The sequence below is a fragment of the Luteococcus sp. Sow4_B9 genome (assembly GCF_052116585.1).
In the GTDB taxonomy this organism is placed as follows: domain Bacteria; phylum Actinomycetota; class Actinomycetes; order Propionibacteriales; family Propionibacteriaceae; genus Luteococcus.
In genome coordinates this window covers 1-56,147 of sequence record NZ_JBQKKT010000014.1, presented here as the reverse complement: position 1 = coordinate 56,147, position 56,147 = coordinate 1, and the positions used below count along the sequence as shown (strand labels likewise).

Here is a 56,147-nt window from a genome sequence, read left to right as displayed (position 1 = left end):
CGGGAATCCCCGCCCTGCCGCGGGCGGCCTGGCGACGAGTCGTCGGCTCCGTCCCGGGAACAGACCAACGGCGGACCCGAACCTCCCCCACAGGGGTTCCGGTCCGCCGTTGGCGTGTTGTGCTGCAGCCAGAGGCGCGGCACGCGTGGGACACCAAGCGCCCGATCTTTGATCGCTCGCAATGTCAACCACCACAGGGATTCTCTCGTATGGCGTCGGTGATTGCACGCTCATCCGGCCCCGGGGCGCGTGTTCGGGAAAGCTCTGACCGATGGACCAAAGGTCAGTTATGTCTGACTTTCGGTCAGCCTCGTCGTGGTGCGTGGACGTGGGTGGCGCCGGTGATCGCCGCGAGCACGGCCTCGTAGCTCGCCTCGTCGGCCAGGAAGCTGCCGTTGTTGCGGCCGTGGCGCAGCACCTCGATCCGGTCCGCGATGGCCCGCACGTCGCCCAGGTTGTGGCTGATCAGGATGACACCCAGGCCCTGGTCCCGCAGGCCGTCGATGTAACTCAGCACTTCGGCCGTCTGGCTCACCGACAGGGAGGCGGTGGGCTCGTCGAGCACCACCAGGCTGGGGTCGCTGACCAGCGTGCGGGCGATCGCGACGCACTGGCGTTGCCCGGCGGACAGCTGGCGCAGCGGTACCGAGGGGTCAGGAACCCGGGCGCTCAGGGCGCCGAGGTGGTGCCGGGCCTGTTCCCGCATCCGGTGGTGGTCCAGCAGCCCGATTCGGGTGCGCAGTTCCTGACCGAGGTAGAGGTTGTCGACGACGTCGAGGTTCTCCACCAGCGACGACTCCTGGAAGACCGACGCGATGCCGAGCTGGGTGGCGGCACGCGGCGACCCGATGGTGACCGGGCGCCCGTCGAACCGGATCTCCCCGGCAGTGGGCTGCAGCACGCCGCCCACGATCCGGGCGATGGTGGACTTGCCGGCCGCATTGTCCCCGACCAGCGCGACGACCTCGCCGCGGTGCACGTCGAGGTCCACCTCGACGGCGGCCTGGACGCCACCGAAGGTACGGGTGATCCGGCGAAGGCTGAGCAGTGCCTGGCTCATGGGGTCCTCCTTTCGAGGGCCAGTGCCGCCACCCCCATCGCCTCGGCGTCACGTCCGAGTTGGGGGAGGACCAGCAGGTCGTCGACATCCCCGAGCAGCGTGCGTGCGGCGAGCGCCTCGCGCACCGGGCCGAGCAGGACCTCCCCGGTCTCTGCGAGTTCTCCGCTGACCACGATCCGGTCCGGCCCCAGCACCATGGCGGTGTTGGCCACCACGCGCCCCAGTGCGGCCGCCCCGTCCTGCACCACCTGGCGGCACCCGGCGTCGCCGTGCCGGCAGGCCTGGACGATCTGTCGCAGACCCATCGGGCCGTGGCTGAGGCGCAGCAGGTCGGCCAGCGCGACGGCGGACAGCAGCGTGTTCAGGCAGCCGCGGGCGCCGCAACGGCACATGGCTCCGCCGGGATCCACCTGCACATGGCCCAGCGCCCCCACGGCCGGCGAGCGACCACGGTGCGGTCGCCCATTCACCAACAGGGCGGCCTCCACCCCGTCCCCGACCCGGACGAGGAGGGCCACCTCGGCGCCGCGCAGGGCACCGAAGCGGTACTCCGCGACGGCGCCGGCATCGGCCTGGCGCTCCAGGGTGACCGGACGGTCGAGCCGCTGGGACAGGGTCTGGACGACGTCGACATCCTCCCATCCGGGCAGGGACCCGGCGGTGAGCTGGGCGGCCAGCACGTCGGGCAGGGCGACGCCGATCGCGGCGACGTCGTCGAGGCTCGCACCGACCTCCTCGGAGGCCTCGCCGGCCAGCAGGGCGACGCGGTCCAGGGTGGTGTCGTAGCGGTGCTCGTGCGGCAGGGGGAGGTGGCGGGAATGCTGCACGGTATGGGATGCGTCGCCCAGATAGGCGTCGAGGGTGCGCGGTCCGATGTGCACCCCGAAGCCGAGGGCCGAGGTGCGCGCGAGGCTGACCTGCTGGGCCCTGCGGCCGGAGCGGGTGGTGGCGCTGGTCACCAGCCGTCCGTCGGCCTCGAGCTGTTTGACGATGTTGGAGACGGTGGCCGGGGACAGGCCGGTGGCAGCGGCGAGCTCCACCTGGGTGATGGCCCCGAAGGTGCGCACCGCGTCCACGATGCGGAGGCTGTTGCGTACACGCAGGGACGTCTGGGAACCGGGGGACGTGGAGGTGCCGGCGGCCGATGCCACGGTGCCACCTCCTGCGTCGCGAATTCATCGTTCTGGGCCGTCGAGGGACAGCCTGTCACATGACCATCTTTCGTTCAGGTCCCAAAGTCAAGACGCCGGTCAACCTGAAGGAATGAGCACGAACTGACCATTCTTGAATTCAAGTCTTGACGCCAACTCCGACGCGGATCTACCGTGAAGCGACTCCGGTGGGGCGCGAGCGCCACCGGATGCGAGTCAAAGGAGACGAGCGCATGGCCGACGAGCCACACACCATCCTCGAGATGCGCGGCATCACGAAGACCTTCCCGGGCGTCCGGGCACTCGATGACGTCACGATGCGGGTGCGTCGGGCGGACATCCACTCCATCTGCGGTGAGAACGGCGCCGGCAAGTCCACCCTGATGAAGGTGCTCTCCGGCGTCTACCCGCACGGCAGCTATGAGGGCGAGATCATCTTCGACGGGTCGGAGATGCGCTTCGGCGGCATCAAGGACTCCGAGGCCCAGGGCATCGTGATCATCCACCAGGAGCTGGCGCTGATCCCCGAGCTGTCGGTGACGGAGAACATCTTCCTGGGCGACGAGCTGACCGCCCACGGCCTGATCAACTGGCAGGAGGCGCGCGTGCGCGCCATGGACCTGTTGGCCCGCGTCGGCCTGGACATCAACCCGGACACCCCGATCAAGCGGCTCGGCGTCGGCCAGCAGCAGCTGGTGGAGATCGCCAAGGCGCTGAGCAAGAATGTTCGGCTGCTGATCCTCGACGAGCCCACCAGCGCCCTCAACGAGGACGACTCGGCCAACCTGCTGGACCTGATGCGCGGCCTGAAGGCCAAGGGCATCACCCAGATCATGATCAGCCACAAGCTCAACGAGATCGCCGCCATCAGCGACGCCGTCACCGTGATCCGCGACGGGAAGACCGTCGAGACCTATGACGTGGTGGCCGGCCAGGTGGACGAGGACCGGATCATCAAGGCGATGGTGGGCCGCTCCATCGAGAACCGCTACCCGGACCACGAGTCGAATCCCGGCGAGGTGCTGCTGGAGGTCAAGGACTGGACCGTCGAGCACCCCGACGTGCCGGGCCGCCTGGTCACCAAGCACGCCAACTTCAATGTCCGGGCGGGCGAGATCGTCGGCTTCGCCGGGCTGATGGGGGCCGGGCGCACCGAGCTGGCCCGCAGCCTGTTCGGCCGCAGCTACGGCATCTACCGCGGCGGGGAGATGATCCTCGACGGGAAGCAGGTGGCGCCGAAGACGGTGCAGCAGGCCATCGACCTGGGCATCGCCTATGTCACGGAAGACCGCAAGACGCTGGGCCTGAACCTGCTGGACTCCATCAAGACCACCGTCACTGCGGCCAACCTCAAGGCCATCATCAAGGGTTTCCTGCTGGACCTGGGGCGGGAGAAGGACGTGGCCAACCAGTACCGCACGGACCTGCGGATCAAGACCCCCACCACCGATGTCGGCGTCGGCACCCTGTCCGGCGGCAACCAGCAGAAGGTTGTGCTGGCCAAGTGGATGTACCCCGAGCCCAAGGTGCTGATCCTCGACGAGCCCACCCGCGGCATCGACGTCGGCGCCAAGTACGAGATCTACAAGCTGATCCACAAGCTCGCCGACGAGGGCAAGGCCGTGATCATGATCTCCTCCGAACTGCCCGAGCTGCTCGGCGTCAGTGACCGGATCTACACCATCTGTGAGGGCCGGATCACCGGTTGCCTCGACGCCGCCGACGCGGACCAGGAGACCCTGATGCGCCGGATGACCACCATGTCGGCCCCCACCCAACCGCAGCCGGCCGCCCCGGCGCTCAACTGACAGGCACGGGAAGAACAATGAAGGCGATCAAGCAAGTCCTCGGCAACAACCTCCAGCAGTACACGATGATCCTTGCGCTCGTCGTGCTGGCGGTCGGTTTCGACATCATGTCCGGGCACCGGATGCTCACTCCCGCCAACATGCAGAGCGTCATCTCCGGCAACGCCTACGTGCTGATCATGGCGCTTGGCATGCTGATGGTGATCGTGATCGGCCAGATCGATCTGTCCGTCGGTTCGGTGGCTGGTTTCGTCGGCTACGTCGTCGCTTGGCTGGTGGCCAGTCATGGGCTCAACTGGATGGTCGCCGTGCTCGGTGGCCTTGTGCTGGGCGTCCTGATCGGGGCCTGGCACGGCTTCTGGCTGGCGAAGGTGGGGATCCCCGGCTTCATCACGACGCTGGCCGGCATGATGATCTTCCGTGGCCTGTTGACCTGGCTGTCCAGCTCCATCACGCTCCAGGCCCCCAAGGAGCTCAGCTTCTTCGGTGCCGGCTACCTGCCCGAGTGGGGCCCCGCGTTCACCGGAATGAACAACTCCACCCTGCTGCTCGGCCTGCTGGGCATCGCCTGGTACGTCTTCCACGAGCTGGGCCGACGCAAGCAGGCCGTCCGTCGCGGGCATGAGGCCCCGCTGTGGGCGAGCATTGCACGCATTGTCCTGGTGTCCGTGGTCATTGGCTATGTCACCTGGCTGTTCGGCTCCGGCCACGCTGGCACCTCCTTCCCGATCCCCGGCGTGATCCTGCTGGTGCTGGCGATCATCTACCACGTCATGACCGAGCGGACCCGCTTCGGACGTCACGTCTACGCGGTGGGTGGCAACAAGGCCGCCGCCGGCTTGAGCGGCGTGAACGTCCAGCGGACCTACTTCCTGGTCATGCTCAACATGTCCTTCCTGGCCGCGCTGGCCGGCATCCTCTACATCGGCCGGGCCAATGGTGCTGCTGCTGCCGACGGTGTGGGCTGGGAGCTCGACGTGATTGCCGCAGTCTTCATCGGTGGCGCCGCCGTCAGCGGCGGCATCGGCACCGTCGTGGGCTCCATGATCGGTGGCCTGGTGATGGCCGTGCTCAACTCCGGACTGATGCTGATGGGTGTCTCCGCTGGTCAGACGCAGGTCACCAAGGGCTTGGTGCTGCTGGCCGCCGTCGCCTTCGACGTCTGGAACAAGACCCAGGGACGCCCCTCGATCATCGGCCGGCTGACCGGCGGCAGCAAGCTGACAGATGACAAGCCCGTCCCCGCTGCCCCCGTCGACCAGACCCCCGAGGCGCCGGCCGTCCAGGCCGATCCCGCCGCCAACTGAACCGCCCCACACCCGCGGGACGAAGACGTCCCGCACATCCACGTCGAGGTCCCTCGGCACCACGAAAGGAAGAACCCATGAAGGTCACCCGTAGGTCCCTGCTCGGCGGTGCTGCCGGCATGACCGCCCTGGTTGGGCTGAGCGCCTGTGGCGGCTCCGACCGCGGCGGCTCCGCGGCGAGCGCTTCCGCCTCCAGCGGCTCGGCCGGCTTCGCCTCCGACGCCTCGATCGGCATCTCCCTGCCCTGGCTGGGAACCCAGAACTGGAAGGAGGCACAGGACCTGTTCACCTCCCAGTTGAAGGAGGCCGGGATGAAGGCCGTCGTGCAGTCCGCCGAGAACTCCGCCCCCACACAGCAACAGCAGATCAGTGCAATGATCCAGCAGGGTTGCAAGGTCATCGTCGTCGGTCCCGTCGACGGCAAGCAGTTGGGCGATGTCCTGGGCCAGGCCAAGAGCGCCGGCATCAAGGTGATTGGCTACGACCGCCTGATCGAGAACACCGACGCCGTGGATGCCGTCACCCAGTTCGGCTCCGTGCGCACCGGTGAGCTGCAGGGCCAGTCGCTCCTCGACGGCCTCAAGGCGCGCAAGGGCTCCGGCCCCTACAACATCGAGCTCTTCGGCGGTGGTCCCACCGACCCGAATGCCCCGAACTTCTTCAAGGGCGCCATGAGCGTGCTGCAGCCCAAGATCGACGACGGCACCCTGAAGGTCCTGTCCGGACAGACCTCCTTCGACAAGTGCGGCACCGAGAACTGGAGCAATGCCAAGGCGCAGTCTCGGATGGACTCGCTGCTGGCTGGCTCCTACCAGGGCAAGAAGATCGACGGCGTGCTGGCCCCGAATGACGGCATCGCCCGCGCCATCCTGACTTCTTGCAAGCAGGCCGGCCAGGCGGTTCCGGTCGTTGATGGCCTGGATGCGGAGAACGAGTCCGTCATCAGCATCTGGAAGGGCGAGCAGTGGTCCACCGTCGCCAAGCCCACCAAGCTGTTGGTCGGCAAGGCCGTCGAGCTGATCAAGGCCATGCAGAAGGGCGAGACACTGCCCGAGCCCTCCGAGAAGGAGAACAACGGCAAGATCGACGTCCCGGTCTACGCCCTCGATCCCGTGGTGGTCACCAAGGACAACGCCAAGGAGGCCTTCAAGGATGACCCGGCCCGCCTGAAGCTGCTCAGCTGATAGCCGGCCTGAGTCTCGTCCGGCCGCCGGTTCCACGCTTTGGGAGCCGGCGGCCGCCTTCTTGCGTGCTGTGGATGTGGATCTCCCGAAACGGGAGCCACACTTCACTGGTCAGCCGAGTGTGTACTCCTGTATCACACGGTGTTCGGCGCCCTTCGGGCCGAGGGTCGAGTGCACCAGGGCGGCGGATCCCACCCTCCATCGCGCCGTGCGTAGCGCGTCGAGCCACGCCCACCGTTCGTCCAGAGGAGCGGGGCGGTCAAGTCGCCCCAGGGTCAGGTGCGGCCGGTAGGGGCGTGGGTCGAAGTGGATGCCCAGGCTTCGGGCCGCGTCGCGCTGTGCCGAGGCCAGCTGCCCCAGACCATTCGAGGGGTCGTCGAGCAGTGCAATGAGGTGACGTGCGCGGTCGCGTCGAGGGAAGGCACCGCCCCCGGCCACGCCCAGCTCGAAGGAGGGCACCTGCAGCGCTGCATTTTCGAGTGCTGCAGTGTAGTCGTCGATCAGATCCTCGTGGACTTGGGGTGTGAACAACAGCGTGATGTGCCACTGGTGGGTCGGGGTCCAACGGACCCGGGGCCCTCGCAGGCTTCGTTTCCGCAGGACCTGTTCGTCGAGCTCTTCGATGGCCTCGATTGGGGGGAGCACAGCGGTGAACAGGCGACGGGTCGTCATGGCCCGACGCTAGCGGTTTAGTGGCATTGGGGGTCGGGATGGGACACTTGACGACGTGCTGCAAGTCAAGGATCTCGAAGTTCGGGCGGGTGCCCGCCTGTTGTTGTCTCCCATCTCCTTCCAGGTGATCCCTGGAGACCGGATCGGTCTGGTGGGGCGCAATGGCGCCGGCAAGACCACCCTCACTCGAATCCTGGCCGGTGAAGGCCTGCCCGCCGGTGGGCAGGTGACCCGTTCCGGTCAGCTCGGCTACCTCCCGCAGGATCCCCGCGACGGCGACCTGAGCATGCTGGCCCGAGACCGCATCCTGTCGGCTCGGGGACTCGATCGCGTGATCATCAAGATGCGTGATCTCGAAGAGAAGATGAGCTCGGCCACGGGAGCCGAACGAGAGCAGGCGATGAGCGCCTATGCCAAGGCCGAGGCACAGTTCATCTCGGCCGGCGGTTATGGGGCCGAGAGCGAGGCCCACCGGATTGCGGCCAACCTCAACCTGCCCGACCGGGTGCTCGCCGAGCCGCTGCAGAACCTTTCGGGTGGTCAGCGCCGCCGCATCGAGCTGGCCCGAATCCTGTTCTCCGGCGCCGACACCCTGCTGCTCGACGAGCCGACCAACCACCTGGACGCGGACTCGATCAGCTGGTTGCGCGACTTCCTCAAGACCTATCCCGGTGCCCTGCTCATGATCAGCCACGACACGGGACTGCTGGAGGCGACGGTCAACAAGGTCTTCCACCTGGACGCGAACCGGGCAGAGATCGACATCTACTCGATGGGGTGGAAGCTCTACCTGAAGCAGCGCGAGACGGACGAGAAGCGGCGCCGTCGCGAACGTGCCAATGCCGAGAAGAAGGCGGCGCAGTTGTTGCTGCAGGCCGACAAGCTGGGTGCCAAGGCCACCAAGGCGGCCGCCGCCCACAACATGGCGCGACGGGCCGAACGGATGCTTTCCGGGCTGGAGGCGGAGCGCGAGGCGGACCGGGTGGCCAGCATCCGCTTCCCCGAGCCAGCGCCGGTGGGCAAGGTGCCCTTGATGGCTGAGGGCCTCAGCAAGTCCTACGGATCACTCGAGGTCTTCACCGGTGTCGATCTTGCGATCGACAAGGGCTCCAAGGTGGTCATCCTGGGGCTCAACGGTGCGGGCAAGACCACGATGTTGCGCATCCTCGCCGGGGTGGAGGAGTCCGACACCGGCCGTCTGATCCCTGGTCATGGCCTCAGGATCGGCTATTTCGCCCAGGAGCACGACCTGATCGACCTCTCGGCGAGCGTCCTGGACAACATGGTCGCGAGCGCGCCCAACATGAATGCCACCGAATGCCGCAAGGTGCTGGGCAGCTTCCTGTTCACGGGCGACGACGTGGAAAAGCCCGCCCGCGTGCTCTCGGGCGGTGAGAAGACCCGACTGGCCCTGGCCATGCTGGTCGTCAGCTCGGCCAATGTGCTCCTGCTCGACGAGCCCACCAACAACCTCGACCCCGCCAGCCGCGAGGAGGTGTTGAAGGCGATCAAGACCTACACCGGCGCGATCGTCCTGGTCACCCACGATGCCGGCGCTGTGGACGCGCTCGACCCCGATCGGGTGCTGCTGCTCCCGGATGGGGACGAGGACCTGTGGAGCGAGGACTACCGGGAGATCGTGGCCCTGGCCTGATCGAGCGTGCTGGGCCTGATCGAGCGTGCTGGGCCTGATTGAGCGTGCTGGGCCTCCTCCAGGCTTCCCGGCGTGGTCATGGTGCCGCTTGGCCAGCAAACGGTCGCCAGTCGCGGAGCGGCGGCTGGTTTTCGTCGCCCAACGTGATTTGATCTTGGACACACCGGCAGGGCAGCGGTGGAAGCGAGACAAAGGAGCGGGGCCATGACGGAATCGACAAGCGGAAGGCAGCGCAAGCCACGACTGGCGCCTGGTGTGCGAATCGTCGGTGACCAGCGCATTGCGCTGGGCAAGGAGCTGGCAGAGCGCTATGCCCAGGGCGAGGCCATCAGGTCCATGGCCGATGATCTTGGCCGCTCCTATGGCTGGGTGCAGGGGATGTTGAAGGAAGCCGGAGTGACCTTGCGAGGCCGCGGGGGCGCCACCCGAGGAGCAGCTGGGGCCGCCCGTGCCCGACTGGCGCGGGGCGGAAGTCGCGCTCGCCGGACCACGGACAGTCGCCCGTCGCCGACCAAGCCTGCCCGCAGTGGGAATGGATCGACCGCGGGCGTGGTTGAGATGGACGACGCGGCAGTGGAGCCGACCCAGGAGACCCCTGTGAAGACGGTGAAGGAGTCCCGGGCCAGCGCGGTAGACCAGAAGCCCGCAGCGTCGAAGATCAAGAAGTCCAAGAAGAAGGACCAGACCGGCGCGTCGAAGACCGACAAGCCGGCCAAGGACGAGGCGAAGCCCGGCAAGCCAGCCAAGGACGAGGCGAAGCCCGCCAAGCCGAAGAAGGTCGACAAGCCCGCGAAGCAGGCGTCCTCCGGCAAGGCCGAGAAGACCAAGCCTGATCAGAAGACCAAGCCTGATTCGAAGGTCAAGCAGGACAAGAAGGACAAGTCATCCTCCGGCAAGAAGGACAAGTCCAAGCAGGAGAAGTCCAAGCAGGACAAGCCTGCCAAGCCGAAGAAGGACAAGAAGTCCAAGAAGAAGAACAAGGACAAGTAGCCGAGCCGTACAGGCCGGGCGGACGGGAGCCACGATGAGCGGAATGGGAGGCCCTGGCGGCCGCATGATGGGGGGCCTGCGCAAGGATCCCTCTGTCAAGAACCACGACCTCGCACCGGGCACCGTGCGTCGCGTGGCCAGCTATGGCGGTCCCTACAAGGGGCTGCTGCTGGTCTTCCTGCTGTGCATCGTCCTGAGCGCGGTGGCGGGTGTGGTGCCACCGCTGCTGTTCAAGACCATCGTCGACGACGGTGTGCTCAAGGGCGACACGTCGCTGGTGTGGAAGATGGCCGGCGTCGTTGCCTTGCTTGCCGTCCTGGAGGCCGCACTCGGCATTCTGCAGCGCTGGTGTTCGGCACGCGTCGGCGAGGGGCTCATCTATGACCTGCGCACGCAGGTCTTCGACCACGTCAGCTCGATGCCGCTCGCCTTCTTCTCCCGCACCCACACCGGAAAGCTGGTGAGCCGCCTCCAGTCGGACGTGCTCGGGGCGCAGCGTGCCTTCACCACGACGTTGTCCAGTGTGTTGAGCAATGTCATCTCGCTGGTGCTTGTGCTGGCAGCCATGGTCTCGCTGAGCTGGCAATTGACCTTGGCCTCGCTGGTGCTGCTGCCGGTCTTCCTGATTCCGGCACGCATCGTCGGTGGCCGTCTCGCGGGCCTGACGCGTGACTCGATGCAGCTCAACGCCGACATGTCGGCCATGATGACCGAGCGCTTCACCGTCTCCGGTGCGCTGCTGGTGAAGCTCTTCGGGCGTCTCCAGGACGAGCACGACATGTTCGCGGCCAAGGCCGCACAGGTGCGCGAGACGGGGGTCACCATCGCCATGGTTGGGCGGTTGTTCATGACGGCGATGACCCTGGTGGCCGCCTTGGCCACGGCACTGGTCTACGGTGCCGGCGGCTGGATGGCGATCAAGGGCAGCCTGACGGTGGGAACCCTGACGGCGCTGGTGGGTTTGCTGGCGCGCCTCTACGGCCCGCTGGTGCAGCTCACCAATGTGCGCGTCGACGTGATGAGCGCGCTGGTCAGCTTCGAGCGCGTCTTCGAGGTGCTCGACCTGGAGCCGTTGATCAAGGATGCACCGGATGCGCGCCGAGCCAGTGGCGTCGCGTCAATCGACTTCGACGACGTCAGTTTCACCTACCCGGATCCGGAGCTGGTCTCCCTGCCCTCGCTGGAGCCCGTCACGCCCGGCCACGAGAGCAGGAACCAGCAGGTGCTCGACGGGGTCGACTTCCACGTCTCGCCGGGGCAGACCGTCGCGCTGGTGGGTCCGTCGGGCGCGGGCAAGACCACCATCACCAACCTGCTCACGCGGCTCTACGACGTGACCGGTGGCCGGGTGCGCGTCGGCGGAGACGATGTCCGGGAGCTCACCCAGGCTTCCCTCCAGGAGATGGTGGGCTACGTGACGCAGGACGCCCACATGTTCCACGACACCATCCGCAACAACCTGGCCTACGGCGCGCCCAGTGCCACTGAGCAGCAGATGCGTGACGCCCTTGCTGCGGCCCAGATCCTTCCCTTGGTGGACCGACTTCCCGACGGGCTGGAGACCATGGTGGGGGAGCGGGGTTACCGGCTGTCCGGGGGTGAGCGTCAGCGCTTCGCGATCGCCCGGCTGCTCTTGAAGGCGCCGCCCATCGTGGTGCTCGACGAGGCCACGGCCCATCTGGACTCGGAATCCGAGGTGGCGGTCCAGCGCGCTCTGGATGCCGCGATGCATGATCGAACCTCCGTGGTCATCGCCCACCGCCTGTCCACGGTCCGCGCTGCCGACCAGATCCTCGTCCTCGAGAACGGCCGCATCGTGGAACGAGGAACGCACACGGAGCTGCTCGCGGCCGACGGACCCTACGCGGAGCTCTACCACTCGCAGTTCGAATGACGCCTGGCGGGGAACGTTCTGACGGTCGTTCAGCCGGCTGGTCGACGGAAGACGCTCAGCTGGACGTCGGCGTCCACCTCGAGTCCGTCCTCCACACGGGAGTGCTCGTGGAAGGCATTGGGCCCCATCTGCACCAGGTCCGCGAGGGCAGCGGCATCGAGCTGCAGGGTCCAATGAATCCGTTGGCTCCACACGGCCTCGAAGGCCCCGACCATGGATCGGTTCAGTCGGCTGAGCTTGTCGTCCTGGATCCCGAGCAGGCCCAGTTGTTCTCTCGCCTGAGCGAGGTGTCCCTCATTGGGCGTGACCACCAGGAGCAGGCCCCCAGGAACGCAGATCCGGCTGAATTCCGCGGGATTGCGGGGGGCGAAGACACACAGCACCACGTCGGCCACCCCGCTGCGCACGGGTAGACCGGCCCAGGTGTCGGCCACCACGGATCCCATCCGAGGATGGGCCTTGGCGGCTCGGCGGGCAGCAAACGGTGAGACGTCCGTGGCCAGCCCCACCGCGTCGGGGTGCGCGTCCAGCACACCCGCCAGGTAGTGGCCCGTACCGGCACCGGCCTCGACGATGCGACGAGGGGCTCGGATCCGGCCGTTCAGGGCGTCGACGATCGGTTGGTAGTGCCCGCCGCCCAGGAAACGCGCCCGGGCGGCGACCATCTCGGCACTGTCGGCATTGGCCGGGGCGGCCCGGCCGAGCAGATTCACATGACCTTGCCGTGCCTGGTCGAAGCGGTGACCGGTGCGGCAGCCCAGGGTTCGCTCCTCGATCGTCAAGCGCTGCCCGCAGGTGGGACAGACCAGCAGGTCGGCGACGTGTTCGAGTCCCACCCAACCTCAGATCGTGCGCAGGGCGCCGCCGTCGAGCGCGACGAGGCTGCCGGTGATGTAGGACGCGGCGTCCGAGAGCAGGAAGCACGCCGCCCGTCCGAACTCCTCCGGCTTGCCGAGCCTGCCCAACGCGATGCTGGCCTCGTCCTTGGCGCGGGCTGCCTCCGGGTCGTCGGCCTGGGAGTAGAGCCAGGTCAGGCGGTCCGTGGCAATCAGACCGGGCATCATCGCGAAGGCGCGGCCGCCGTCGCGGCCCACCTCGTCTGCCAATTGCTTGACCAACATCGCCAGGCCGGGACGCATGCCATTGCTGGGGGCCATGTTCGGCAGGGGCGCGCGTGCGGAGGTGGACAGGACGAAACCAATCCGGGCTGCCGCATTGGCCCCGAAGACCGCCCGAGCCATCCGGATGGCAGGCATGAAGACCGAGTCGAAACTCTGCTGCCACTGCTCGTCGGTGGTGCCCAGGACCGAGCCCTTGGCTGGCCCGCCGACGCTGACCAGGGCGCCGTCGAGACGCCCGAAGCGCTCAAGGGCCAGGTCGACCGCACGTTGAGGTGTGTCGGTGGCCGCCAGATCGGCGGCCAGGGTGGCGGCACCAAGTTCCTGCTCGAGGTCCGCGAGCGCCTCCGCTCGGCGAGCCACCAGAACAACCTGGGCGCCTTCCGCGACCAGTTCACGGGCGGTGGCCAGGCCGAGCCCCGAGCTGGCTGCGGTGACCACGAAGACCTTGCCGTCATGACCGAGCTGCATTGTCATCCTCCTGAGGGGTTGCGGTGTGTGTGGTGGTTTCGGACTGCTCTGGGACTGGGGCGGGGCTGGATCCGGCCCCGCCGGCAGTGGTGTCCGCAGCCGACGCGCTCGCCAGCTTCTGGGCACGGCGTTCAGCCCTGGCCTGGGCCTTCTTGCGGTCGCGCAGGTCATTGCGGATGAGGACGAAGACCCCACCCACCGCGATCACCGTGAAGGCAAACCACTGCAGGGCATAGGACAGGTGTGGTCCCTCGTCAAGTTCCGGGGTGGTCATCGGCAACAGGCCACCGGACTGTTCGGGCTTGCTCTCCACCAGGCCGATGTAACCGTCCACCAAGGTATAGGGCAGGGTCTTGGACAGTTCCTCGGCATTGACGAGTCGGACCAGCTTGTCCTGCGGCGTCATGGCGGCGGGTTTACCGTTCTCACTGCGACGGACGTAACCGACCACCTCGACGGTTCCGGTGGGCGGATCGGGCAGCACCGCGATCTCCTGGCCGCCCTGTTCACGGGGCAGGAAACCCCGGTCCACCAGGACGTAGCGGCCGTCAGTGGCCTTGAGCGGTGTGAAGACCTCGCTGCCAGCCTGGTCATTCTGGCTGCGGTACAGGGCCTGGATCTGGTTCTCCGCGTCGTAGGTTCCGGTCACCCGGACGCGCTGCCACTGCTCGTCGTGCCCAATGGGCCCGGCGAAGACCTCCTCATAGGGCTTCACGGGCTGCTGCTGGTACGTGGTGACGCGCGCATTCTCGCCCCGTCGCCACTCCAGCCGGTGCATCTGCCATTCACCAAGCCGGATGAACAGGGCCCCGAGCAGCGTGACGAAGACCACCAGTGCAATCCATCGCAGCCACAGTTTCTTCACGCCCACCACCGTACCCGTCGGCACCGACAGAACTGGGGTCTCGTCCTGCTGGACGGCCCCGGCCGAGGGGCTGGGGGGGCTAGTGGGTCTCGTCCACCTCGCCGCGGATCACTGGCCCCGGGGCCAGGGCGAGCATCGTGGCGGCTTCGTCGTCCGGCTGGGCGATGTCACCGGGGTATGTCCGGTTGTCGCGGGCATTGGCCAGAACCACGGCGATCGCCGGGAGCACCGCGGCTGCGCTGATCGCGACGATCTTCCACCAGCCTGGAACGAAGAACATCGTGCAGAAGCACGTCGTGCGGATGATCATGGTCATGACATAGCGACGCTGACGCATCTCGATGTCCTGACTTCGGGCCAGACGGGCATCCGTGATCAGGACCGGATCATCTGCGACGGTACGCGAACCGGTCCTGCGGGATGCAGTCTTCGAAGTGCCCACGGCGCCACTCTATGACCAAGCGCCAGCCGCGTGCCCCGGCGTGGTCTGGACCGGGACGGTGCCGATTCCTCCAAATAAGGTTCCGGGACATTGTTCCCGCGCACAGGCTGGCCCCACGACGGTTCGCCTAGCGTGGCACGGGTGAGCCATGACATTGCCGACGCCCAGTCCACCTTCGCCGCCCTCGCTGCCGTGCCAGAGCCCCGCAGCGTGCTCGTGACCGGTGGCAGCAAGGGCATCGGACGGGCCATCGCGGCCGATCTGGCCGCCGCCGGGCACAGGGTGGCCGCCACCTACCGTTCGGGCGACGTGCCCGAGGGCGTGCTGGGCGTGCAGTGCGACATCACGGACCCCGAGCAGGTGGAGGCGGCCTTCAAGCAGGTCGAGGAGACCCACGGCCCCGTCGAGATCCTGGTGGCCAATGCGGGTATCACCAAGGATGGGCTGCTGATGCGCATGAGCGATGCGGACTTCGAGCAGGTGGTCGACACCAACCTCACTGGCACCTTCCGCGTCGTCAAGCGCGCCGTCCGCCCCATGATGAAGCAGCGGCACGGCAGGATCGTGCTGATCAGCTCGGTGGTTGCGCTGCTGGGGTCTGCCGGTCAGGTCAACTACGCCTCCTCCAAGGCAGCCCTCGTGGGCATGGCTCGAAGCATCGCTCGCGAGCTGGGCGGCCGCGGGATCACGTGCAATGTGGTCGCCCCGGGTTTCATCGAGACCGACATGACCGCGGTGCTCGACGAGGACCTCATCAAGGGCTACAAGGAACGCATTCCGGTGGGGCGCTTGGGGTCCACCGGTGACATTGCCGCTGCCGTGCGCTACCTGACCAGTGACGAGGCCGGTTACGTGACCGGTGCAGTGGTCCCGGTTGACGGTGGCCTGGGCATGGGACACTGATCCTCGGTCCAACCCCAAGATCGTCGGTACAACCCCAAGATCGTCGGTACAACCCCAGGATCATCGGTCCAACACCAGCAGCGAACCAAACCAGCACAGAAGGCAGTCCATGGGAATCCTCGAAGGAAAATCCATCCTGGTCACCGGCGTGACCCACAAGACCTCGATCGCCTACCAAGTGGCCAAGATCGCCCAGGAAGAGGGCGCCACGGTGGTGATCAGCAACTTCGGCCGGGCCATGAGCCTTACGCAACGCGTCGCGAAGTCACTGGATCCGGTGCCGGCCCTGATCGAGCTCAATGTCGCCGACGACGAGCACCTGGCGCGCCTGCCCGAGCTGCTGCGGGCCAATGGTCTGGAGAAGGTGGACGGCATCGTGCACTCGATCGCCTATGCCAACCCGGAGACCGCACTGGGTGGTGGATTCCTCACGACCCCTTGGCCGGACGTGGCCAATGCCCTGCAGGTCTCGGCCTACTCCCTGGCCAGCCTGACGATGGCGTGCAAGCCGCTGTTCAGCGACGACGTCTCGGTGGTGGGCCTGACCTTTGACGGCCGCATCACCTGGCCCACCTATGACTGGATGGGCGTGGCCAAGGCCGCCCTGGAATCCACCAGCCGCTACCTGGCTCGCTACCTCGGTCCAGAAGGCGTGCGGTGCAACATCATCGCCGCGGGACCACTGGACACCATCGCCAAGAAGGCGATCCCGGGCTCCACCACCTTCAATGACACCTGGGGGGACCGCGCACCCCTGGGCTGGGACACCACGGACGCAGTCCCCACGGCCAAGGGCGTCGTCGCGCTGCTCAGTGACTGGTTCCCCAAGACCACCGGCGAGATGATCCACGTCGACGGGGGAGTGCACAGCACCGGCGGCTGACCTGCCGAGTGGCGACACTGCCGGAGACGGTCACGCGTCCAGAGCCCGTTGCGGCCAGGAGACGGCAGCACTCACACCATCCAGGGCGGCACCTGCGAGTTCGCGCAGGTGCCGTTCGCTGTTCAGCGCAGCATGCGAATGGAGGGCCTGGTGCTGTTGGGCCAGGCCGGCCTCGGCGGCCGACAGCAGCAGCAGGGCGCGGTCGAGCAGGGTCTGCGACCTGGCGGGGTAACCGGCGCCGAGCATCACGGACCGGCCCGGCTCGGGACGTGACCCGTCGAGCAGGGGGAATCCATGGAGCGCGCTGGTGGCCCCGGCCACCACCTGCGAGAGCATCCGCGCCGTCTCACGAGGGTCCGGCGCGGGCAGGGGACGTTCGGCACGCACCAGCCGCCACTGGACGCCGGCCCCCACCACGGTGGCCAGCCACGCCAGCGAACCATCGTGCGCGCACACCACGGCACCGCGCTCCAGACCGCCCGCATTCAGCTCGGCGGGACCCCGCAGTCCGGCCATCCGTCCGGGGCGGGGCAGCAAGAGGGCCCAGGCCGGTTGACCTGGAAGCGCTCCGTGTTCGATCCGGGCGAGAGCCTGCCGCAGCGGAACGGCGTGCAGGGGGTCGAGCCCCAGCAGTTGATCCGGATCGTGGACGTGGTGCGGACGCCCATCGCCCAGCACCAGCTGCTCCGCCCGGGCAGCGCTGGTGCCGCTTCCGGACAACTGGTTCAGGGCGATGGCCAGATTCAGACAGACCTCGAGCATGGCGCGAGACTATCCGCCGGGGTTGGCTTGGGGGAGCGCGCCGCGGTCGGATAGGTTTTCACCATGGCATCAGTGGTTGATCTGTCGGGCGTCGGGGTCGAGCGTGGCGGCGCTAAGCTGCTCGATGACATCAACTGGGTCGTCGAGGAGGACGAGCGCTGGGTGCTCGTCGGGCCCAATGGCGCCGGCAAGACCACGCTGCTGCAGATCCTCGCCGCCCAGATGCACCCCACCAGCGGAACCGCAACCATCCTGGAAGAGATGCTTGGCGCCGTCGACGTCTTCGAGCTCCGGCCCCGGATCGGTGTCACCTCGGCTGCCATTGCGGATCGGATCCCCAAGCAGGAACTGGTGCGCGATGTCGTCGTCTCTGCCTCCTATGCCGTGATGGGTCGCTGGCGCGAGGACTACGACGACATGGACCACGAGCGGGCGGTTGAGCTGATGTCCCAGCTGGAGATCGACCGGCTGGCCGACCGCACCTTCGGCACCCTCAGCGAGGGGGAGCGCAAGCGCGTGCAGATCGCCCGCGCCCTGATGACCGATCCCGAACTGCTGCTGCTCGACGAGCCGGCCGCCGGACTGGACCTGGCTGGCCGCGAGGCGCTGGTCCGGACCCTGGGCGACCTGTGCAGCGACCCGATGGCCCCGGCCAGCGTGATGGTGACCCACCACGTCGAGGAGATTCCCGAGGGCATCACCAATGCGCTGCTGATCAAGTCCGGACGCGTCGTCGCGTCCGGTCCCATCCAGGACGTGCTCACCGACGAGCTGATGAGCGAGGCATTCGACGTGCCGCTCCGCCTGACCCACGAGGACGGTCGCTGGTCCGCACGCGCGGTGTGGCACCGTCGAGCCCTGCATGACTAGGGGCATGATGGCGTGAACGACGCCGTGAGAGGACGATGATGACTCCGCACGAAGGTGATTTCGTCCACTGGTTCGGGCAGAACCTGTGGGCGATGTGGGGAGCGCTCGGCCTCCTGCTGGCCACGGCCGAGATGCTCACGCTGGACCTCACCCTCCTGATGCTGGCCAGTGGCGCGCTGGCCGCGGCACTGACCGCCTTCGTGCTCCCCGAGCTCCTGGTGGTCCAGGTTCTCGTGGCTCTGGCCGTCTCAGCAGCCATGCTGGGGCTCATGCGCCCGACCCTGCTGCGACGAGTCCGCAATGCCCCCGGTTACCGTTCCAGCATCAGCAAGCTGGTCGGCAGCGAGGGACTGGCCATTGAGCCCGTCACCAGCAGCGGCGGTCAGGTGAAGGTGAACGGTGAGGTCTGGAGCGCCCGCACCATGACCGGTGCAACCAGCATCGATGCTGGTGCCGGCGTCGAGGTCTACGAGGTGGACGGGGCGACGCTCGTCGTCTATCCGGTGCACCCACAACTGCCATGATGGGTCTCACTGCCCCTGACCAGTGACCCCTCCGGGAGGGAATCCCGGGCTGACGAGGAGACACGTGATGCCTGACTTTGGACTCATCCTCATGCTGGTGCTGGTGGTCTTCGTGGTGGTTGCACTGGCGCAATCACTGCGGATCATCAAGCAGCAGCAGATCGCGGTGGTCGAGCGGCTCGGCAAGTTCCGTCGGACCCTGGAGCCCGGGCCGCACCTGCTGGTGCCCCTGGTGGACCGAGTCCGCTACACGATGGACATGCGTGAGGAGGTGCAGGCCTTCCCGCCCCAGGGCGTGATCACCGAGGAGAACCTCATGGTGAACATCGACTCGGTGATCTACTTCCAGATCGTCGACCCGGTCCGCGCCGCCTACGAGGCCCAGAACTACCGGGGTGCCATCGAGCAGCTGACCATGACCACGCTGCGCAACATCATCGGTGGCATGGACCTGGAGCGGGCGCTCACGAGCCGCGAGGAGATCAACCAGAAGCTGCGTGCCGTGCTGGACGAGGCCACCGGCAAGTGGGGCATCAAGGTGAACCGTGTCGAGCTTCGCGCCATCGAGCCGCCGGCCACCATCCGCGACGCGATGGAGAAGGGCGCCCGCGCGGAACGCGACAAGCGTGCCCAGATCCTGCTGGCCGAGGGGCAGCGCCAGTCCCAGATCCTGGCCGCTGGTGGCGAGAAGGAGTCCGCGGTCCTGCGGGCCCAGGGCGAGCGTGAGGCCGCGATCCTGCGCGCCCAGGCTGATCGCCAGTCGCAGATGCTGAGGGCCGAGGGTGAGGCGCAGGCCATCACGACCGTCTTCAACGCCATCCACGCCGGTGAGCCGGACCAGGGCCTGTTGGCCTACCAGTACATGCAGATGCTCCCTGCGCTGGCGCGCGGCGACTCCAACAAGGTGTGGATCGTTCCCAGCGAGCTGAACGATGCACTCAAGGGGTTGGGATCGGCCGTCGGTGGTACCGAGCTGGCCGAGAAACTCCAGGGCTTCACCCCGGTGGACAAGTCGAAGTTCGCCGCGCCGGAGAAGGTGGATGTCCTGGCCGAGATCCGGGAGCAGACAGACCAGGAGCGTGCGCAGAGCGACAAGACGGTGCAGGCAGTGATCGAGGAGGCTGAGAAGCTCTCCAATCCGGGCATCAAGTCCCGACGCAGCGCGACGGCCCAGATTGATCCCGGTATGGCGCAGGACCAGCTGGGTGGGGCCGCCGCCACGCCCGAGCTGGGACAGGGCTCCACTGCGGCCGCCCAACCCACCGATGCTGGGGGGCAGACAGCGGAAGGCGGGGCGCAGCCGACCACGCAGCCGTCCGGGCTGGAGTACAAGACCGGGTGGGAGCCGCCGGCGCCCACACACTGACCTACCAGACTCAGTCGAGCTCGTCCTCGTCCTCATCCAGTGCTTCAGGCGCGCTCTTCCGGGCTGCCCTCAGCGCCTCCGAGGGGTCGACGCTGACCCAGCCCGGGCTTCCCGTGGCTCCCGTGATCCCACTGACCCGGGGCGGGGTGACCGTGGGCTGCTGCTTGGGGTGGTTGGGCTGCGGAGGCGCTCCCGGCGTCACGGGGCGCACCGAGGCCCCCAGTGCCTTCTCGAGGGCTTGGGCGATCGGGGAACCGGCGGTGGGGCGGTGCTTGCGAATCTCGGCCATGCCTTGAGCCTATGCGTCGGCTCCCCACGCGGCACACACGTTGTCAGGCCGTGACCGTCTCGTCGGGTACCTGGCGTGCATACCGCCCCGCCATGGCGCTGCAGGCCATCAGCTGCACCTGGTGGAAGACCATCAGCGGCAGGACCATCAGACCCACGTCGGGCAGCGACGCGAACAGCACCGTGGCCATCGGCACACCCGTCGCCAACGACTTCTTGGTCCCACAGAACTGGATGGCGATCCGATCGGCGCGGTCGAAACCCAGCCAGCGCGCAACATGCCACGTGAGCCAGAGCATGACGCCCAGGAGCACTAGACAGACCACGACGAGCTTCACGATGTCGATCGGCTCCACCTTGGTCCACATGTGTTCGCGCATTCCCGCGCTGAACGCGGAGTAGACCACCAGGACGATGGAACCCTGGTCCACCAGCTTCAGCTTCTTGTGGCGCTTGACGAAGTCCGCGGTCCAGCGTCGGGAGAGCTGACCGATGGCGAAGGGCACCAGCAGTTGGAAGACGATGTCCAGGATGGAACTGGCGTCGATCCGCAGACCGCCGGTGGTGCTCATCAGCAGGATTGCCAGCAGCGGCGTGACCACCACACCGATCAGGTTGGAGAAGGAGGCGCTCACGATGGCTCCGGCGACGTTGCCTCGGGCGATGGAGGTGAAGTTGATGCTGGACTGGACCGTCGACGGAACCAGGCACAACCAGAGCATGCCGCGGTACAGCTCGGGGCTGAGGACGCGGGGAACCAACACAGCCATGGCCAGTCCGACGAGGGGGAAGACCACATAGGTGAAGGCCAGGATCACCGAATGCAGCCGCCAGTGCTTGAGGCCCTGCAGCGCCTCGTGTGGGCTCAGACGGGCGCCGTAGAGGAAGAAGAGGATCGCGATCATGATCTTGCTCGCCCAGGAGACGACGGGGACCAGCGGGCCGGTGGCGGGCAGGACGGTCGCGACGACCGCGGCGGTGATGATCGCCAGCAGGAAGTAGTCGGGCTTGGGCAGGCGCAGGTTCATGATGTGCACGAGCCTAACCCTCGGGAATCAAAGCGCGGCACCGGTCGTTGAAGCTCTGAACCTGTTGCACGATCGCGAGGACCATCCATGCGCGCCTTTGGCATCACCCGGTACGGCCAGACCCGGCTGGAGGAGCTGTCCGTCGCCGAACCCGAACTGGGTCCCCACGACGTGCTCGTCGACGTGCGGGCCAGCAGCGTCAACCCCGTCGACCTGCTCATCGCCCGCGGCGACTTCAAGCGGGTCTTCCCGGCGATGACGCCGCTCGTGCTGGGCCATGACGTGGCCGGCGTGGTGCTGGCCACTGGCGCGCGGGTGGGGCAGTGGAAGGTTGGCGACGAGGTGATGGCCCGCCCCGGCGGGCACAGCACCGGAACCTTCGCGGAGCGGGCGCTGGTGCGGGAAGAGGACATCGCCGCCAAGCCCGGCAACGTGGGCTTTGCCGCGGCCGCCAGCCTCCCCCTGGTGGCCGAGACGGCCTGGCAGGCCTTCACCGAGGTCACCTCCGTTGGGCCGGGAACCAAGGTCCTGGTGCACGGGGCTGCCGGTGGCCTGGGGTCTGTTGCCGCGCAGCTCGCCGTGCACCTCGGCGCCGAGGTGACGGCCACCTGCTCCGGGCGCGACGTGGACCTGGTGCGCGACTACGGGGTCGCCCGGGTGATCGACTACCGCACCGAGGACTTCTCGACGCTGGTCAGCGGGCAGGACGTGGTGCTGGAGACCGTCGGCGGCGAGAACCAGCTCAAGTCACTCGCCGTGACGGCGCCGGGCGGCACGGTGGTCAGCGTCGTCGGCCCGCCCGCAGCCGAGTTCGCCCGGCAGGCCGGAAAGCCCTGGCTGGCGCCCGTGATGTCCCTGATGAGCCGCAAGGTCCGTGCCGAGGCCAAGCGGCACGGTGCCAACTACCGCTTCCTCTTCCTGCGGCCCGACGGTGCACAGCTGGCCCACCTTGGCCAGCTCGTGGAACAGGGAGCCCTGGTGCCTCGGGTGGGGCACACCTTCGACTTCGACCAGACCCCCGAGGCCGTCGCCCTGGTGGCGGACAAGAAGGCCCGCGGGAAGGTGGTCATCAAGCGGACACCGGGGGCCTGACTAGACTCCAGCGGTGGCCACCATCCTCGAGATCACCGACCCCAGCGATCCGCGCCTGCGCGACTACGTGAGTCTGAGGGACACGTCGCTGCGGCACTCGATGGAGGCCGCCGAGGGGCTGTTCATCGCCGAGGGCGACAAGGTGATCCGTCGCGCGGTGGAGGCCGGCTACCGGCCCCGTTCCTTCCTGCTGGCGCCGCGTTGGGCCGAGGAGCTGTCGGACCTGCTGGCAGACTGCGAGGCCGACGTCTACCTCGTGAGCTTCGAACTGGCGGAGCAGGTCACGGGCTTCCACGTGCACCGCGGGGCCCTCGCGTCGATGGAGCGCCAGACCCGGCACCATCTCGACGACCTGCTCGATGCCCGCCGCCTGGTGGTGGTGGAGGACATCGTCGACCACACCAATGTGGGTGCCATCCTGCGTTCTGCGGCGGGGCTCGGCTGGGACGGGGTGGTGCTCTCGCCGCGCGCCGCTGACCCCCTGTACCGAAGGTCCGTGAAGACGTCGATGGGCGCGGTGTTCAGTCTGCCGTGGGCGCGGATGGATTCCTGGGAGCACGACCTGGACCGGCTCAGGAGCGCAGGTTTCACCGTCGTCGCCCTCGCGCTGCGCGAGGACGCCGTGCCACTGGATGACTTCGCGACTGGGGTCTCGCCAGGGGAGAATCTGGCCGTGGTGATGGGGACCGAGGGGGCTGGGCTCAGCGAGCACTGGCTTGCCCAGGCCGATCGGGTTGTGACCATTCCCATGGGGCACGGGATCGACTCGCTCAACGTGGCTGCAGCCACAGCGGTCGTCTGCTACGTCCTGCGCCCGGTTGCCGCGTCAGCGACGCCGACGTGACGAGCCGCTCTCCCCGCCATTGGCCCAGGCGTCGTAGCTGAACTGCCCTGCCGAGGCGATGGACAGCGCCATCAGCCCGGCGATCAGGGCGGCGCAGTACTCCCAGCCCCCAGCGCCGACGAGGATTCCGTTGTGGCGGTGGATGAACCAGATGGCTCCGGCCATCTCCAGACTCAGCAGGACACAGACCACCCAGGTGTAGGCGCCGAGCACCAGGCAGGCGCCGCCCAGGACCTCAAGCGCAGCGACGAGTGGGGTGACGATCCCCGCATTGGGGATTCCCCAGCGGTCAAACTGCGCGATCGCTTCCTGGATGGTCGGGTCCGTGAACTTGCTCCAACCATGGGAGATGAAGATCACTCCGAGTGCCACACGGCACAACAGCAGGATGATGGCTCGGAGGGGATTCTCCGTGTAGGGCGTCTGTGTGGGATGCATCAGGCCTCTCCGTGGCGACCCTTGGGCGTGATGGGCCAGTCGTCAGGGTAGAGGTGGGCGAGCTGCTCCACCTGCTCGTCGAGCTTGCGGCGGGAGCGCTTGCTGAGGCGGTCGCCGAAGACCATGCCGCTGAGGTGGTCGGTCTCGTGCTGCAGACAGCGGGCCAACAGTCCGGTGCCTTCGACGGCGATCTCGTTGCCGAAGGCGTCCTGGCCGGTGCAGATGGCGCGATCGGGCCTCGCGACGGGCTGGTATCCACCTGGCCAGCTCAGGCACCCCTCCTCCGTCGCGTCGAGCTTGCGCTCGCGACCATCAGGAGTGGACACCGTGGGATTGCAGAAGACCCCTACCTGGTTGCGGAGATCCTCGTCGGGGCAGTCATAGACGAACAGGGCCAGATCGACGCCCACCTGCGTGGCAGCGAGGCCGACGCCCTGCGAGGCCTCCATCGTGGCGAACATGTCGCGGATCAGTTCGTGCAGGTCGTCGTCGAACGAGGTGACGGGGCGCGTGGGGGCGTGCAGAACCGGCTCGCCCCAACGGGTGATCCGACGCACCTTTCCTCCGGTTGCGAGCTCCTCAAGGCTCTTCGCGCTCATCGTCCTGCCTTTCCCCGGGGCCGGAAGGCCCCCTCTTTCGTGACAAGGGGCGCCGGAAGGCCCCCTCTTTCGTGACAAGGGGCCCTGTGGCCCCTGGTGAGTTGTTCGTCCCAAACCTACCGCCCACCGGCCGGGGCGCCGTCCAACGACGCTTCGGCCCTCCTCCTAGACTCGCGGCATGGCGAAGTCGGACCAACGTGAGAACACCGGCGGGCTTGGCAGTGGGCAGCTCGCGATCCTTGACGACTTCACCGACTGGCTGCGGCAGGTGCGGGGGAATTCCGAGCACACGGTTCGTGCCTATCGCGCGGATATGAAGGATCTGTTGGAGCATCTCCAGCGCACTGGGGTGGAGAGGATCGACCAGACCGGTGTCCATGACCTCAGGGCATGGTTGGCAACGATGCAGGCTGCTGGAGCCGCCCCCGCGACGCTGCAACGCCGCCGTGGGGCGGCTCGGACCTTCTTCAGGTGGGCACGACAGGAAGGCTTGGTGGCCACCGACCCAGCCCATACTCTGAAGGCGCCTTCCGTGCCGAGGCGACTTCCGCCCGACATCACACGTGATGACATGGACGAGCTCTTCGAAGCGGCCTCGAGCCGCGCTGCCGAGACTCAAGGGCCACTCGGGATTCGTGACGTGGCGATCCTGGAGGTGCTCTACGCCAGCGGGGTGCGGGTCAGCGAGCTGTGTGGACTCGATCTGGGCGACGTCGATCGGGGGCGCTCGACGCTTCGCGTGCTCGGCAAGGGAAACAAGGAACGCACCGTGCCCCTGGGGGCTCCCGCCGTTCGCGCGCTGGAGGCCTGGTTGGTTGCCCGTCCGGCGGTGGTGCGGGCCGGACAGGGCCCGACGACCAATGCCGTCTTCGTCGGGGCGCGCGGAGGACGGATCGACCAGCGCGTGGTGCGTCGAGTCGTCCACCAGGCGCTTGACGCGGTTGCGGAGGCCCCCTCGGTGGGTCCCCATGGTCTGCGTCACGCCATGGCGACCCATCTCCTGGAGGGTGGCGCAGACCTGCGAACCGTCCAGGAGGTGCTTGGGCACAGTTCCCTGTCCACCACGCAGGTCTATACCCATGTGAGCAATGCACGGCTCCAGGCGGCCTTTCGGCAGGCTCACCCCAGGGCCTGAGTTCATCGCCCGCCTCAGGTGGGTGCACCCCCTCGGCTCACACCCACCCGGCAGGATCCTGCAACTGCCCATTGGCCCGAACCATGTAGTGCAGGTGGCATCCGGTCGAGTACCCGGTGTTGCCCACCCGGCCAAGAGGCTGGTTCTGCTGGAGGACCTGCCCGGGCGCCACGTCCAGTGACGCCAAGTGGTTGTATGAGGTCACCAGCTGGCGTCCCTGGACGATTCCGTGATCCACCACCACTCGGTTTCCATAGGCCAGATGACGCTGCGTCTGCACGACGCGGCCAGCCGCGGAGGAGCGCACCGGTGTTCCGCAGGCCGCGCCGAAGTCGAGGCCGTCGTGCAGTTTCCGAACCCTGAGTACCGGATGGAGACGCTCCCCGAACCTGGAGGTGACGGGCCCCGCAACTGGGCGGACCAGTCCTGCCGAGGCAGCGGGGAGCGGGCCACTCCGAAATGGAATCGGTGCCAGAGCGGGCAGGGCCCTGGCCCTGGGCGGGGCGAGCCCCTCGGGCAGCAGACGGATGGGATCATCCGAGCGACGACGCAGTGGGTCGAAGTAGTCCTGACCCCTCTTCAGTCCCCAGTGGAGGCATCCCCTGGCGCACTCGCCGGCCAGAAGAACGCCGATCACCTGCCCGGCAGTGACCTTGTCTCCGACCCGAAGCGGTGATCGGACGGGTTGGTGCGTGAGGCGGTAGCCGTCGCCAATGTCGATGCTGACCACCTCCTTGCCCGCAACCCGACCGCTGAAGACCACCACCCCGTCGGCGCCAGCCGTGATCTTGGTGCCAGGGGGAGCAGCCAGGTCCACACCGCGGTGCCCCGCGCCCCAGCGAGTCTCTGGAGCATCGAAGGGACGAGCCAGTGGGCCGGGAACTGGACGGCGCAGCGGCGGCGGGGGAGCCGGTGCGATTCTTTGGGGCAAAGCGTGCGCAGGCGGCCCTGTGGGCAGGTCGGCGGCAGAGCTGACCGTGGTGACCAGCATCGGCCGGGCCACGAGCAGCGCAAGGGTCACCAGGAGCAGGCGGAGGAATTGGTGTGGCATGCCCTCAGGATGTGAATCCAGACGTCGTTGCGTTCAGGCGACGGGTGGGCTGTGGACAAGTCCTCGAACCCACGAACCTGTGGACAGTCGCGGCCTCCAGTCGGTTTGGTGAGGGGATGGCCCACGGCATAGACTGCCTGCGCAGCTCGAACCGACTTCGGGCTGACTTCGCATGCGTCGAGCCCGGACAATCCGGGGTCAGGTCTCCAGCGGTCCCGTCACGAGCGGGCGGAGCGTGACGGCGCATCAGGTGGACACCGAAGAGCTCGGTGTTCCTTTGGAACCGTGTGGGCGCCGTGCGCCCACGAGAGAAAGGACCGGCCATGGCCGTCGTCACCACTCGCCAGCTGCTCGAGAGCGGTGTCCACTTCGGACACCAGACCCGTCGCTGGAATCCCAAGATGAAGCGTTTCATCTTCACCGAGCGCAATGGCATCTACATCATCGACCTGCAGCAGTCGCTCACCTACATTGACAAGGCCTACGCCTTTGTCAAGGAGACCGTCGCCCGCGGCGGCCAGATCCTGTTCGTCGGCACCAAGAAGCAGGCGCAGGAGGCCATTGCCGAGCAGGCCACCCGCGTGGGCATGCCCTACGTGAACCAGCGCTGGCTCGGCGGCATGCTCACCAACTACCAGACCGTGATCAAGCGCGTGCAGCGCCTCAAGGAGCTCGAGTCCATGGACTTCGAGAATGTGGCCGCCTCCGGCCTCACCAAGAAGGAGCTCCTGGGCCTGAAGCGCGAGAAGGACAAGCTGGAGAAGACCCTCGGCGGCATCCGCGACATGGCCCGCGCCCCGCAGGCCGTCTGGGTTGTCGACACCAAGAAGGAGCACCTGGCCATCGACGAGGCGCGCAAGCTGCGCATCCCCGTCGTCGCCATCCTGGACACCAACTGCGATCCCGACGAGGTCGACTTCCCGATCCCGGGCAATGACGACGCCATTCGCTCGGTCTCGCTGCTGACCCGCATCATTGCTGACGCCGCCGCAGATGGTCTGATGCAGCGCTCCGGTGGCAATGCCGCCAACTCCGAGGCCCCGGCCGAGCCGATGGCCGACTGGGAGAAGGAGCTGCTGGCCGGCGAGGCCGCTGCCCCCGCCGCAGAGGCTGCTGAGGCTCCCAAGGCTGAGGCTGCTGAGGCCCCCAAGGCTGACGCCACCGAGGCTCCCGCTGAGGCTGCTGAGGCCCCCAAGGCCGAGGCCACCGAGGCTCCCGCCGAGGCCGCTCCGGCCGACGCTGCCGCCACCGACGCCAACTGATCGTCAAACCCACTTCCAAGAACGGAAACTGACATGGCAATCACCGCTGCAGATGTTAAGAAGCTCCGCGACGCCACCGGCGCCGGAATGATGGACGCCAAGAAGGCCCTGACCGAGGCCGAGGGCGACTTCGAGCGTGCGATCGAGATCCTGCGCGTCACCGGCCAGGCCAAGATGGCCAAGCGTTCGGACCGCGAGGCCAGCAATGGCATCGTGGCTGCCGCCGGCAAGAGCCTGATCCAGCTGGGCTCGGAGACCGACTTCGTCGCCAAGAACGCCGAGTTCATCGCCCTGGCCGAGCAGATCGTCGCCTCCGTGGACGCCGCTGGCGTCAATGGCGTCGAGGCTGCCAATGCCGTCGCGCTGGAGAAGGGTACGGTGGCCGACGCCATCGAGGCGCTCGCCACCAAGATCGGCGAGAAGCTGGAGCTCAAGGACGCCGTCTCCTACGAAGGCGAGACCCACACCTACCTGCACCGCCGCTCGCAGGACCTGCCGCCGCAGGTTGGCGTGCTGGTGGAGTACACCGGCGATGACGAGGCACTGGTCCACTCGGTGGCCCTGCAGATCGCCTCGATGCAGCCGCAGTACGTCTCGCGCGAGGACGTCCCCGCCGAGGTCGTGGAGAAGGAGGCTCGCATCGCCAAGGAGACCGCTCTGGAGGAGGGCAAGCCCGAGAAGATCCTCGACCGCATCGTCGAGGGTCGCCTGGGCGGCTTCTACAAGGACGTCTGCCTGGTCGAGCAGCCCGCCGTCAGCGATGACAAGAAGACCGTCGGTCAGCTCCTGGACGCCGCTGGCGTCAAGGTGACCCGCTTCGTGCGTCTGTCCGCCGGAGCCTGATCCACCAACTCCCGATGGGGAGGGTCCCGTTCAGCGGGATCCTCCCCATCGTCATGTCCGACGCCGTGCCGGCATCAATCGCAACCGAGTCGATTCCATGGCGGGTGCCGATGTTCAGTAGAGTGACTGGAGCCACGCCTCGGTGTGGCACGTGCGCTGGCCGTTCGGGAGGGTCGTCCGTCTGTGGACGCACGGCTGGCGCGGTCAAACGAGGAGGAAACGTGAGCAAGCCCTACAACCGAGTGCTTCTGAAGCTTTCTGGCGAGGTCTTCGGCGGCGGCAAGATCGGCGTCGATCCGGCGGTCGTCTCGAACATCGCGCAGCAGGTGGCCGACGTGGCCAACAGCGGCGTGCAGGTGGCCATCGTCGTCGGCGGCGGCAACTTCTTCCGCGGCGCTGAGCTCAGCCAGAGTGGTATGGAGCGTGAGCGCGCCGACTACATGGGCATGCTCGGCACCGTGATGAATGCGATCGCACTCCAGGACTTCTGCGAGAAGGCGGGCGTTCCCACCCGCGTGCAGAGCGCCATCACCATGACCCAGGTTGCCGAGCCGTACATCCCGCGCCGCGCTGTGCGCCACCTGGAGAAGGGCCGAGTTGTCATCTTCGGCGCAGGCGCCGGCATGCCGTACTTCTCCACCGACACCGTCTCCGCGCAGCGCGCGCTCGAGATCGGCTGTGAGGCCCTGCTGATGGGCAAGCAGGGTGTGGACGGGGTCTTCGACTCTGATCCCCGCAGCAACCCCGAGGCCAAGATGTTCGACGAGCTGAGCTACGACGACTACTTGGCGCGTGACCTGAAGGTTGCCGATGCGGCCGCCATCTCGTTGGCACGCGACAACAACCTGAAGATGGTCTTCTTCAACCTCACCGTCGACGGGAACATCGCCAAGGCAGCGAACGGCGAGCCGATCGGCACCACGATCCACCGCTGACCATCCACCACCACCGACGATCGAAGGAACCACAGTGATCACCGACATCATCAAGGACGCAGAGAAGAAGATGACCGCAGCGGTCGACTTCACCCGGGAGGAGTTCGCCGGAATCCGGACTGGTCGTGCGCATCCCGCCATGTTCAACAAGATCGTGGCCGATTACTACGGTGCGCCCACCCCGCTGCAGCAGCTGGCGACCTTCCAGTCGCCCGAGGCCCGCACCATCCTGATCACCCCCTTCGACCGCTCGGCCGTCAACGCCATCGAGAAGGCGATCCGGGACTCCGATCTGGGCGTCAACCCGTCGAATGACGGCAACATGATTCGCTGCATCCTGCCGGCCCTCACCGAGGACCGCCGCAAGGAGTACACCAAGATGGCCAAGCACAAGGCGGAGGAGGGACGCGTCAGCATCCGCAATGTCCGCCGCCACGCCAATGAGGCGATCAAGCGTCTGGAGAAGGACAAGGAGATCGGCGAGGACGAGGCGAGCCGCGCCGAGAAGGCCCTGGACGCCTCCACCAAGAAGTTCGTCGAGCAGGTGGACGAGCTGCTGAAGAACAAGGAAGCCGAACTGCTCGAAGTCTGAGCAGTCGCGACGCAATGAGCCAGGAGAAGATCGCACCGAGCGACCTCACGCCCCCGCCCAAGCCATCCCGTGCAGGACGCAACCTGCCGGCGGCCATCGCGGTGGGTGTGGGGTTGTTCGGTTCCGTCGTGGTCACCCTGGCCTGGTGGAACTGGGGTTTCATCCTGCTCGTCGCCGTCGCCCTCAGCCTGGGTGCCGTGGAGATCCACAATGCCTTCGAGCGGATCGGCGCTCGATCCGAGATCGTTCCGATCGTGCTGGGCACGATGCTGACGGTGCTCGGTTCCTACCATGCGGCTCAGAATCCCAGGCCACACCTGCCGTCGAACACGTGGATCATCGGACTGCTCGCTCTCACCTCCCTCTCCTGTCTGGTGCTCAGGCTCCGGCACGGAGCAGAGGGATATGTCCGCGATGCCTCGGCCAGCCTGTTCACGGTGGGCTACATCCCCCTGTTGGGGTCAACCGTCGCACTGATGCTGGCCGACGAGAACGGCCCCCAACGCATCATCACCTTCATGTTGTGCGTGATCGCCTCGGACACCGGCGGCTACATTGCGGGCGTCCTGTTCGGCAAGCACCCGATGGCTCCCCGGGTGAGCCCCAAGAAGACCTGGGAGGGTTTTGCCGGTTCGGTGATCGCCGGCATGGCACTGGGATCGGCCTGCACGGTCCTCCTGCTGGACTCGCCGTGGTACGTTGGCGCGCTGCTGGGCCTGCTGCTCGTTGCCTTCGGGACGGCCGGAGATCTGGTGGAATCGATGATCAAGAGGGATGTCGGCATCAAGGACATGAGTTCCTTCCTGCCTGGACACGGAGGTGTGATGGACCGGCTCGACTCACTGCTGGTGGCGGCCCCGGTGGCGTGGTTCGCCATGTTCGTGATGGTGCCGGGCCAGTGAGCACCCAGGATCGCGCAGGGGACAGGCCAGTGTCGGCGAGCCGTCCCGTCGAGGACCTCGTCCTTCCGGCGGAGCCGTTGGCGGAGCCGGGCAAGCAGCTGCCGCTGGTCTTCCAGGCGCCACGTCGCGGCAAGCCGGCCAAGCACTGGATCGACCTGTCCGTGGACGAGCGGGTTGAAGCGGTCAAGGAGCTGGGTCTGCCAGCTTTCCGCGCCAACCAGATGTCCAAGCACTACTTCGAGCGCTTCGAGACCGATCCGACGCAGTGGACGGACCTGCCCAAGGATGCCCGCGAGCAGGTGGCGACGCAGTTCTTCCCGAACCTGGTTACGCCCATCAGCGAGCAGCGGTGCGACGGGGACACGACGGTCAAGACCCTGTGGCGGCTGCACGACGGTTCCCTGGTGGAGTCCGTCCTGATGCGCTATGGCGTGCGGCGCGGTCTCGGCGACGAACAACAGTCGGGCGTGCGTTCCACGTTGTGCATCAGCTCGCAGGCCGGCTGCGGCATGGCCTGCCCATTCTGCGCCACGGGTCAGGGCGGTCTGCAGCGCAACATGTCCACCGGTGAGATCGTTGCCCAGGTGATGAAGGCCGAGCAGGTTCTCCAGTCGGGGCAGCTGCCGGGAGGCGCGGGGCAGGTCAACAACATCGTGTTCATGGGAATGGGCGAGCCCTTGGCCAACTACAAGGCCGTGCTGGGAGCCGTGCGCTCGATCACCGACCCCACGCCCCACGGCCTCGGCATGAGCAAGCGCGGTGTCACCGTCTCCACCGTCGGACTGGTACCACGGATCCAGCAGCTGACCCAGGAAGGGCTGCCCATCACCCTGGCCATCAGCCTGCACGCGCCCGACGACGAGTTGCGCGATGAGCTGGTTCCGATCAACACCCGCTACAAGGTGGACGAAGTCCTGGACGCCGCTTGGGAATATGCCCGCGAGACGAAGCGTCGGGTCTCGATTGAGTACATCCTGATCAAGGACATCAACGACCAGGTGGAACGAGCAGCCCTGCTGGCGCGCCGGCTCAAGGCCCGCGGCGACTGGGGGTGGGTGCACGTGAACCTCATTCCGCTCAATCCCACGCCTGGTTCCAAGTGGACTGCCTCGCGCAAGAGCGATGAGCAGGCCTTCGTGAAGACCTTGGAGAACTGGGGAATTCCGGTCACGGTGCGCGACACCAGAGGGCAGGAGATCGACGGGGCGTGCGGCCAGCTCGCGGCCCAGTTGAAGGACTGAACTCTCGTCGAGGCACGTTCTGGGCCTCCAGCGCAAACCAATTCGCATGCTGGTCCCGATGTGTGGATCAGGACACCTGCTCTGTAGTGTGCTCCTGGGCGCGCGGAATGTGCCGTCCAGTCCAGGCGCAACTCAGCCTCCACCTTGGAGCGAGCCAGTGCCGGGCCAGCCAAGACCGTGGTGCACGCTCCTGCGTGCCCCGAAAGAAGGAGACCCCAATGGCTGATCTTGATCTCGTCTACCAGACCGTGGTGAAGCGCAACCCGGGTGAGGTGGAATTTCACCAGGCCGTCAAGGAAGTGCTGGACAGCCTCAGCCCCGTGCTGAAGCGCAATCCCCAGTACACCGAGGCCAATGTCCTCGAGCGCATGTGCGAGCCGGAACGTCAGATCATCTTCCGCGTTCCGTGGATGGACGACAACGGCAAGGTGCAGATCAACCGTGGATTCCGCGTCGAGTACAACTCGGCCCTGGGCCCCTACAAGGGCGGTCTGCGTTTCCACCCCAGCGTCTACCTGGGCATCATCAAGTTCCTGGGCTTCGAGCAGGTCTTCAAGAACTCCCTGACGGGTATGCCCATCGGCGGCGGCAAGGGTGGTTCGGACTTCGACCCGCACGGCAAGAGCACGAACGAGATCATGCGCTTCTGCCAGTCCTTCATGACCGAGCTGTATCGCCACCTGGGCGAGTACACCGACGTTCCCGCGGGTGACATCGGCGTGGGTGGCCGCGAGATCGGCTTCCTCTTCGGCCAGTACAAGCGCATCACCAACCGTTACGAGGCTGGCGTGCTCACCGGCAAGGGCCTCACCTGGGGCGGTTCGCTCGTGCGCACGGAGGCCACCGGTTACGGCACCGTGCTCTTCGCCAACCGCATGATGGAACGCAAGGGTGCCGGCCTCGAGGGCCAGCGCGTCACCGTCTCCGGCGGTGGCAATGTGGCGATCTACGCCATCGAGAAGGCTCAGCAGCTGGGCGCCAAGGTGCACTCCTTCAGCGATTCCTCGGGCTACATCCATGATCCCGAGGGCATCGACCTGGCCCTGATGAAGCAGATCAAGGAGGTGGAGCGCGGGCGCGTGTCCGACTACGCCGAGCGTCGCTCCAGCGCCCAGCTGTTCACCGAGGGTTCAGTGTGGGACATCCCCACCGACGTGGCCCTGCCCTGTGCGACGCAGAACGAACTGTCCGGCGAGAATGCCAAGACTCTGGTCAAGAACGGTGTGAAGGTCGTCGCCGAGGGCGCCAACATGCCCACCACGCCGGAGGGCATCGAGGTCTTCCGTTCGGCCGGCGTCGCCTACGCCCCGGGCAAGGCAGCCAATGCCGGTGGCGTGGCCACCTCCGCCCTGGAGATGCAGCAGAATGCTTCGCGTGACTCCTGGAGCTTCGAGTACACCGAGGAGCGTCTGGCGAGCATCATGGAGAACATCCACGACAACTGCATCCAGACCGCCGAGGAGTACGGTGCTCCCGGTGACTACGTGCTGGGCGCCAACATCGCCGGCTTCGTCAAGGTGGCCGACGCGATGATCGCGATGGGTCTGGTCTGATCCCGAACCCATTGAGGCCGTTGACCGGATCCCAACGGATCCGGTGAGACCAAAGAAGGAGGCGGGGCACCCAAGGGGTGCTCCGCCTCCTTCGTCGTTGATCCGTCACGCAGTGCTTGCCCCTACCCACCCGAGGCGCTGTTGTCCTTTGTGCGATCAGCGCAGGTACTCCACACGGCGACCGCGCCATCCGGCGAGGAACAGCACACCGACGATCAGCATCAGCACGCTCTCGGTGATCCAGACGGCAGGGCCGTCCACGAAGACATTGCCCAGTTCGAAGCACAAGGTCGTCAGGTGCAGTCCGGCGTGCACGCCCACCGCACACCACAGCGAACGCAGCCGCAGGGCGAGCGCACCTGCGAGGAAGCCGAAGGCTGCGGCATGCAGGCAGTAGAGCACCCGGTCCCCGATTCCCTCCTGCCCCCCGATGGACCAGAAGTGCAGCATCCCGAAGACGATTGCGGAGACCGCGAGGGCAATCAGTGGCCGATCGGCGAGGCACCGCATCAACCAGCCACGCCAGACGAGTTCCTCGGGGATCCCCTGCAGAGCGATGGCCAAACCGATCTTGGCCACGATGCCCAGGGCGAACAGGTACAGCGGCACATCGTCCTGCGACATCTGCGGGTGCCGTGCGCCCACGTCCACCAGACGGACGAACACATTCGTCGCCACCATGCACAGGGCCACAGCCGCCCAGCCGGTCAGGGCAAGCCACCACGAATCCCGGCTCCAGCGCCAGCCCACGTCGCGCAGGCTGTCCCCAATGGTGCGGCGGGCCACCAGGTGCACGAACCAGATCGCCGTCGCGAGTGTGATCAGGCTCATGGCGATGTTGGTCAACACCCCCATCCACGCGGGCACGTCATTGCCGGCGGCGAACTGCAGGATCGCGGCAAAGAGGAATGTGAAGACATAGTTGCCGAACATCAGGACTGCTGCCAGCGGAACGCACAGCCAGAAGGGAAGACGCGAACGGGGGGAGGTGGCGACGGTGCTCATGACTCCAGCCTTTCGGCTTGCGACCCCTGCCGCAGGTGCCCGTGGTCGTGAATCGACCGTCCACATCCATGACCCCGGTCACGGGTGCCGAGTGCCTTGCCTGCCTACGATTGGGCCATGCTCTCCCGTCGTCTGCTGCGCCTGCTGGACCTGGTGGTGCTGTTGCTGTTGGCGCTCCAGGCGGGGAGCACCTTGCTCGCGCCAGATCTCACGTCGACCACCCGCCTCCTGGCGGGCGCACTCCTGGTCATTGCCCTGGCCGGATGGGTTCAGTGGCGTGTCAGCGGCCACCGGATCGGTCTGGCGGTGATCTGTGCGACGTCGCTGCTTGGTCTGCTGCTGACGGGCGGAAGCGGAGCCGGGGCAGTGATGCTGCTGGCCGGCCTTGCCCTGTTCACCCTGGGCTATGGCAGTGGCTGGGGGCTTGCCGTGGCGGCAGCGCACGTTGCCCTGATGGGCCTGGCGTTGCCGAGTGGGGACCGTGGCGTGGCCGTGCAGATCGCGGACCTGACGGGCGGATTCGCGATCATGGTGGTGGGGGTGCTGCTCGGCCAAGGGCTGCGAGACCTCGCAAAGGAACGCAATCGCAATGCCGAGTTGCTCGGGGAAGTGCGCCGGGCTGCGATTGCCGAACAGGAATTGATGCTGGCGGATGAGCGCTCCCGGTCGGCTCGTGAACTTCACGATGGGCTGGGGCACCAGCTGACCCTGGTGGTGCTGAGCCTGGAGTTCGCCGAACGGACTCGGTCCAAGGACCCGGATCGTGCGTTCGAGGAAGTGGAGACGGCCAAGCAGACGGCCGTCGAGGCACTCGCGCACATGCGACGCTGGGTCCGGGCGCTGAACCCGCCCCGGGAGGAGTCCGTGACCGGCAATGCCGCCTTCGAGGCGATTGCCCGCTCCTTCAGCGGGACCGGGCTGGACGTGGAGGTGACCCACACCGGCACCGAACGAGAACTGGACCGAGGGGCGTCACTGTTTGCCCTGCGCATGGTGCAGGAAGGCCTCACCAATGTTGTCCGGCATTCGTCCGCGCGCACGGTGCGCCTGCTGCTGGACTGGCAGCCAACCACGCTGCGTCTCCTGTTGGCGGACGACGGCGGGACGGGCGCCGACCTGACACCAGGCTTCGGCCTCCGGTCACTGGCTGAACGGGCAGCGGTACTGGGAGGCACCTTCCATGCGCGGGTGGGGGAGCAGGGCGTCGAGATCGTCGGAGAGATTCCGCTGGAAGGAGCACGATGACCAGGATCCTGTTGGTGGACGACCAGCAGCTGCTGCGCCGGGGCCTGCGGTTGTTGCTGGAGACCGAGGATGGACTGGAGGTGGTGGCCGAGGCCGCCGACGGACGTGAGGCCCTGGTACTGCTGCGCTCCCAGACCGTCGACGTGGTCCTCACGGATGCTCGGATGCCGGTGATGGACGGTATCGAACTGGTGCGTCATCTCGCCCAGGGGCATCCCGGCCTCCCTGCCGTGGTCCTGACCACCTTCGATGACGAGGACGTGGTCACCGGAGCAATGTCCGCAGGTGCGGCCGGTTTCCTGCTCAAGGATGTCTCGACCGATCGCCTGGCGGAGGCACTGCGTGAGGTTGCGGCCGGTGGGCTGGTGATCGACCCGCGGGTGGCTCGTCTTGCGCTCGGGCACGGCACGTCCCGGGAGGATCCGCTTGCCGTGCTGACCCGCACCGAGCGACTCGTCGCCGAGCGCGTGGCCCAGGGCGCCACCAATGGCGAGATCGCCGAGGCCATGCACCTGTCGGAGGGAACCGTCAAGAACCACGTCTCGGCGCTGCTGCGCAAACTGGAGCAGCGGGACCGAACCGGACTGGCACTGACCCTCTACCGGCTCCTGCAGATCTGAGTACCCGGGCGACACCGGCCGAGCATGATCAACCCGGCTCGATCAACCCGGCTCGATCAACCCGGCTCGATCAACCGAGGAGGACCTCCACGGCCTCCTCGATGTCGTCCACCAGGTGGAGACGAGTTCCCATCGCGCGGTCGCGGCCGAGTGCCTCCAGCAGTGGCCAGGCCGGCAGTGTGTGGGTCCAGTGCTCTCGCCCAACCAAGACCATCGGAGTGGTTGGCTCACCGTCGGCGGCGTAGTAGTTGCCCGTCGCGGCCTGGAAGATCTCCTGGACCGTGCCCGCTGCTCCGTGCAGATAGACGATTCCTCCCCGGCAGCGCTGCAGGAGGGTGTCCTCGCGGATCGCATTGGAGAAGTACTTGGCAATCACGCTGGCGAAACCGTTGGGCGGCTCGTGGCCGTAGAACCAGGTGGGAATGCCCACGGACTCACCGCTTGCCTGCCACCTGCTGCGCACCTCGAACGTGGCGCGGGCCCAGCTGGTGATGTCATCGCGGAAATCGCCACCCGCCGTGAGGATGTCGATCGCCTCGTCGAGCACTTCCGGTTGGTGGGCCAGATAGGCGCCCAGGTTTGCTGCCTCCATTGCTCCGGGGCCACCGCCCGTCATCACGAGCCGTCCAGCGCGCGTCAGGCTGCCGGCCAGTCTCGCTGCGGCCCGGAACTCGTCGGTGCCACGTGCCGCCGCGTGTCCGCCCATGATCCCGATGGCCCGGTCCGACGGGTGGGAGTGACACCACTCGTCGAGGGCATCGCTGATCGAGTGGTCGTGCAGACTCGTGGCCAGCGTGGCGCCCAGCGATGGCTGCGGCCCCTGGGCCTGGTGCCAGGCATAGATCCTTGCGTCGAGGGCCCCGTCATGGGGTTCTCCCCGGACGATCGCGTCGAAGAGCTCCTCTGCCTCGTAGAGGTGGGGCTGGTAGGGGTTGAAGGGCAGACTGGGGAGGCGGGGAAAGATGAGGGCGCCACGGTGTCGCAAGGCCACCTCGCTGCCCTGCGGCAGGTGACAGCCCAGGAAGATGGCCCCGTGCACGTCGGTGTCAGCCAGCACAGCGCCACGGCCCGTCAGGTCCAGGGACTGCAGGATGCAACGGCTCAGGGAGAGCCCGGCGGCACAGTGCCGGTCAAAGGCCTCCAGGGTCTCGATCTCGTGCGCCTGGGTCATCATCGCTGGTTCTCCAATCAATCTGGTGGCCAAGCCTAGACTCAGGGCATGGCCGAGTCGACGTACACCACCGACGACGGGGTGGAGCTGCACCTGGAGTGCGAGGGGCCGCAGGATGCCCCCGTGACCCTGGTCCTCACCCACGGCTATGCGCAGGCCAGTCGGTGCTGGCATGCTCAGCGCAAGGCGCTCGCGGCAGAGGGTTTTCGAGTGCTCGTGTGGGATCTGCGCGGCCATGGACGGTCCGCGCAACCGCCCGTGGAGACCTGCACGATCGACCGGGTGGCGGATGACCTTGCCGAGATCCTGACGCACTGCACGGCAGGACCGCTGGTGCTCGCTGGGCACTCCATGGGAGGCATGGCCCTGATGGCTCTTGCCCAACGGCACCATGAACTGGTCCGGGGCCGGGTGAGGGCAGTCGCCTTCGTCGCCACCTCGACGAGCAGCGCCGGGTTGGGCTCCTTCGGTCTGGGGGGAACGCACGGCACATCTGGCACAGGCCTCGGCCGTCCGGGTCTTCGGCGCACTGGCCGGGTGGTCGAACAGCTGGCGAGCCGTGGAGCGGCTCGGGCCGGTACTGGACTCTGCTCTGTACCTGACGTGCTGTGGCCGGGGCACGTCGCGGCAGGACGTGCGGCTGACGGGGGTGATGGCGGGGGAGGCTGGTTTTGCCACGATGGGGGCCTTCCTGCCGACTCTCGGTGACCACGATCGGGAGGCCGCGATCAGCGCCTATGTTGACCTCCCCGCGGTGGTGGTCAACGGCAGTGCAGGCCTGGTGGTGCCGCCCGCTGACAGCGCGGCCATCGCGCGTGCCCTCGGGTGTCGTCACGTCGTGGTGCCGCGTGCCGGGCACAACGTGATGATGGCCGCGCCGGAGAAGGTCACGAATGAGCTGCGTAGCCTGGCCGAGCGTGTCCGGGAAGCTGGGCAGATCTGATTCTGCCCGACGAGCCATCCGGGCCCGCGCCGTTCGCGGCCATGAGGCTCGCCGCGAGCCGGAAGTGTCAGGACCCTGTGTCAGGATGACTCACGTGGCAGACGAACAAGCGCGCAATGTGGTCATTCTTGGCAGCACCGGGTCGATTGGCACCCAGGCCCTCGAGGTCATCTCGACCCGGCGGGAACGCTTCCGAGTCCTGGGTCTGGCGGCCGGCGGCTCGGACATCGCGTTGCTGGCTGCCCAGGTGATCGACTTCCAGCCCGAGGTGGTGGCCCTCGCCAGGGCGACCGCCGGGCAGGACCTGCAGCTCGCGCTCTATGCGGAGGCCAAGAAGCGCGGATGGAGTGAGGGTGAGTTCCGACTGCCTCGCATCCTGCTCGGCCCCGACGCTGCAACCGAGTTGGCGGCGCTGCCGTGCGACGTCGTCCTGAACGGCATCACGGGTGCAGCCGGACTGCGCCCCACGCTGGCGACGCTCCAGGCGGGCACCACCTTGGCCCTGGCCAACAAGGAGTCCCTGGTGATCGGCGGGCGCCTGGTGACCGAGGCTGCGGCGCCTGGACGGATCGTCGCGGTTGACTCCGAGCACTCGGCTTTTGCCCAGTGCCTTCGCGCCGGACGGGCAGATGAGGTGCGACGACTCATCCTGACATGCTCCGGCGGACCCTTCCGGGGCAGGCGCCGCGAGGAACTGGTGGATGTCACGCCCGAGCAGGCGCTTGCGCACCCCAGCTGGAACATGGGACGGGTGGTGACCATCAATTCCTCGACGCTGATGAACAAGGGCCTTGAGCTGCTGGAGGCTGCTCTGCTGTACGACGTGGACCTGGACGACATCACGGTGGTGGTGCATCCGGGGTCGATCGTGCATTCGATGGTGGAATTCCACGACGGCGCGACGATTGCCCAGGCGAGCCCTCCCGACATGAAGCTGCCGATTGCCCTGGGACTGGCCTGGCCCGAGCGCGTCGAGGGCGCCTCCCAGCCCAATGACTGGACCGCACCCGTGAGTTGGCACTTCGAGCCCGTCGACAACGAGGCCTTTCCCGCGATCGAGCTCGCCCGGCGCTGTGGCAAGCTCTCCGGCTCAGCCCCGGCCGTCTTCAATGCCGCCAACGAGGTGTGTGTGGACGCCTTCTGCGACGGGAGGATCGGCTTCCTCGACATCGTGGACACGGTCACGGCCGTGGTGGACGAGCACATTGCGCTGGCTGGAGAGCAGGGTGGATACCTCACCGATGACGACATGACGGTTGAGGCCGTCCTGGCGGTGGACACCTGGGCGCGCAAGCGTGCCGCGGAGGTCTGCGGCGCATGACCCTGCTGGTCAGCGTCGTGGCGGCGCTGCTCTTCTTCGGGCTGGTCATGGCGTCGATCGCCCTGCACGAGGTGGGCCATCTGCTGCCGGCGAAGCTCTTCGGGGTGAAGGTGACGCAGTACTTCGTCGGCTTCGGGCGCACGGTCTGGCAGGTGCGTCGGGGAGAGACCCACTACGGGATCAAGGCGATTCCGCTGGGCGGCTATGTGCGGATGGTCGGGATGTACCCGCCTCGTCGCCCGGGTCAGGCCGAGTCGCGCGGTCCGGTCGCGAGACTGGCCGATGAGGCTCGCGACTACGAGTACGAGGACATCACGAGCGCCGACGACGGACGCCTGTTCCACCAGAAGCCCGTCTGGCAGAAGGTGATCGTGATGGCCGGTGGGCCCGCCATGAACCTGTTGCTCGCCTTCCTCATCTTCCTGGGCATCAACCTGGTGCACGGGCAGTACCGTCCCCAGATGGTCGCGGCCCAGGTCAGTGAGTGCGTCGTTCCCGCGAGTCGGGAGGTGAAGACGTGCACCGACGCGGATCCGGCGTCCCCGGCCAAGGCCGCCGGTGTGCAGGTGGGTGATCGGATCGTCTCCTTCAACGGTGAGCGTCCCGGCGACTGGAATGAGCTGTCGGCCTCGATCCGGGCCAATGGTGCAGGCTCAGCGCGGCTGGTGGTCGAACGAGATGGCCAGCAGCTGACGCTGCCAGTGGTGAACACCATCGTGACGGGCATGGCGGATCGGCTGGATCCGGCCCGGACGGTCGAGGTGGGATTCCTCGGCGTCACGCCGGCGCATGAGCTGGTCCGGGGCGGCGTGGGAACCACGGCTGGCGACGTGTGGATGCAAACCAAGCAGTCCGTGACCGCCTTGGCCCGCTTCCCGGTGAAGGTGTGGAATGTCGGTGCCGACCTCGTGACGGGGCAAGGCCGTGACGAGAACGGACCGATCTCGATCGTCGGGGCCAGCCGGGTGGCCGGTGAGATCGCCGGGAATGGGCAGATGGCCCCGGACGACAAGATCGCCTCTTGGTTCGCGATGCTCGGTTCGCTCAACCTGTTCGTCTGCCTGCTGAACTGTGTCCCGCTGCCCCCGCTCGATGGCGGCCACATCGCCGGGGCACTCTACGAGGGGCTGCGACGTGCCGTCGCTCGCGCATTCGGCCGATCCGACCCCGGCCCGGTGGACACGGCCAAGTTGTTGCCGGTGGCCTACCTGGTGGGTGGTTTCCTGTTCCTGGCGGGCATCGTGCTGATCATTGCTGACCTGTTCAGTCCGGTCGCGGTCTTCTGAGAGCCGGAGGAGGGAAGCGCGGGCCAGGGGTTCGGCAGGGTCGTCCCGTCCGGTTCAGGGGTGACAAGTGAATGAACTGTGCATGGACTCCTCGCTCAGCTGTCCCACATGGTGGAAGTGGATGAGTAGCGTGATGGCGGCACTTGCCATCTCAGCGATCCCCACACCCACTGGAGAACCCACATGTCCACCCATCCCGCTCCCAGTGGCCGTTCCACTGCCTGGCGCCGCGGCGCCGTGGCCGGGGCGCTCGGTCTGGGCCTCGTCGCCACCGGTCTGGCCGCCCTGCCCGCGCACGCTGCCGACGACCACCTCGTCATCAATGAGGTCTACGGCGGCGGAGGCAACTCCGGCGCCACCCTCACCCACGACTTCGTCGAGCTCTTCAACGGCACCACTTCCGCCATCGACCTCACTGGCTGGCAGGTGCTGTACTACTCGGCCGCCGGCAACCTCGGCAACACCTGCAACCTGAGCGGCTCCGTTGCCCCGGGCGCACACTTCCTGGTGCAGCAGGCCAAGGGCGCCGCCGGCACCGAGCCGCTGCCCACCCCCGACGTCACCTGCACCGCGGCCATGAGTGCCACCGCCGGCACCGTCGAGCTCAAGGGCGCTGACGGCGCGACCGTCGACCTGGTCGGCTACGGCACGGCCACCAAGGTGGAGGGCGCCGCCGCGAAGGCCCCGTCGAACACCACCTCGATCAGCCGCACCAATGGCACCGATACCGACGTGAACAGCGCCGACTTCGTCACTGGCGCCCCACAGCCCCAGAACCAGGGCGCCGTCAGCCCCGTCGACCCGACGCCGAGCCCCAGTGTCGATCCCACGCCCAGTGTTGATCCCACGCCCAGTGTTGATCCCACGCCCAGTGTTGATCCCACGCCCAGTGTTGATCCCACGCCCAGCGTCGAGCCGACACCGAACGCCCCCGTCACCATCGCCCAGATCCAGGGCACCGGAGACGCCACCCCGCTGGCCGGGCAGACGGTCACCACCCAGGGCGTGGTCACGGCCAGCTACCCGACCGGTGGCTTCAACGGCTTCTACCTGCAGACCCCGGGCACCGGCGGCACCGCGAAGGCCGCCGGCGAGGCCTCCGACGGCATCTTCGTCTACACCGGCACCGCTCCCACCGCGAAGCCGGGGGAGTGCTACACGGTCACGGGTATCCCCGCCGAGTACAACGGCCTCACCCAGCTCACCAAGCCGGTGCTGACCGCGGCCACCGACTGCGCTCCCGTGCAGCCCACCGAGCTGGCCACGCTGCCGGTCTCGGATGCCGACAAGGAGGCCTACGAGGGCATGCTCGTGCTGCCCCAGGGCACCTACACGATCACCAACAACTACAACCTGAACAACTACGGCCAGGTCGGTCTGGCCTTCGGTGACCAGCCGCTGTGGACCGCCACCGATCGCGTGGCCCCCTCCGAGGCCGCGGCCTTCGAGTCCGAGCAGGCCAAGAAGTACATCACCCTGGACGACGGTTCCAGCTGGGACTACATGCGCAATGCCACCGCCAAGCAGAGCCCGCTGCCGTACCTCAGCCAGGACGAGCCGATGCGCACCGACTCGCAGGTGACCTTCGCCAAGCCCGTCATCCTGGACTACCGCTTCCAGTGGAACTATCAGCCGGTGGACCAGATCGTCGGCGCCACCGACGAGAACGACCCGGTGACCACCGAGAATGACCGTCCCACCGCCGCTCCGGCTGTGGGGGGCGACGTGAAGCTCGGTGCCATGAACGTGCTGAACTACTTCACCGACCTGGGCCAGGACGAGACTGGTTGCGCGTCCTACAAGGACAAGGACGGCAACCCGGTGGGCGCCAATGGCTGCACCGTGCGTGGCGCCTATACCCAGAGCGCCTTCGAGGACCAGCAGGCCAAGATCGTTGCCGCCCTGGAGATGCTCGACGCCGACGTCGTTGGCCTGATGGAGGTGGAGAACTCCGCCCGTTTCAACCACGACCGCGATGCCTCGGTGAAGGCACTCGTCGAGGCCCTCAATGCCAAGGTCGGAGCCGGCACCTACGCCTACGTGCCCAGCCCGACGATCCTCCCGGCCAGCGAGGACGTCATCCGTACTGCCTTCATCTACAAGCCCGCCGTGGTCAAGCCGGTGGACGCCTCGGTGATCCTGGACAGCCCGGACTTCGCCAATGCCCGCCAGCCGCTGGGCCAGAAGTTCGAGGCGATTGCCACGGGCCAGCAGTTCGTGGCCATCGCCAACCACTTCAAGAGCAAGGGTTCCGGCGAGGATGATGGCACCGGCCAGGGGCTGTCGAACCCGTCGCGTGAGGAGCAGGCCCGTGATCTGGCGGCCTGGACCGAGCAGATGTGGCCGGGCGAGCCGGTCTTCCTGATTGGCGACTTCAACGCCTACACCGAGGAGACCCCCATCCAGATCCTGGAGGAGGCGGGCTTCACGGACCTGGTCCGTACGTTCAACCCCGAGTCGACGAGCTACCAGTTCGGGGGTCGCCTGGGCTCCTTGGACCATGCCTTGGCGAACGAGGAGGCCCTGGCTCTGGTCACGGGCGCTGACGACCTGAACATCAATGGCGACGAGTCCGTGGCCATGCAGTACTCGCGTCGCAACTACAACGTGGTGGACTTCTACCAGCCGACTCCGTACGCCTCCAGCGACCACGACCCGGTGCTGGTGGGCATCGGCTCTGCCACTCCCGCGCCGGCCCCGACTCCAGTGCTCTCGTCCTACCAGTCCTGCGACTCGTTCGGCTTCAAGGTCGCCGACTTCGCCGAGGGCGACCAGCTGCGCATCGACGGTCACTGGAATGGCAGCGCCCAGTACACCACCGTTGGCATCACCGAGGCCGGATGGTGGAGTGGCAGCAAGCCCACCTGGACCGATGCAACGGCCGTCGTGGTGCGCAACGGGCAGGCGATGGAGGAGACTCGCGTCTCCATCACGACCACCCAGGAGTGCCTGCCGCTGCCCACCCCGGTCATCAAGTCCCGGGCCCAGGCCAAGGACTTCGCCTTCTGGGTGGACCAGGCCCAGCCCGGCGACCAGCTGGTGGTGACCTACACGGCCAAGGGCAAGGAGCGCACGGTCACGGTGGACGCCGCCAAGGGCTTCGACTCGATGCGCCAGCCCAGCTGGAGCAAGGCCCAGGCAGTCATCCTGCGCGACGGTGCCCTTCTGGAGGAGACCCGGGTGCAGATCGTGAATCCCGGCAAGTGATCCTCGCGTCGCTGCCGATCAGCTGACGACCGCCCCGTCCCTCCCAGCGAGGGGCGGGGCGGTCCGCGTCGGGTGCCCGACGGCGCGCTGCGGGGCATTGCGCCGTCCACTAGTCTGGCTTCCATGACCGTCGCACTTGGCATGCCTTCTCTTCCCGCACCCGTCCTGGCGCCGCGTCGCCAGACCCGCCAGATCCACGTCGGCAAGGTTGGCGTCGGCAGCGAGCACCCCATCTCGGTGCAGTCCATGACGACGACGAAGACGACCGACATCAACGGCACCCTGCAGCAGATCGCCCAGCTGACCGCTGCCGGTTGCGACATCGTGCGCGTCGCCTGCCCCAGCCAGGATGACGCCGAGGCGCTGCCGATCATTGCCAAGAAGAGCGCCATCCCGGTCATTGCAGACATCCACTTCCAGCCCAAGTACGTCTTCGCTGCGATTGATGCCGGCTGCGCAGCGGTGCGCGTGAACCCCGGAAACATCAAGAAGTTCGACGACAAGGTCGCCGAGATCGCCAAGGCCGCTACCGACGCTGGCGTCAGCCTGCGCATCGGGGTGAATGCGGGCTCGCTGGATCCCCGTCTGCTGAAGAAGTACGGTTCGGCCACCCCGGAGGCCCTGGTGGAGTCCGCCCTGTGGGAGGCCAGCCTCTTCGAGGAGGTCGGCTTCAAGGACTACAAGATCTCGGTCAAGCACAATGACCCGATCATCATGGTGCAGACCTACCGTCTGCTTGCGTCGCAGACGGACGTGCCGCTCCACCTGGGCGTGACCGAGGCGGGTCCTGCCTTCCAGGGCACCATCAAGTCCAGCGCCGCCTTCGCCATCCTGCTGGCCGAGGGCATTGGCGACACCATCCGCGTCTCGCTCTCCGCCGATCCGGTGGAGGAGGTCAAGGTGGGAACCAAGCTGCTGGAGGCCCTGAACCTGCGTCCGCGCAAGCTCGACGTGGTGAGCTGTCCCGGGTGCGGCCGTGCGCAGGTTGACATCTGGGGTCTGGCGGACAAGGTCAGCGCCGGTCTCGAGGGGCTTCAGGCTCCGCTGCGGGTGGCCGTCATGGGCTGCGTGGTCAACGGCCCCGGAGAGGCGCGCGAGGCTGACCTTGGCGTGGCGGCGGGCAACGGCAAGGGCCAGATCTTCGTCAAGGGCGAGGTCATCAAGACCGTTCCCGAGGACCAGATCGTCGAGACCCTGATCGAGGAGGCGAATCGCATTGCTGCAGAATCTTCGGAGCTGGGTTCGCCCGAGGTCCAGGTCAGTTGAGATGAGGGGCCGCTCGGCCGGATCGAGCGGCAAGGGTTCGCTGCGGATCCTGGACAATGATGACCTCGACGAGGCCATGGCCCTGTTGATGGCGAATCCGCTGGAGAATGTCTTCGTTGCCTCCCGTATTCGCCAAGCGGGGCTGGACCCGTTCCTGTTGGGATGCACGGTGGTCGGCTTCGAGCGCGACGGCCAGCTGGTGAGCTTGTGTCATGCGGGTTCCAACTTGGTACCGGTCAATGCCGATGAGGAGTCCCTCGACGCCTACATCCGCTACCTCGGGCCGCGACGCCGCGCTGCCTCGATCATGGGGCTGGCCGCTCCTGCACTCGCGTTGTGGGAAGGGCTGAGCCAGACCTGGGGAGGGGACTGGTCCGAGGTGCGCGACCTGCGGCCGGAGCAGCCGCTGATGTCCATCTCAGGGGACAGTCCGGTGCCACTCGACGCGCGTGTCCGACGGATCACGTTGGACGAGTTCGATCCCTATTTCGAGGCCGCCGTGAAGATGTACACGGAGGAGGTCGGCGTCAGTCCGCTCGAGTCGAGCGGCAGCTACCGACGCCATGTGCGTCGGACGATCTCCATGGGCCGCGCCTTCGGCATCGTGGAGGACGGGCGCGTCCTGTTCAAGTCCGACGTCGGGTGCGCGGCCGGGATGGTGTGCCAAGTCCAGGGAGTCTGGCTGGATCCGGCTCTGCGCGGACAGGGACTTGCGGCGCCGGCGATGGCCTCGGTGGTGAAACTGTGTCGCGAGAGGTGGCCCGTGGTGAGCCTGTACGTCAATGACTACAACACGCCGGCCGTGCGACTGTACGAGCGGGTCGGCTTCGAGTCCCGGGGGACCTTCGCGACCGTCCTCTACTGAAGGGCCGATGCAGACTCGGCGTGGGGAATCGGTCCGGTGATCCAGCTACCGTCGCCAACTCAGTCAGCGATCTGCGGCTTCTTTCGACCAGACGTTCGGGCAACGGCGGGCTTCCGGACGCAAAAAGGGAGCACTTGCGCAGTCTCGGGGGTTACCGCGCAAGTGCTCCTCTGAAAGGATGCACCATTTCGGCGGGAATATCAACTGCACAAGGAAAGTTGGACGATTGCCCAGTGTTGTGGGTGGCAGTGCTGTCCCCAGATTGGGACGGACGATAGTCTTCCTCGTGCACCGCGACGCCAGGCTGAAGGGCAGCCGAGGGCGTTCCTCGCCGGTGGTCGCGATGGCCGGCGGTGCAGAAGGAATACTTCGATGATCTCTCGCATGAGTTCGCTGTTCGTTCGCACCCTGCGCGACGACCCCGCCGACGCCGAGGTTCCGAGCCACCGCTGGCTCGTGCGCGCCGGCTACATCCGTCGAGTCGCCCCCGGCATCTACTCCTGGCTGCCGCTGGGCCTGAAGGTGCTGCAGAAGGTGGAGACCATCGTCCGTGAGGAGATGGATGCCATCGGTGCCCAGGAAGTGCACTTCCCGGCGCTGCTGCCCCGCGAACCCTACGAGGACACCAATCGTTGGACCGAGTACGGCGACAACCTGTTCCGACTCAAGGATCGCAAGGGCGCCGACCTGTTGCTGGGCCCCACCCACGAGGAGATGTTCACCCTCATGGTGAAGGACCTCTACAGCTCGTACAAGGACCTGCCGCTCGCCCTCTACCAGGTGCAGAACAAGTACCGCGACGAGGCGCGTCCCCGGGCCGGCATCCTGCGTGGCCGTGAGTTCGTGATGAAGGACTCGTACTCCTTCGACATTGACGATGCCGGTCTGGAGGCGAGCTACCAGAAGCACCGCGAGGCCTACATCAAGATCTTCGACCGGCTGGGCTTCGACTACGTCATCGTCCAGGCCATGGCAGGGGCCATGGGTGGTTCCAAGAGCGAGGAATTCCTCGCCGTGGCGGCCAATGGTGAGGACACCTTCGTGCGGTCGCCCGGGGGTTATGCCGCCAATGTGGAGGCCGTCCGGATCGCGGCTCCCGCTGCCGTGGACTACGCCGATGCGCCCGCCGCCCACGCCGAGAACACTCCGGACTCGGAAACCATCGAGACGCTGGTGACCTTGCTCAACAAGGATTTCCCGCGCACTGACCGTGAGTGGACCGGCGCCGACACCCTCAAGAATGTCGTCTTCAAGCTGGTGCACCCGGACGGCAAGCAGGAGGTGCTGGCCATCGGCCTGCCCGGTGACCGCGCCGTCGACGAGAAGCGTCTGGAAGCCGCCGTGGAACCCGCCGAGGTCGTCGCCTTCACCGACGAGGACTTTGCTGCCAACCCCATCCTCAAGAAGGGCTACATCGGTCCGGAGGTGCTGGGGGAGGATTCGGCCAGCAAGGTGCGCTATCTGTGCGATCCGCGCGTCGTGTCCGGAACGCGCTGGGTGACGGGTGCCAACCAGCCCGGCCACCATGTCATTGACCTGGTCTGTGGCCGTGACTTCACCCCGGACGGCGTGATCGACGTGGCCGAGGTGCGCGAGGGCGACCCGGCCCCAGACGGCTCCGGCCCGCTGACCCTGGCCCGAGGGATCGAGATGGGTCACATCTTCCAGCTGGGCCGCAAGTACGCGGAATCGCTGGGTCTGAAGGTCCTCGACCAGAACGGCAAGCTGGTCACCGTCACGATGGGCTCCTATGGCGTTGGCGTCTCCCGCGCCGTCGCCGCGGTGGCCGAAGGTACCTGCGACGAGAAGGGCCTGTGCTGGCCCCGCTCGCTGGCCCCCTTCGATGTCGAGATCGTCGCCACAGGCAAGGGCGAGGAGGTCTTCGCCGCGGCCGAGAAGCTCGCCAACGAGCTCGACGAGGCGGGCGTCGCAGTCCTCTATGACGATCGCAAGGCCAGCCCTGGTGTGAAGTTTGCCGACACCGAGATCCTGGGCATGCCCACGGCCGTGGTGATCGGCCGGGACCTTGCCAATGGGCTGGTCGAGATCCGGGACCGCAAGAGCGGTGAGAAGCGTTCGGTGGCCGTCGGAGAAGCCCTGGCGGAGGTCCTGAAGGAGATCCACGGCAGCGACGCGTGAGCCTCACTCACCAGACTGACCACCACGGGCCGGGCAGGAGTGCTGGATGATCGTTGCCACGCACGTCCTGCTCGGCCTTGTGCTGGCCGCCTTCGTGGCCGGTTGGATCGACGCCGTGGTGGGCGGCGGGGGACTGGTCCAGCTGCCGTCTCTGTTGATCGGCCTGCCCGCCGAGACCCCGGTGGCCACCGTGAGCGGCACCAACAAGGTGGCTGCTGCTGCCGGAACCGGGGTGGCGACGGCCACCTATCTCCAGAAGGTGCGCCCCGGCTGGCGCAGTGCGCTACCGCTGATGCTCTGTGCCTGGCTCGGCTCCACGGGTGGGGCCCAGTTGGTGCGGCTGCTGCCCCGTGAGGCCTTCACGCCGGTGGTGTTGGTGGTCCTGGTGGCGGTGGGCACGTACACAGTGCGGCGTCCGAGCCTGGGGCTGCAGCAGCAGCTGAAGCACGAGGGGAGCGCCCATGGCCTCAGGCTTGCCCTGATCGGCCTGGCCATCGGCCTGTACGACGGGTTCGTGGGCCCCGGGACGGGCACCTTCTTCGTGATCGCCATGGTGGCCCTGCTCGGTTATGGCTTCCTGGAAGCCTCTGCACTCAGCAAGCTGGCGAACCTGACCACGAATGTTGCCGCCATCACGGTGCTCGGACTGTCCGGCCACATCCTGTGGGGGCTTGGCGCTGCCATGGCCGCGGCGAACCTCACGGGTGGCTTCCTGGGGGCCCGCATGGCCCTGAAGTACGGAAATGCCTTCGTGCGGAGGATCTTCCTGCTGGCCATCGTGCTGCTCGGGGCCAAGCTGGCCTGGGACACGGCGATGATGCTGATCGGTCGAGCAGGCGCTCGTTGAGCTGGCCGGACCAACCGGTTGGTGGAGGTGTGGGCTGGGTTCAGACCCAACCGGGCCACAGGGGGACCGGCCGACCGAGCGCCCGGAGCCGATCGGCCTGCCCATCCATCCAGTCCAGTGCCTGCCTGCGCTGTGAGCCCGTCGACGCAGCGGCCAGCCGCGCGCAGGCAGACAGCACGTCCAGCTCGAGTGTTCCCCAGGTGACGGTGGCAGACGCGACGTCGGTCAATCTCCCCGGCATCTGGTAGCCCAGCGCGGCGGGTGGAACCGGCGCCTTCTCGGAGGTCAGCAGCGAGACCACGTCGTCGCGCAAGGCCTGTGCCTGCACCAGGCGCGCCCGACCGTCCTTGGCTCGCGGGTCCGTGGAGGGCAACTGGCCGCAGCCGATTTCCAGCCCCTCGACGAGGGCCCTGACTCGGCTGAGCAGGACCGTCAGCGCGTCGGTGCGGGTGCCCACAACGATTCGTGCCGGCGTGCTGGTGGGCGGGGCGACCGGGGATCCGGGCTGGCGTTGCACGTGCGCGAAGGTGGCGAGGGAGGCGTACAGCAGCGCCGTGGCCGGCTCGTCGGCGGCGAGCGTGGCTGCCCGGTGCGCTGTCGCAGCGCGCGCTTCCAGTGCTGACAGCTGCTTCACCAGATCCGACCAGACCGCGGGGGCGGTGTCCTTGGGTGTGCTCGTCGGGCTCGCGGAGGTGGCGGTTCTGGGCCGCAAGGGATCGCGTCGTGACAGCACATCCAGATGGGCTCGGTGGGCTTCCCCCAAACTCCTGACCATGGCCTTCTGGGCCGACGTGGCATCGCGGGCAGGGTGCGTGGTCGCAGCCGCCAGAGCTGCGACCAGGGCCGCCTCGACCTCCCTGCTTGCCTGCACCGTCGGATCGGGTACGGCGCTGCCCTGTCCCTTCAGGGGTTCGGTGCGAAGAACCGTCGGGTTGGGGGAGCATGCGGTCAGGGCAAGGGCTGATCCGAGCAGACCGGCCAGTTGGCGCCTCGAGATGTGCTTGGCAGCGTGGCTCGCGTGCGAGGTCGTGGCCCAGGGCATGTCCCGATCCTAGGGGCACCCCCTACGGCCCTTGCAGCGGCTGGCCGTAGGGGGCTTCGAAGACTGGTTTCGAACGGGTAGGATTCCCCAGATCCTGCCCGCCGTGGCAGGAGGACAACCGAACGACACAACTGGATCACAACTGAAAGGTGGATCGATCGTGAACGAACGCGTCGTGACGCCCATCATCACCCCAGTGCTCGAGAGCCACGGACTGGAACTCGACCACCTCGACATCATCCCGGCCGGCAAACGCAAGGTGCTCCGCATCACGGTGGACGGGGACGGCCCCAAGGGGCGCGGCCCGTTGCTGGATGACATCGCCGCAGCGACTCGTGACATCTCCGACGCCCTGGACGCGTCCCCCGAGATCGGCGATGCCCCCTTCACCCTGGAGGTCAGCTCGCGCGGTGTGGGCAAGCCCCTCACCGACGCCAAGCACTTCCGCCGCAATGTTGGGCGCCTGGTGCTGGCGATCCTGGTGGACGGCAGTCAGCTGCGCGGCCGCCTCACGGAGGCCACCGAGGAGCAGGTGACCATCACCGAGGAGCCCGAGCCCGGCAAGAAGCTGCCGAAGGGTCTGGATCCGGTGCACGTCCTGTCACTGGACGAGATCACCAAGGCCACCATCCAGGTGGAGATGAACCGCAAGCCCGATCCCGAGCTCGACGACCTCGGCGAGGCGGATGAGGACGACGCCTCGGACGAGGCCGACGGGAACGACGAGCTCGGCAGCGCCGAGGAGGAGAACTGATGGACATCGACATGGCTGCGCTGCGGGCGATCGAGCGGGAGAAGGAAATCCCGCTGGACTACCTGGTCCAGGCGCTCGAAGACGCGATGCTCAACGCATACGACAAGACCGACCACCCGAGCAAGGGTGCCAAGGTGGAGCTCGACCGCCGAAGCGGACGCTTTGCCGTGATGGTCCCGGAGAAGGACGACGAGGGCCAGGTGATCGGCTGGTTCGACGACACCCCCGCGGACTTCGGCCGAGTGGCGGCCGCCACTGCTCGACAGGTGATCTTCCAGCGTCTGCGTGAGGCCGAGGACGAGCGCAAGTACGGCCACTTCCTGGCGAAGGAGGGCGACATCATCCTGGGCACCGTCCAGCAGGACCGTGACTCCAAGACCATTCGCCTGGACATCGGCAACAAGATGGAGGCGATCATGCCCCTGGCCGAGCAGGCGCCGGGGGAGCAGTACCCGCATGGCAAGCGTCTGCGCGTCTTCGTCGTGAGCGTTCGCAAGGAGGCCCGCGGTCCGCAGGTGGTCGTCTCCCGCACCCATCCCGGGCTGGTCAAGGCCCTCTTCGCGCTCGAAGTGCCGGAGATCGAGCAGGGAGTGGTGGAGATCAAGGAGATCGCCCGCGAGGCCGGTCACCGCACCAAGATCGCGATCGTCAGCCACAACCGCGATGTCTCCGCCAAGGGGGCCTGCATCGGTCCCATGGGGCAGCGGGTCCGCGCCGTGATGCGCGAGCTCAACGAGGAGAAGATCGACATCATCGACTGGTCGGAGGACCCGGCTGAGTTCGTTGCCCAGGCGCTCAGCCCCGCCAAGGTCAGCCAGGTCACGGTGGTGGACGCTGCGGCACGTGCGGCGCGGGTCGTCGTCCCGGACTACCAGCTCAGCCTCGCGATTGGCCGCGAAGGGCAGAACGCGCGTCTGGCCGCCCGCCTCACCGGGTGGCGGATCGACATTCGTTCGGATGCGGCCCCGCAGGGCTGAGCCATCGCCATCTGAAGACCTGCAGCGGGGTCGCGGTCCAGCGGGCCGCGGCCCCGTCGTCGTGCCGGAGTAGTCTCGTGGGGTGCATTCCCATGATTCGAGCCCTTTGCGGCGCAAGCCGCAGCGTACGTGCCAGGGCTGTCGCCAGGTGGACGACCAATCGAATCTGCAGCGCTTCGCACTCGTTGACGGGTGGGTGGTCGCAGACCCGCGCCGTCGTCTGGCGGGCCGCGGGGCGTGGCTGCACGACGACGCTCGTTGCCGGGAGCTGGCGCTTCGCCGCGGTGGCTTTGCCCGTGCCTTTCGTCGTGCTGTCAAGGTCTCCGATGAACTCTTCGCGAACGAGCTGGTTGGCCCCGAGTAGTCACTTGACGGTAGGATGAACCATGCGCGTCCTCCCGGATCCCCGGGAAGGATCTACCAAAGAGTGCCCCTGACAGTCAGGGGCGCGAACCAGAAAGTGGGCACAACGCTCATGACCACTCGATGAGTAATCACCAATGAGCACCAACATCAACTAACTGGTTCGGCTGCCGCGAGTAGAGGCCCGGACCTGGAGGAGAGTAGTGGCAAAGGTCCGTGTCTACGAGCTCGCGAAGGAGCTCGGACTCGAAAGCAAGGATGTTCTCAAGACGCTGAAGGACATGGGCGAATTCGTCCGGTCCGCGTCATCAACCATCGAGGCCCCGGTCGTCCGACGACTGCGTGACACCCTCGAGAAGGAAGCGGGAGGCAAGGCCAGCGCGCCCCAGACCGGTGGCCCCGGTGGCCAGAAGGCCGCTCCGGCGCCGCGTCCCGGCGCTCCCAAGCCCGGACAAGCGCCGCGTCCCGGCGCTGCGACTCCGCGTCCCGGTGCTCCCAAGCCGCCCGCACAGACCCAGCGGCCGGCCCCCGCACCGCAGGCAGCCCAGCGCCCCGCAGCGACGCCGGGGGCCCCGTCGACCTCATCGACCGGAGCTCCCAGGCCGAGTCAGGTGCGTCCAGGCGCGCCCAAGCCCGGCCAGGCCCGTCCGGCGCCTCAGGCTCCGGCAGCGCCTCAGGCCCCTGCCGCCTCGTCGGAGCAGGCTGCTCCGCGTCCGCCGGTTTCTGGCGCCACGCCCGGCCCGCGTCCCGGTGGCCAGCGCCCCGGCCCGCGTCCCGGCGCCCCTCGTCCAGGTGCCTCGGGCGGTCTGCCCAGCGGTACTCCGGGCGGAGGCCGTCGCCCCGCGGCGCCGCGTCCCGGTGGCGCCCCGCGCCCGGGCAACAATCCCTTCGCCTCCTCCCAGGGCATGGGCGCTCGTCGTCCCCGTCCCGAGGGGCAGGGGACTCCCCGTCCCGGCGCCCCCCGTCCCGGTGCACCCGGCGCGCCGCGTCTGGCAGCGCCCGGCGGCGAGAATCGCATGCCCCGTCCCGGGGGCAGTGCAGGCGTTCCCGGCATGCCTCGCCCCAACCCGGCGATGATGCCCAAGCAGCAGAATGCGGCCGTCGGCGCTCCGGCGCGCGGTGGTCGTCCCGGTGGCCCCGGACGTGGACGTCCCGGTGGCGGTGGCCCCGGTCGTCCCGGTATGGGTGGCGGCCCCGGCGGCCCGCCCATGGGCGGCGGCCGCGGCGGTCGTGGTGGCCGCGGTGGCTCGGGTACCCAGGGTGCCTTCGGCCGTGGCGGTCAGGCCGGTCGTGGGCGTCGCAAGAGCAAGAAGCAGCGCAGGCAAGAGTTCAACGAGATGGAGGCGCCGTCGATCGGCGGCGTGCGCATCAGGCAGGGCGACGGACAGACCGTCCGCCTGCGTCGTGGTGCTTCCCTCACGGATCTGGCCGAGAAGATCAGGGTCGAGCCGGCCCAGCTCGTGCAGGTTCTGTTCAACCTGGGCGAGATGGTCACCGCCACCCAGTCGGTGGCCGATGACACCCTCGAGGTGCTGGGTGCCGAGCTGAACTACAAGATCGAGGTCGTCTCGCCGGAGGACGAGGACCGCGAGCTGCTTGAGAGCTTCGACCTGGAGTTCGGCGAGGACCTGGGCGACGACGAGGACCTGGCGCCCCGTCCCCCGGCCGTCACCGTCATGGGCCACGTGGACCACGGCAAGACCAAGCTGCTGGATGCGCTGCGTCACGCCAATGTGCAGGGCGGCGAGGCCGGCGGCATCACCCAGGCCATCGGTGCCTACCAGGTGGAGACCCAGGTCGACGGTGAGGATCGCAGGATCACCTTCATCGACACCCCCGGCCACGAGGCCTTCACGGCCATGCGTGCCCGTGGTGCCAAGGCGACCGACATTGCGGTGCTCGTGGTGGCAGCCGATGACGGCGTCATGCCCCAGACCATCGAGGCCCTGAACCACGCCAAGGCGGCTGAACTGCCCATCGTGGTTGCGGTCAACAAGGTGGACAAGCCCGACGCCGATCCCACCAAGGTGCGTGGCCAGCTCACCGAATACGGCCTGGTGCCCGAGGAGTACGGCGGCGACACCATGTTCGTCGACGTCTCCGCCATGGCCAAGACCGGTTTGGACGACCTGCTGGAGGCGATCGTCCTGACCGCCGATGCCGAGCTGGACCTGCGCGCCAACCCGGACATGCCTGCGCAGGGCGTGGCCATCGAGGCGCACCTGGATCAGGGCCGTGGTCCCGTCGCCACCGTCCTCATCCAGCGTGGAACGCTGAAGAAGGGCGACTCGATCGTCGCCGGATCGGCCCACGGCCGTGTCCGCGCGATGATCAACGACCGTGGCGAGACCGTCAACGAGGCTCCGCCCTCGATGCCCGTCCAGGTGCTCGGTCTGACCTCGGTTCCGGGTGCCGGCGACAACTTCCTGGTCGTCGACGACGACCGGATGGCCCGACAGATCGCCGACAAGCGTGAGGCTCGCATGCGTGCCGCAGCCCAGGCCAAGGGTTCGCGTCGCAAGACGCTGGACCAGCTCTTCGAGCAGTTGGAGAAGGGCGAGACCCAGGAGCTGCTGCTCATCCTCAAGGGCGACGGCGCTGGTTCGGTCGAGGCTCTGGAGGATGCCCTGTCCAAGATCGACGTTGGCGACGAGGTGGATCTGCGCGTCATCGATCGTGGCGTCGGTGCCATCACCGAGACCAATGTCTCGCTGGCAGCGGCCTCGAAGGCCGTCATCATCGGCTTCAACGTGCGGCCCACGCCCCACGCGGCCAAGATGGCGGATTCCGAGAACGTGGACGTGCGCTACTACAGCGTCATCTACGACGCGATCGACGAGATCGAGGCGGCGCTCAAGGGCATGCTCAAGCCGATCTACGAGGAGCAGGCAATGGGTACCGCGGAGATCCGCGAGATCTTCCGCAGCTCCAAGTTCGGCAACATCGCTGGCTGCATGATCCACAACGGCACGGTCAAGCGCAATGCCAAGGCCCGCCTGGTTCGCGACGGCGTCGTGGTCCGGGAGACCAGCATCGCGTCGCTGCGTCGAGAGAAGGACGACGTCACCGAGGTCCGCGAAGGCTTCGAGTGCGGTCTGACGCTCTCGAACTTCAACGACATCCAGGTTGGCGACATGGTCGAGACCTACGAGATGGTCGAGAAGCCGCGCGACTGATTCATGGGTTGAGGGGGGCGACCCCCTCAAACTCCCCCGCTGGGCTCGCGCGCACCGCTCCTCGCAGGCTCGGAGCTGCGCTCACCAGTGGAAGGGGTTGAGGGGGCGACCCCCTCAAACTCCCCCGCTGGGCTCGCGCGCACCGCTCCTCGCAGGCTCGGAGCTGCGCTCACCAGTGGAAGGGGTTGAGGGG

Annotated in this window: 52 protein-coding genes; 36 read left to right on the top strand and 16 right to left on the bottom strand. The window is 67.3% G+C overall.

Translation table 11 applies throughout. The features are described from left to right. Positions 1 to 304: 304 nt before the first annotated feature. Entirely contained in the window at positions 305 to 1,060 is a 756-nt protein-coding gene (locus ACTQ49_RS09915) for an ATP-binding cassette domain-containing protein (RefSeq protein WP_441827679.1), read from the bottom strand. Then, positions 1,057 to 2,211, bottom strand: coding sequence for an ROK family transcriptional regulator (locus ACTQ49_RS09910; RefSeq protein WP_441827678.1), 1,155 nt, complete (start codon positions 2,209 to 2,211; stop codon positions 1,057 to 1,059). Before ACTQ49_RS09910 ends, ACTQ49_RS09915 begins: the two co-directional genes overlap by 4 nt. Positions 2,212 to 2,444: 233 nt before the next feature. Between ACTQ49_RS09910 and mmsA the strand changes: the two genes are divergently transcribed. The 3 genes from mmsA to ACTQ49_RS09895 all read left to right on the top strand — a co-directional run bounded on the left by mmsA (position 2,445) and on the right by ACTQ49_RS09895 (position 6,510). After that, positions 2,445 to 4,019, top strand: a complete 1,575-nt coding sequence (mmsA, locus tag ACTQ49_RS09905) for a multiple monosaccharide ABC transporter ATP-binding protein (protein ID WP_441827677.1) — start codon at positions 2,445 to 2,447, stop codon at positions 4,017 to 4,019. A gap of 17 nt (positions 4,020 to 4,036) precedes the next feature. After that, positions 4,037 to 5,326, top strand: coding sequence for a sugar ABC transporter permease (locus tag ACTQ49_RS09900; RefSeq protein WP_441827676.1), 1,290 nt, complete (start codon positions 4,037 to 4,039; stop codon positions 5,324 to 5,326). A gap of 77 nt (positions 5,327 to 5,403) precedes the next feature. Further along, positions 5,404 to 6,510 (top strand): substrate-binding domain-containing protein, encoded by a 1,107-nt coding sequence (locus ACTQ49_RS09895; RefSeq protein ID WP_441827675.1) that lies wholly within the window; start codon positions 5,404 to 5,406, stop codon positions 6,508 to 6,510. A 111-nt stretch (positions 6,511 to 6,621) separates the two neighbouring features. Here the strand turns inward: ACTQ49_RS09895 and thpR are convergent, their stop codons facing one another. Next, positions 6,622 to 7,182, bottom strand: a complete 561-nt coding sequence (gene thpR / locus ACTQ49_RS09890; protein WP_441827674.1) for an RNA 2',3'-cyclic phosphodiesterase — start codon at positions 7,180 to 7,182, stop codon at positions 6,622 to 6,624. Positions 7,183 to 7,237: 55 nt separating this feature from the next. On the opposite strand from thpR, the gene ACTQ49_RS09885 reads away from it, so the two are divergent. The 3 genes from ACTQ49_RS09885 (at position 7,238) to ACTQ49_RS09875 (ending at position 11,720) form a co-directional block, all read left to right on the top strand. Next, positions 7,238 to 8,836: an ABC-F family ATP-binding cassette domain-containing protein gene (locus tag ACTQ49_RS09885; protein WP_441827673.1), complete on the top strand. Its 1,599-nt coding sequence runs from the start codon at positions 7,238 to 7,240 to the stop codon at positions 8,834 to 8,836. Between the two features lie 204 nt (positions 8,837 to 9,040). Beyond that, positions 9,041 to 9,826 (top strand): helix-turn-helix domain-containing protein, encoded by a 786-nt coding sequence (locus ACTQ49_RS09880; RefSeq protein WP_441827672.1) that lies wholly within the window; start codon positions 9,041 to 9,043, stop codon positions 9,824 to 9,826. 34 nt (positions 9,827 to 9,860) lie between these two features. Next, complete coding sequence (locus ACTQ49_RS09875) at positions 9,861 to 11,720, top strand: ABC transporter ATP-binding protein (RefSeq protein ID WP_441827671.1); 1,860 nt, start codon at positions 9,861 to 9,863, stop codon at positions 11,718 to 11,720. Positions 11,721 to 11,749: 29 nt separating this feature from the next. Here ACTQ49_RS09875 and ACTQ49_RS09870 read toward each other — a convergent pair whose 3' ends face one another. From ACTQ49_RS09870 to ACTQ49_RS09855, 4 genes are all read right to left on the bottom strand, one after another. Continuing rightward, complete coding sequence (locus tag ACTQ49_RS09870) at positions 11,750 to 12,556, bottom strand: putative RNA methyltransferase (RefSeq protein ID WP_441827670.1); 807 nt, start codon at positions 12,554 to 12,556, stop codon at positions 11,750 to 11,752. 6 nt (positions 12,557 to 12,562) lie between these two features. Next, complete coding sequence (locus ACTQ49_RS09865) at positions 12,563 to 13,309, bottom strand: SDR family oxidoreductase (RefSeq protein ID WP_441827669.1); 747 nt, start codon at positions 13,307 to 13,309, stop codon at positions 12,563 to 12,565. Then, the gene (locus ACTQ49_RS09860; RefSeq protein WP_441827668.1) at positions 13,293 to 14,174 is read right to left on the bottom strand and encodes an SURF1 family cytochrome oxidase biogenesis protein; all 882 of its coding nucleotides are present in this window, start codon (positions 14,172 to 14,174) and stop codon (positions 13,293 to 13,295) included. The genes ACTQ49_RS09865 and ACTQ49_RS09860 overlap by 17 nt, the downstream gene beginning before the upstream one ends. Positions 14,175 to 14,253: 79 nt before the next feature. Beyond that, complete coding sequence (locus tag ACTQ49_RS09855) at positions 14,254 to 14,616, bottom strand: DUF3099 domain-containing protein (protein WP_441827667.1); 363 nt, start codon at positions 14,614 to 14,616, stop codon at positions 14,254 to 14,256. 192 nt (positions 14,617 to 14,808) lie between these two features. Between ACTQ49_RS09855 and fabG the strand changes: the two genes are divergently transcribed. Both fabG and fabI read left to right on the top strand, forming a co-directional pair. Further along, entirely contained in the window at positions 14,809 to 15,519 is a 711-nt protein-coding gene (fabG, locus tag ACTQ49_RS09850) for a 3-oxoacyl-ACP reductase FabG (protein WP_441827697.1), read from the top strand. Positions 15,520 to 15,628: 109 nt separating this feature from the next. After that, positions 15,629 to 16,402 carry an enoyl-ACP reductase FabI gene (fabI, locus tag ACTQ49_RS09845; protein ID WP_441827666.1) on the top strand — a complete coding sequence of 258 codons (774 nt, stop codon included), beginning with the start codon at positions 15,629 to 15,631 and terminating at the stop codon, positions 16,400 to 16,402. A 30-nt stretch (positions 16,403 to 16,432) separates the two neighbouring features. On the opposite strand, the gene ACTQ49_RS09840 is transcribed toward fabI, so the two are convergent. Next, complete coding sequence (locus ACTQ49_RS09840) at positions 16,433 to 17,164, bottom strand: hypothetical protein (RefSeq protein WP_441827665.1); 732 nt, start codon at positions 17,162 to 17,164, stop codon at positions 16,433 to 16,435. Between the two features lie 63 nt (positions 17,165 to 17,227). Here ACTQ49_RS09840 and ACTQ49_RS09835 point away from each other — a divergent pair, with 63 nt between their 5' ends. From ACTQ49_RS09835 to ACTQ49_RS09825, 3 genes are all read left to right on the top strand, one after another. Then, on the top strand, positions 17,228 to 18,034 hold the full coding sequence (locus ACTQ49_RS09835) for an ABC transporter ATP-binding protein (RefSeq protein WP_441827664.1): 807 nt from the start codon (positions 17,228 to 17,230) through the stop codon (positions 18,032 to 18,034). Positions 18,035 to 18,072: 38 nt separating this feature from the next. Continuing rightward, positions 18,073 to 18,558, top strand: coding sequence for an NfeD family protein (locus tag ACTQ49_RS09830; RefSeq protein WP_441827663.1), 486 nt, complete (start codon positions 18,073 to 18,075; stop codon positions 18,556 to 18,558). A gap of 67 nt (positions 18,559 to 18,625) precedes the next feature. Next, complete coding sequence (locus tag ACTQ49_RS09825) at positions 18,626 to 19,924, top strand: SPFH domain-containing protein (RefSeq protein ID WP_441827662.1); 1,299 nt, start codon at positions 18,626 to 18,628, stop codon at positions 19,922 to 19,924. A 10-nt stretch (positions 19,925 to 19,934) separates the two neighbouring features. On the opposite strand, the gene ACTQ49_RS09820 is transcribed toward ACTQ49_RS09825, so the two are convergent. Next, entirely contained in the window at positions 19,935 to 20,213 is a 279-nt protein-coding gene (locus ACTQ49_RS09820) for a hypothetical protein (protein WP_441827701.1), read from the bottom strand. 43 nt (positions 20,214 to 20,256) lie between these two features. Continuing rightward, positions 20,257 to 21,240: a bile acid:sodium symporter family protein gene (locus tag ACTQ49_RS09815; RefSeq protein ID WP_441827696.1), complete on the bottom strand. Its 984-nt coding sequence runs from the start codon at positions 21,238 to 21,240 to the stop codon at positions 20,257 to 20,259. A gap of 87 nt (positions 21,241 to 21,327) precedes the next feature. Between ACTQ49_RS09815 and ACTQ49_RS09810 the strand changes: the two genes are divergently transcribed. Then, positions 21,328 to 22,332, top strand: a complete 1,005-nt coding sequence (locus tag ACTQ49_RS09810; RefSeq protein ID WP_441827661.1) for an NADP-dependent oxidoreductase — start codon at positions 21,328 to 21,330, stop codon at positions 22,330 to 22,332. A gap of 13 nt (positions 22,333 to 22,345) precedes the next feature. Further along, positions 22,346 to 23,176 carry a TrmH family RNA methyltransferase gene (locus ACTQ49_RS09805; RefSeq protein WP_441827660.1) on the top strand — a complete coding sequence of 277 codons (831 nt, stop codon included), beginning with the start codon at positions 22,346 to 22,348 and terminating at the stop codon, positions 23,174 to 23,176. On the opposite strand, the gene ACTQ49_RS09800 is transcribed toward ACTQ49_RS09805, so the two are convergent. Both ACTQ49_RS09800 and def read right to left on the bottom strand, forming a co-directional pair. Further along, positions 23,159 to 23,614 carry a DoxX family protein gene (locus tag ACTQ49_RS09800; RefSeq protein ID WP_441827659.1) on the bottom strand — a complete coding sequence of 152 codons (456 nt, stop codon included), beginning with the start codon at positions 23,612 to 23,614 and terminating at the stop codon, positions 23,159 to 23,161. The genes ACTQ49_RS09805 and ACTQ49_RS09800 overlap by 18 nt on opposite strands. Next, positions 23,614 to 24,213 carry a peptide deformylase gene (gene def, locus ACTQ49_RS09795; RefSeq protein ID WP_441827658.1) on the bottom strand — a complete coding sequence of 200 codons (600 nt, stop codon included), beginning with the start codon at positions 24,211 to 24,213 and terminating at the stop codon, positions 23,614 to 23,616. Before def ends, ACTQ49_RS09800 begins: the two co-directional genes overlap by 1 nt. Before the next feature lie 178 nt (positions 24,214 to 24,391). Between def and ACTQ49_RS09790 the strand changes: the two genes are divergently transcribed. Then, positions 24,392 to 25,348: a tyrosine recombinase XerC gene (locus tag ACTQ49_RS09790; protein WP_441827657.1), complete on the top strand. Its 957-nt coding sequence runs from the start codon at positions 24,392 to 24,394 to the stop codon at positions 25,346 to 25,348. Positions 25,349 to 25,385: 37 nt separating this feature from the next. Here the strand turns inward: ACTQ49_RS09790 and ACTQ49_RS09785 are convergent, their stop codons facing one another. Next, on the bottom strand, positions 25,386 to 26,399 hold the full coding sequence (locus ACTQ49_RS09785; RefSeq protein ID WP_441827656.1) for a M23 family metallopeptidase: 1,014 nt from the start codon (positions 26,397 to 26,399) through the stop codon (positions 25,386 to 25,388). Between the two features lie 323 nt (positions 26,400 to 26,722). Here ACTQ49_RS09785 and rpsB point away from each other — a divergent pair, with 323 nt between their 5' ends. The 7 genes from rpsB (at position 26,723) to gdhA (ending at position 33,727) form a co-directional block, all read left to right on the top strand. Continuing rightward, a complete protein-coding gene (rpsB, locus tag ACTQ49_RS09780; protein ID WP_441827655.1) occupies positions 26,723 to 27,661 on the top strand; it encodes a 30S ribosomal protein S2 in 939 nt (312 codons plus the stop codon). A 33-nt stretch (positions 27,662 to 27,694) separates the two neighbouring features. Beyond that, positions 27,695 to 28,504: a translation elongation factor Ts gene (gene tsf / locus ACTQ49_RS09775; RefSeq protein WP_441827654.1), complete on the top strand. Its 810-nt coding sequence runs from the start codon at positions 27,695 to 27,697 to the stop codon at positions 28,502 to 28,504. Between the two features lie 221 nt (positions 28,505 to 28,725). Further along, positions 28,726 to 29,439, top strand: a complete 714-nt coding sequence (pyrH, locus tag ACTQ49_RS09770) for a UMP kinase (protein ID WP_441827653.1) — start codon at positions 28,726 to 28,728, stop codon at positions 29,437 to 29,439. A 37-nt stretch (positions 29,440 to 29,476) separates the two neighbouring features. Next, on the top strand, positions 29,477 to 30,031 hold the full coding sequence (gene frr / locus ACTQ49_RS09765; protein WP_441827695.1) for a ribosome recycling factor: 555 nt from the start codon (positions 29,477 to 29,479) through the stop codon (positions 30,029 to 30,031). A gap of 14 nt (positions 30,032 to 30,045) precedes the next feature. Continuing rightward, positions 30,046 to 30,933, top strand: a complete 888-nt coding sequence (locus ACTQ49_RS09760; protein WP_441827652.1) for a phosphatidate cytidylyltransferase — start codon at positions 30,046 to 30,048, stop codon at positions 30,931 to 30,933. 29 nt (positions 30,934 to 30,962) lie between these two features. Then, positions 30,963 to 32,174, top strand: a complete 1,212-nt coding sequence (gene rlmN / locus ACTQ49_RS09755; RefSeq protein ID WP_441827651.1) for a 23S rRNA (adenine(2503)-C(2))-methyltransferase RlmN — start codon at positions 30,963 to 30,965, stop codon at positions 32,172 to 32,174. Between the two features lie 218 nt (positions 32,175 to 32,392). Further along, positions 32,393 to 33,727, top strand: a complete 1,335-nt coding sequence (gene gdhA / locus ACTQ49_RS09750; protein WP_441827650.1) for an NADP-specific glutamate dehydrogenase — start codon at positions 32,393 to 32,395, stop codon at positions 33,725 to 33,727. Positions 33,728 to 33,883: 156 nt separating this feature from the next. Here gdhA and ACTQ49_RS09745 read toward each other — a convergent pair whose 3' ends face one another. Next, positions 33,884 to 34,732, bottom strand: coding sequence for a CPBP family glutamic-type intramembrane protease (locus ACTQ49_RS09745; protein WP_441827649.1), 849 nt, complete (start codon positions 34,730 to 34,732; stop codon positions 33,884 to 33,886). 117 nt (positions 34,733 to 34,849) lie between these two features. Here ACTQ49_RS09745 and ACTQ49_RS09740 point away from each other — a divergent pair, with 117 nt between their 5' ends. Together ACTQ49_RS09740 and ACTQ49_RS09735 are read left to right on the top strand one after the other, a co-directional pair. Beyond that, on the top strand, positions 34,850 to 35,977 hold the full coding sequence (locus ACTQ49_RS09740; protein ID WP_441827648.1) for a sensor histidine kinase: 1,128 nt from the start codon (positions 34,850 to 34,852) through the stop codon (positions 35,975 to 35,977). Next, positions 35,974 to 36,597: a response regulator gene (locus tag ACTQ49_RS09735; protein WP_441827647.1), complete on the top strand. Its 624-nt coding sequence runs from the start codon at positions 35,974 to 35,976 to the stop codon at positions 36,595 to 36,597. Before ACTQ49_RS09740 ends, ACTQ49_RS09735 begins: the two co-directional genes overlap by 4 nt. A 70-nt stretch (positions 36,598 to 36,667) precedes the next feature. On the opposite strand, the gene ACTQ49_RS09730 is transcribed toward ACTQ49_RS09735, so the two are convergent. Continuing rightward, complete coding sequence (locus ACTQ49_RS09730; protein WP_441827646.1) at positions 36,668 to 37,771, bottom strand: LOG family protein; 1,104 nt, start codon at positions 37,769 to 37,771, stop codon at positions 36,668 to 36,670. A 45-nt stretch (positions 37,772 to 37,816) separates the two neighbouring features. On the opposite strand from ACTQ49_RS09730, the gene ACTQ49_RS09725 reads away from it, so the two are divergent. The 9 genes from ACTQ49_RS09725 (at position 37,817) to ACTQ49_RS09685 (ending at position 49,642) form a co-directional block, all read left to right on the top strand. Further along, positions 37,817 to 38,476, top strand: coding sequence for an alpha/beta fold hydrolase (locus ACTQ49_RS09725; protein WP_441827645.1), 660 nt, complete (start codon positions 37,817 to 37,819; stop codon positions 38,474 to 38,476). Beyond that, the gene (locus ACTQ49_RS09720; protein WP_441827644.1) at positions 38,448 to 38,711 is read left to right on the top strand and encodes an alpha/beta fold hydrolase; all 264 of its coding nucleotides are present in this window, start codon (positions 38,448 to 38,450) and stop codon (positions 38,709 to 38,711) included. Before ACTQ49_RS09725 ends, ACTQ49_RS09720 begins: the two co-directional genes overlap by 29 nt. Before the next feature lie 94 nt (positions 38,712 to 38,805). Continuing rightward, on the top strand, positions 38,806 to 40,032 hold the full coding sequence (gene dxr / locus ACTQ49_RS09715; protein WP_441827643.1) for a 1-deoxy-D-xylulose-5-phosphate reductoisomerase: 1,227 nt from the start codon (positions 38,806 to 38,808) through the stop codon (positions 40,030 to 40,032). Then, on the top strand, positions 40,029 to 41,318 hold the full coding sequence (locus ACTQ49_RS09710; RefSeq protein ID WP_441827642.1) for a M50 family metallopeptidase: 1,290 nt from the start codon (positions 40,029 to 40,031) through the stop codon (positions 41,316 to 41,318). The genes dxr and ACTQ49_RS09710 overlap by 4 nt, the downstream gene beginning before the upstream one ends. Positions 41,319 to 41,501: 183 nt before the next feature. Beyond that, complete coding sequence (locus ACTQ49_RS09705; protein WP_441827641.1) at positions 41,502 to 44,525, top strand: ExeM/NucH family extracellular endonuclease; 3,024 nt, start codon at positions 41,502 to 41,504, stop codon at positions 44,523 to 44,525. A 123-nt stretch (positions 44,526 to 44,648) separates the two neighbouring features. Further along, positions 44,649 to 45,791 carry a flavodoxin-dependent (E)-4-hydroxy-3-methylbut-2-enyl-diphosphate synthase gene (ispG, locus tag ACTQ49_RS09700; RefSeq protein ID WP_441827640.1) on the top strand — a complete coding sequence of 381 codons (1,143 nt, stop codon included), beginning with the start codon at positions 44,649 to 44,651 and terminating at the stop codon, positions 45,789 to 45,791. A gap of 1 nt (position 45,792) precedes the next feature. Next, a complete protein-coding gene (locus ACTQ49_RS09695) occupies positions 45,793 to 46,656 on the top strand; it encodes a GNAT family N-acetyltransferase (protein WP_441827639.1) in 864 nt (287 codons plus the stop codon). Positions 46,657 to 47,040: 384 nt separating this feature from the next. Then, on the top strand, positions 47,041 to 48,795 hold the full coding sequence (locus ACTQ49_RS09690; protein WP_441827638.1) for a proline--tRNA ligase: 1,755 nt from the start codon (positions 47,041 to 47,043) through the stop codon (positions 48,793 to 48,795). Between the two features lie 46 nt (positions 48,796 to 48,841). Continuing rightward, on the top strand, positions 48,842 to 49,642 hold the full coding sequence (locus tag ACTQ49_RS09685; protein WP_441827637.1) for a sulfite exporter TauE/SafE family protein: 801 nt from the start codon (positions 48,842 to 48,844) through the stop codon (positions 49,640 to 49,642). Between the two features lie 40 nt (positions 49,643 to 49,682). On the opposite strand, the gene ACTQ49_RS09680 is transcribed toward ACTQ49_RS09685, so the two are convergent. Then, positions 49,683 to 50,684 carry a DUF4439 domain-containing protein gene (locus ACTQ49_RS09680; protein ID WP_441827636.1) on the bottom strand — a complete coding sequence of 334 codons (1,002 nt, stop codon included), beginning with the start codon at positions 50,682 to 50,684 and terminating at the stop codon, positions 49,683 to 49,685. Positions 50,685 to 50,844: 160 nt separating this feature from the next. Here ACTQ49_RS09680 and rimP point away from each other — a divergent pair, with 160 nt between their 5' ends. The 4 genes from rimP (at position 50,845) to infB (ending at position 55,954) form a co-directional block, all read left to right on the top strand. Further along, a complete protein-coding gene (rimP, locus tag ACTQ49_RS09675) occupies positions 50,845 to 51,438 on the top strand; it encodes a ribosome maturation factor RimP (RefSeq protein WP_441827635.1) in 594 nt (197 codons plus the stop codon). After that, a complete protein-coding gene (nusA, locus tag ACTQ49_RS09670; protein WP_441827634.1) occupies positions 51,438 to 52,415 on the top strand; it encodes a transcription termination factor NusA in 978 nt (325 codons plus the stop codon). Before rimP ends, nusA begins: the two co-directional genes overlap by 1 nt. Before the next feature lie 82 nt (positions 52,416 to 52,497). Then, the gene (locus ACTQ49_RS09665; RefSeq protein WP_441827633.1) at positions 52,498 to 52,779 is read left to right on the top strand and encodes a YlxR family protein; all 282 of its coding nucleotides are present in this window, start codon (positions 52,498 to 52,500) and stop codon (positions 52,777 to 52,779) included. 202 nt (positions 52,780 to 52,981) lie between these two features. Then, positions 52,982 to 55,954, top strand: a complete 2,973-nt coding sequence (infB, locus tag ACTQ49_RS09660; RefSeq protein WP_441827632.1) for a translation initiation factor IF-2 — start codon at positions 52,982 to 52,984, stop codon at positions 55,952 to 55,954. The last annotated feature ends 193 nt before the right edge of the window (positions 55,955 to 56,147 follow it).

What these genes read in the sequence shown, in the direction of transcription:
- ACTQ49_RS09895 (WP_441827675.1), top strand. Translation starts at nt 5,404, where the DNA reads ATGAAGGTCACCCGTAGGTCCCTGCTCGGCGGTGCTGCCGGCATGACC.
- ACTQ49_RS09900 (WP_441827676.1), top strand. Translation starts at nt 4,037, where the DNA reads ATGAAGGCGATCAAGCAAGTCCTCGGCAACAACCTCCAGCAGTACACG.
- nusA (WP_441827634.1), top strand. Translation starts at nt 51,438, where the DNA reads ATGGACATCGACATGGCTGCGCTGCGGGCGATCGAGCGGGAGAAGGAA.
- ACTQ49_RS09695 (WP_441827639.1), top strand. Translation starts at nt 45,793, where the DNA reads ATGAGGGGCCGCTCGGCCGGATCGAGCGGCAAGGGTTCGCTGCGGATC.
- ACTQ49_RS09735 (WP_441827647.1), top strand. Translation starts at nt 35,974, where the DNA reads ATGACCAGGATCCTGTTGGTGGACGACCAGCAGCTGCTGCGCCGGGGC.
- mmsA (WP_441827677.1), top strand. Translation starts at nt 2,445, where the DNA reads ATGGCCGACGAGCCACACACCATCCTCGAGATGCGCGGCATCACGAAG.
- ACTQ49_RS09865 (WP_441827669.1), bottom strand. Translation starts at nt 13,309, where the DNA reads ATGCAGCTCGGTCATGACGGCAAGGTCTTCGTGGTCACCGCAGCCAGC.
- ACTQ49_RS09840 (WP_441827665.1), bottom strand. Translation starts at nt 17,164, where the DNA reads ATGCTCGAGGTCTGTCTGAATCTGGCCATCGCCCTGAACCAGTTGTCC.
- ACTQ49_RS09830 (WP_441827663.1), top strand. Translation starts at nt 18,073, where the DNA reads ATGACTCCGCACGAAGGTGATTTCGTCCACTGGTTCGGGCAGAACCTG.
- ACTQ49_RS09710 (WP_441827642.1), top strand. Translation starts at nt 40,029, where the DNA reads ATGACCCTGCTGGTCAGCGTCGTGGCGGCGCTGCTCTTCTTCGGGCTG.
- ACTQ49_RS09820 (WP_441827701.1), bottom strand. Translation starts at nt 20,213, where the DNA reads ATGGCCGAGATTCGCAAGCACCGCCCCACCGCCGGTTCCCCGATCGCC.
- tsf (WP_441827654.1), top strand. Translation starts at nt 27,695, where the DNA reads ATGGCAATCACCGCTGCAGATGTTAAGAAGCTCCGCGACGCCACCGGC.
- ACTQ49_RS09875 (WP_441827671.1), top strand. Translation starts at nt 9,861, where the DNA reads ATGAGCGGAATGGGAGGCCCTGGCGGCCGCATGATGGGGGGCCTGCGC.
- thpR (WP_441827674.1), bottom strand. Translation starts at nt 7,182, where the DNA reads ATGACGACCCGTCGCCTGTTCACCGCTGTGCTCCCCCCAATCGAGGCC.
- ispG (WP_441827640.1), top strand. Translation starts at nt 44,649, where the DNA reads ATGACCGTCGCACTTGGCATGCCTTCTCTTCCCGCACCCGTCCTGGCG.
- ACTQ49_RS09825 (WP_441827662.1), top strand. Translation starts at nt 18,626, where the DNA reads ATGCCTGACTTTGGACTCATCCTCATGCTGGTGCTGGTGGTCTTCGTG.
- ACTQ49_RS09880 (WP_441827672.1), top strand. Translation starts at nt 9,041, where the DNA reads ATGACGGAATCGACAAGCGGAAGGCAGCGCAAGCCACGACTGGCGCCT.
- gdhA (WP_441827650.1), top strand. Translation starts at nt 32,393, where the DNA reads ATGGCTGATCTTGATCTCGTCTACCAGACCGTGGTGAAGCGCAACCCG.
- fabI (WP_441827666.1), top strand. Translation starts at nt 15,629, where the DNA reads ATGGGAATCCTCGAAGGAAAATCCATCCTGGTCACCGGCGTGACCCAC.
- ACTQ49_RS09690 (WP_441827638.1), top strand. Translation starts at nt 47,041, where the DNA reads ATGAGTTCGCTGTTCGTTCGCACCCTGCGCGACGACCCCGCCGACGCC.
- ACTQ49_RS09705 (WP_441827641.1), top strand. Translation starts at nt 41,502, where the DNA reads ATGTCCACCCATCCCGCTCCCAGTGGCCGTTCCACTGCCTGGCGCCGC.
- ACTQ49_RS09810 (WP_441827661.1), top strand. Translation starts at nt 21,328, where the DNA reads ATGCGCGCCTTTGGCATCACCCGGTACGGCCAGACCCGGCTGGAGGAG.
- ACTQ49_RS09725 (WP_441827645.1), top strand. Translation starts at nt 37,817, where the DNA reads ATGGCCGAGTCGACGTACACCACCGACGACGGGGTGGAGCTGCACCTG.
- ACTQ49_RS09815 (WP_441827696.1), bottom strand. Translation starts at nt 21,240, where the DNA reads ATGAACCTGCGCCTGCCCAAGCCCGACTACTTCCTGCTGGCGATCATC.
- ACTQ49_RS09915 (WP_441827679.1), bottom strand. Translation starts at nt 1,060, where the DNA reads ATGAGCCAGGCACTGCTCAGCCTTCGCCGGATCACCCGTACCTTCGGT.
- ACTQ49_RS09730 (WP_441827646.1), bottom strand. Translation starts at nt 37,771, where the DNA reads ATGATGACCCAGGCGCACGAGATCGAGACCCTGGAGGCCTTTGACCGG.
- ACTQ49_RS09785 (WP_441827656.1), bottom strand. Translation starts at nt 26,399, where the DNA reads ATGCCACACCAATTCCTCCGCCTGCTCCTGGTGACCCTTGCGCTGCTC.
- def (WP_441827658.1), bottom strand. Translation starts at nt 24,213, where the DNA reads ATGAGCGCGAAGAGCCTTGAGGAGCTCGCAACCGGAGGAAAGGTGCGT.
- rpsB (WP_441827655.1), top strand. Translation starts at nt 26,723, where the DNA reads ATGGCCGTCGTCACCACTCGCCAGCTGCTCGAGAGCGGTGTCCACTTC.
- ACTQ49_RS09790 (WP_441827657.1), top strand. Translation starts at nt 24,392, where the DNA reads ATGGCGAAGTCGGACCAACGTGAGAACACCGGCGGGCTTGGCAGTGGG.
- ACTQ49_RS09760 (WP_441827652.1), top strand. Translation starts at nt 30,046, where the DNA reads ATGAGCCAGGAGAAGATCGCACCGAGCGACCTCACGCCCCCGCCCAAG.
- ACTQ49_RS09835 (WP_441827664.1), top strand. Translation starts at nt 17,228, where the DNA reads ATGGCATCAGTGGTTGATCTGTCGGGCGTCGGGGTCGAGCGTGGCGGC.
- ACTQ49_RS09740 (WP_441827648.1), top strand. Translation starts at nt 34,850, where the DNA reads ATGCTCTCCCGTCGTCTGCTGCGCCTGCTGGACCTGGTGGTGCTGTTG.
- ACTQ49_RS09685 (WP_441827637.1), top strand. Translation starts at nt 48,842, where the DNA reads ATGATCGTTGCCACGCACGTCCTGCTCGGCCTTGTGCTGGCCGCCTTC.
- ACTQ49_RS09720 (WP_441827644.1), top strand. Translation starts at nt 38,448, where the DNA reads ATGGGGGCCTTCCTGCCGACTCTCGGTGACCACGATCGGGAGGCCGCG.
- ACTQ49_RS09745 (WP_441827649.1), bottom strand. Translation starts at nt 34,732, where the DNA reads ATGAGCACCGTCGCCACCTCCCCCCGTTCGCGTCTTCCCTTCTGGCTG.
- ACTQ49_RS09680 (WP_441827636.1), bottom strand. Translation starts at nt 50,684, where the DNA reads ATGCCCTGGGCCACGACCTCGCACGCGAGCCACGCTGCCAAGCACATC.
- ACTQ49_RS09800 (WP_441827659.1), bottom strand. Translation starts at nt 23,614, where the DNA reads ATGCATCCCACACAGACGCCCTACACGGAGAATCCCCTCCGAGCCATC.